52 protein-coding genes are annotated in these 57,671 nt (G+C 37.8%); 42 read left to right on the plus strand and 10 right to left on the minus strand.

Annotated elements, in window-relative coordinates:
- Positions 1 to 256: 256 nt before the first annotated feature.
- Positions 257 to 1,114, minus strand: coding sequence for a M23 family metallopeptidase (locus tag AC6CHH_RS14125; protein WP_498283972.1), 858 nt, complete (start codon positions 1,112 to 1,114; stop codon positions 257 to 259).
- 129 nt (positions 1,115 to 1,243) lie between these two features.
- On the opposite strand from AC6CHH_RS14125, the gene mutY reads away from it, so the two are divergent.
- From mutY to AC6CHH_RS14270, 29 genes are all read left to right on the plus strand, one after another.
- Positions 1,244 to 2,287, plus strand: a complete 1,044-nt coding sequence (gene mutY, locus AC6CHH_RS14130; protein ID WP_498283974.1) for an A/G-specific adenine glycosylase — start codon at positions 1,244 to 1,246, stop codon at positions 2,285 to 2,287.
- A gap of 25 nt (positions 2,288 to 2,312) precedes the next feature.
- Entirely contained in the window at positions 2,313 to 2,765 is a 453-nt protein-coding gene (locus AC6CHH_RS14135) for a single-stranded DNA-binding protein (RefSeq protein ID WP_498283976.1), read from the plus strand.
- Between the two features lie 61 nt (positions 2,766 to 2,826).
- On the plus strand, positions 2,827 to 3,867 hold the full coding sequence (gene pheS, locus AC6CHH_RS14140; protein WP_498283978.1) for a phenylalanine--tRNA ligase subunit alpha: 1,041 nt from the start codon (positions 2,827 to 2,829) through the stop codon (positions 3,865 to 3,867).
- A gap of 114 nt (positions 3,868 to 3,981) precedes the next feature.
- Entirely contained in the window at positions 3,982 to 4,554 is a 573-nt protein-coding gene (locus tag AC6CHH_RS14145) for a TetR/AcrR family transcriptional regulator (RefSeq protein WP_498283980.1), read from the plus strand.
- A 133-nt stretch (positions 4,555 to 4,687) separates the two neighbouring features.
- A complete protein-coding gene (gene rlmD / locus AC6CHH_RS14150) occupies positions 4,688 to 6,097 on the plus strand; it encodes a 23S rRNA (uracil(1939)-C(5))-methyltransferase RlmD (protein ID WP_498283982.1) in 1,410 nt (469 codons plus the stop codon).
- Entirely contained in the window at positions 6,097 to 6,504 is a 408-nt protein-coding gene (locus tag AC6CHH_RS14155; RefSeq protein ID WP_498283984.1) for a hypothetical protein, read from the plus strand. The genes rlmD and AC6CHH_RS14155 overlap by 1 nt, the downstream gene beginning before the upstream one ends.
- Positions 6,505 to 6,567: 63 nt before the next feature.
- Positions 6,568 to 7,326, plus strand: a complete 759-nt coding sequence (locus tag AC6CHH_RS14160) for a hypothetical protein (RefSeq protein ID WP_498283986.1) — start codon at positions 6,568 to 6,570, stop codon at positions 7,324 to 7,326.
- A 121-nt stretch (positions 7,327 to 7,447) separates the two neighbouring features.
- A complete protein-coding gene (locus tag AC6CHH_RS14165) occupies positions 7,448 to 8,137 on the plus strand; it encodes a YiaD family glycine zipper/OmpA-like lipoprotein (protein ID WP_498283988.1) in 690 nt (229 codons plus the stop codon).
- A gap of 250 nt (positions 8,138 to 8,387) precedes the next feature.
- A complete protein-coding gene (miaB, locus tag AC6CHH_RS14170; RefSeq protein WP_498283990.1) occupies positions 8,388 to 9,821 on the plus strand; it encodes a tRNA (N6-isopentenyl adenosine(37)-C2)-methylthiotransferase MiaB in 1,434 nt (477 codons plus the stop codon).
- Between the two features lie 28 nt (positions 9,822 to 9,849).
- On the plus strand, positions 9,850 to 11,118 hold the full coding sequence (locus AC6CHH_RS14175; protein ID WP_498283992.1) for a sigma 54-interacting transcriptional regulator: 1,269 nt from the start codon (positions 9,850 to 9,852) through the stop codon (positions 11,116 to 11,118).
- An 8-nt stretch (positions 11,119 to 11,126) separates the two neighbouring features.
- The gene (locus AC6CHH_RS14180) at positions 11,127 to 11,651 is read left to right on the plus strand and encodes an LptE family protein (RefSeq protein ID WP_498283994.1); all 525 of its coding nucleotides are present in this window, start codon (positions 11,127 to 11,129) and stop codon (positions 11,649 to 11,651) included.
- 19 nt (positions 11,652 to 11,670) lie between these two features.
- Entirely contained in the window at positions 11,671 to 12,729 is a 1,059-nt protein-coding gene (locus AC6CHH_RS14185; RefSeq protein WP_498283996.1) for a hypothetical protein, read from the plus strand.
- Positions 12,730 to 12,742: 13 nt separating this feature from the next.
- Positions 12,743 to 13,105 (plus strand): preprotein translocase subunit SecG, encoded by a 363-nt coding sequence (gene secG, locus AC6CHH_RS14190; RefSeq protein WP_498283998.1) that lies wholly within the window; start codon positions 12,743 to 12,745, stop codon positions 13,103 to 13,105.
- A gap of 239 nt (positions 13,106 to 13,344) precedes the next feature.
- The gene (locus AC6CHH_RS14195; RefSeq protein ID WP_498284000.1) at positions 13,345 to 13,620 is read left to right on the plus strand and encodes a co-chaperone GroES; all 276 of its coding nucleotides are present in this window, start codon (positions 13,345 to 13,347) and stop codon (positions 13,618 to 13,620) included.
- Positions 13,621 to 13,714: 94 nt separating this feature from the next.
- Positions 13,715 to 15,352 carry a chaperonin GroEL gene (groL, locus tag AC6CHH_RS14200; protein WP_498284002.1) on the plus strand — a complete coding sequence of 546 codons (1,638 nt, stop codon included), beginning with the start codon at positions 13,715 to 13,717 and terminating at the stop codon, positions 15,350 to 15,352.
- Positions 15,353 to 15,544: 192 nt separating this feature from the next.
- Positions 15,545 to 16,528, plus strand: a complete 984-nt coding sequence (locus AC6CHH_RS14205) for an aldo/keto reductase (protein ID WP_498284004.1) — start codon at positions 15,545 to 15,547, stop codon at positions 16,526 to 16,528.
- A gap of 305 nt (positions 16,529 to 16,833) precedes the next feature.
- Complete coding sequence (locus AC6CHH_RS14210; protein ID WP_498284006.1) at positions 16,834 to 17,895, plus strand: fatty acid desaturase family protein; 1,062 nt, start codon at positions 16,834 to 16,836, stop codon at positions 17,893 to 17,895.
- 370 nt (positions 17,896 to 18,265) lie between these two features.
- Positions 18,266 to 19,375 (plus strand): DEAD/DEAH box helicase, encoded by a 1,110-nt coding sequence (locus AC6CHH_RS14215; protein ID WP_498284008.1) that lies wholly within the window; start codon positions 18,266 to 18,268, stop codon positions 19,373 to 19,375.
- 41 nt (positions 19,376 to 19,416) lie between these two features.
- Positions 19,417 to 19,611: a cold-shock protein gene (locus tag AC6CHH_RS14220; RefSeq protein ID WP_498284010.1), complete on the plus strand. Its 195-nt coding sequence runs from the start codon at positions 19,417 to 19,419 to the stop codon at positions 19,609 to 19,611.
- 383 nt (positions 19,612 to 19,994) lie between these two features.
- Positions 19,995 to 20,675 (plus strand): hypothetical protein, encoded by a 681-nt coding sequence (locus AC6CHH_RS14225; protein WP_498284012.1) that lies wholly within the window; start codon positions 19,995 to 19,997, stop codon positions 20,673 to 20,675.
- Positions 20,676 to 20,811: 136 nt separating this feature from the next.
- A complete protein-coding gene (locus AC6CHH_RS14230) occupies positions 20,812 to 21,192 on the plus strand; it encodes a hypothetical protein (protein WP_498284014.1) in 381 nt (126 codons plus the stop codon).
- 9 nt (positions 21,193 to 21,201) lie between these two features.
- Positions 21,202 to 22,065: a hypothetical protein gene (locus AC6CHH_RS14235; protein WP_498284016.1), complete on the plus strand. Its 864-nt coding sequence runs from the start codon at positions 21,202 to 21,204 to the stop codon at positions 22,063 to 22,065.
- Between the two features lie 20 nt (positions 22,066 to 22,085).
- Positions 22,086 to 22,763, plus strand: coding sequence for a response regulator transcription factor (locus tag AC6CHH_RS14240; RefSeq protein ID WP_498284018.1), 678 nt, complete (start codon positions 22,086 to 22,088; stop codon positions 22,761 to 22,763).
- Positions 22,760 to 24,085 (plus strand): sensor histidine kinase, encoded by a 1,326-nt coding sequence (locus AC6CHH_RS14245; RefSeq protein WP_498284020.1) that lies wholly within the window; start codon positions 22,760 to 22,762, stop codon positions 24,083 to 24,085. The genes AC6CHH_RS14240 and AC6CHH_RS14245 overlap by 4 nt, the downstream gene beginning before the upstream one ends.
- Before the next feature lie 101 nt (positions 24,086 to 24,186).
- Entirely contained in the window at positions 24,187 to 26,631 is a 2,445-nt protein-coding gene (locus tag AC6CHH_RS14250; RefSeq protein ID WP_498284022.1) for a TonB-dependent receptor domain-containing protein, read from the plus strand.
- A gap of 332 nt (positions 26,632 to 26,963) precedes the next feature.
- Positions 26,964 to 29,105, plus strand: a complete 2,142-nt coding sequence (locus AC6CHH_RS14255; RefSeq protein ID WP_498284024.1) for a cbb3-type cytochrome c oxidase subunit I — start codon at positions 26,964 to 26,966, stop codon at positions 29,103 to 29,105.
- 10 nt (positions 29,106 to 29,115) lie between these two features.
- On the plus strand, positions 29,116 to 30,126 hold the full coding sequence (locus AC6CHH_RS14260; RefSeq protein ID WP_498284026.1) for a cbb3-type cytochrome c oxidase subunit II: 1,011 nt from the start codon (positions 29,116 to 29,118) through the stop codon (positions 30,124 to 30,126).
- A 1-nt stretch (position 30,127) separates the two neighbouring features.
- The gene (locus tag AC6CHH_RS14265) at positions 30,128 to 30,403 is read left to right on the plus strand and encodes a hypothetical protein (protein WP_498284028.1); all 276 of its coding nucleotides are present in this window, start codon (positions 30,128 to 30,130) and stop codon (positions 30,401 to 30,403) included.
- On the plus strand, positions 30,396 to 30,800 hold the full coding sequence (locus AC6CHH_RS14270; protein ID WP_498284030.1) for a cytochrome C: 405 nt from the start codon (positions 30,396 to 30,398) through the stop codon (positions 30,798 to 30,800). Before AC6CHH_RS14265 ends, AC6CHH_RS14270 begins: the two co-directional genes overlap by 8 nt.
- A gap of 80 nt (positions 30,801 to 30,880) precedes the next feature.
- On the opposite strand, the gene ku is transcribed toward AC6CHH_RS14270, so the two are convergent.
- The 8 genes from ku to AC6CHH_RS14310 all read right to left on the minus strand — a co-directional run bounded on the left by ku (position 30,881) and on the right by AC6CHH_RS14310 (position 42,307).
- The gene (ku, locus tag AC6CHH_RS14275; RefSeq protein WP_498284032.1) at positions 30,881 to 31,636 is read right to left on the minus strand and encodes a non-homologous end joining protein Ku; all 756 of its coding nucleotides are present in this window, start codon (positions 31,634 to 31,636) and stop codon (positions 30,881 to 30,883) included.
- A gap of 100 nt (positions 31,637 to 31,736) precedes the next feature.
- Positions 31,737 to 33,140, minus strand: a complete 1,404-nt coding sequence (locus tag AC6CHH_RS14280; protein WP_498284034.1) for an arylsulfatase — start codon at positions 33,138 to 33,140, stop codon at positions 31,737 to 31,739.
- A gap of 78 nt (positions 33,141 to 33,218) precedes the next feature.
- Positions 33,219 to 34,523, minus strand: a complete 1,305-nt coding sequence (locus AC6CHH_RS14285) for a dicarboxylate/amino acid:cation symporter (RefSeq protein ID WP_498284036.1) — start codon at positions 34,521 to 34,523, stop codon at positions 33,219 to 33,221.
- A 741-nt stretch (positions 34,524 to 35,264) separates the two neighbouring features.
- Positions 35,265 to 36,326, minus strand: a complete 1,062-nt coding sequence (locus AC6CHH_RS14290; protein WP_498284038.1) for a DUF5007 domain-containing protein — start codon at positions 36,324 to 36,326, stop codon at positions 35,265 to 35,267.
- 7 nt (positions 36,327 to 36,333) lie between these two features.
- Positions 36,334 to 37,050, minus strand: coding sequence for a hypothetical protein (locus AC6CHH_RS14295; RefSeq protein WP_498284039.1), 717 nt, complete (start codon positions 37,048 to 37,050; stop codon positions 36,334 to 36,336).
- A 12-nt stretch (positions 37,051 to 37,062) separates the two neighbouring features.
- Positions 37,063 to 38,631 carry a RagB/SusD family nutrient uptake outer membrane protein gene (locus tag AC6CHH_RS14300; RefSeq protein ID WP_498284041.1) on the minus strand — a complete coding sequence of 523 codons (1,569 nt, stop codon included), beginning with the start codon at positions 38,629 to 38,631 and terminating at the stop codon, positions 37,063 to 37,065.
- Between the two features lie 10 nt (positions 38,632 to 38,641).
- The gene (locus AC6CHH_RS14305) at positions 38,642 to 41,821 is read right to left on the minus strand and encodes a SusC/RagA family TonB-linked outer membrane protein (protein ID WP_498284043.1); all 3,180 of its coding nucleotides are present in this window, start codon (positions 41,819 to 41,821) and stop codon (positions 38,642 to 38,644) included.
- Between the two features lie 288 nt (positions 41,822 to 42,109).
- On the minus strand, positions 42,110 to 42,307 hold the full coding sequence (locus AC6CHH_RS14310; RefSeq protein ID WP_498284045.1) for a hypothetical protein: 198 nt from the start codon (positions 42,305 to 42,307) through the stop codon (positions 42,110 to 42,112).
- Positions 42,308 to 42,343: 36 nt separating this feature from the next.
- On the opposite strand from AC6CHH_RS14310, the gene AC6CHH_RS14315 reads away from it, so the two are divergent.
- Positions 42,344 to 42,529, plus strand: a complete 186-nt coding sequence (locus tag AC6CHH_RS14315; protein WP_498284047.1) for a hypothetical protein — start codon at positions 42,344 to 42,346, stop codon at positions 42,527 to 42,529.
- Between the two features lie 111 nt (positions 42,530 to 42,640).
- On the opposite strand, the gene nhaA is transcribed toward AC6CHH_RS14315, so the two are convergent.
- Entirely contained in the window at positions 42,641 to 43,819 is a 1,179-nt protein-coding gene (gene nhaA / locus AC6CHH_RS14320; protein WP_498284049.1) for a Na+/H+ antiporter NhaA, read from the minus strand.
- Positions 43,820 to 44,107: 288 nt separating this feature from the next.
- Between nhaA and AC6CHH_RS14325 the strand changes: the two genes are divergently transcribed.
- The 12 genes from AC6CHH_RS14325 to AC6CHH_RS14380 all read left to right on the plus strand — a co-directional run bounded on the left by AC6CHH_RS14325 (position 44,108) and on the right by AC6CHH_RS14380 (position 57,619).
- Positions 44,108 to 45,493, plus strand: a complete 1,386-nt coding sequence (locus AC6CHH_RS14325; RefSeq protein ID WP_498284051.1) for a TrkH family potassium uptake protein — start codon at positions 44,108 to 44,110, stop codon at positions 45,491 to 45,493.
- 4 nt (positions 45,494 to 45,497) lie between these two features.
- A complete protein-coding gene (locus AC6CHH_RS14330; protein WP_498284053.1) occupies positions 45,498 to 46,175 on the plus strand; it encodes a potassium channel family protein in 678 nt (225 codons plus the stop codon).
- 142 nt (positions 46,176 to 46,317) lie between these two features.
- Entirely contained in the window at positions 46,318 to 48,597 is a 2,280-nt protein-coding gene (locus AC6CHH_RS14335) for a glycoside hydrolase family 20 protein (RefSeq protein WP_498284055.1), read from the plus strand.
- A gap of 26 nt (positions 48,598 to 48,623) precedes the next feature.
- Positions 48,624 to 49,373: a sensor histidine kinase gene (locus AC6CHH_RS14340; protein ID WP_498284057.1), complete on the plus strand. Its 750-nt coding sequence runs from the start codon at positions 48,624 to 48,626 to the stop codon at positions 49,371 to 49,373.
- 8 nt (positions 49,374 to 49,381) lie between these two features.
- Positions 49,382 to 50,023 carry a response regulator gene (locus AC6CHH_RS14345; protein WP_498284059.1) on the plus strand — a complete coding sequence of 214 codons (642 nt, stop codon included), beginning with the start codon at positions 49,382 to 49,384 and terminating at the stop codon, positions 50,021 to 50,023.
- 139 nt (positions 50,024 to 50,162) lie between these two features.
- On the plus strand, positions 50,163 to 50,516 hold the full coding sequence (locus AC6CHH_RS14350) for a response regulator transcription factor (protein ID WP_498284061.1): 354 nt from the start codon (positions 50,163 to 50,165) through the stop codon (positions 50,514 to 50,516).
- A 6-nt stretch (positions 50,517 to 50,522) separates the two neighbouring features.
- Positions 50,523 to 51,632, plus strand: a complete 1,110-nt coding sequence (locus AC6CHH_RS14355; protein ID WP_498284063.1) for a HEAT repeat domain-containing protein — start codon at positions 50,523 to 50,525, stop codon at positions 51,630 to 51,632.
- The gene (locus AC6CHH_RS14360) at positions 51,632 to 53,077 is read left to right on the plus strand and encodes a glycosyltransferase family 2 protein (RefSeq protein ID WP_498284065.1); all 1,446 of its coding nucleotides are present in this window, start codon (positions 51,632 to 51,634) and stop codon (positions 53,075 to 53,077) included. The genes AC6CHH_RS14355 and AC6CHH_RS14360 overlap by 1 nt, the downstream gene beginning before the upstream one ends.
- Positions 53,078 to 53,089: 12 nt before the next feature.
- Complete coding sequence (locus AC6CHH_RS14365; RefSeq protein WP_498284067.1) at positions 53,090 to 53,911, plus strand: YaiO family outer membrane beta-barrel protein; 822 nt, start codon at positions 53,090 to 53,092, stop codon at positions 53,909 to 53,911.
- 11 nt (positions 53,912 to 53,922) lie between these two features.
- Entirely contained in the window at positions 53,923 to 56,025 is a 2,103-nt protein-coding gene (locus AC6CHH_RS14370; protein WP_498284069.1) for an ATP-binding response regulator, read from the plus strand.
- A gap of 286 nt (positions 56,026 to 56,311) precedes the next feature.
- Entirely contained in the window at positions 56,312 to 56,650 is a 339-nt protein-coding gene (locus tag AC6CHH_RS14375; RefSeq protein ID WP_498284071.1) for a hypothetical protein, read from the plus strand.
- 390 nt (positions 56,651 to 57,040) lie between these two features.
- Positions 57,041 to 57,619, plus strand: coding sequence for an RNA polymerase sigma factor (locus AC6CHH_RS14380; protein ID WP_498284073.1), 579 nt, complete (start codon positions 57,041 to 57,043; stop codon positions 57,617 to 57,619).
- Positions 57,620 to 57,671: the final 52 nt, after the last annotated feature.

The following is a 57,671-nucleotide window of genomic DNA, read 5'->3' on the forward strand; positions in this document are numbered from 1 at the left end:
CAGTTCACTACCCATCAAGTTTTTGATCAGAGTAGCCACAATATTCATTTTGCAGAACCTGAAAAATTCATGCAAACCCTGCTGCGGTTCTTGGAAACTGTAAAACAAGATAAGGATGGCAGATAGGAGAACATACCATTCGTTTTTGTGTTTTTTTTAAGATGGGTTCGATAAGTGAATTCAACTCAAATGAAGTCTATTGAACTGGTCACAAAAAAAAAGACCCGAGGGTCTTCTGATAATTATTTTAGCGGATTTAAAATTGAAATGTTTTCTCTGGATTCAATTTTTTGCCATAACTTAATAGTTCGTAATGCAAATGGGGACCAGTTGAGCGCCCAGTACTGCCCAATAGGCCTATCACTTGACCGGCTTCAATTTTTTGTCCAACTCTAACCCTTGCACTGGATAGGTGAGCGTATCTGGTTTCCCATCCATTGGTGTGTTTAAGGATAACCACCTTGCCGTATTGTCCTTTATAACCGGCATGTATTACTTTTCCAGAAGCGGTTGCTTTTATAATCTCTCCTCGATTCCCTTTAATGTCGATCCCTGAGTGCATCTCCAGACCTCTGTTGGTGAACGGGTTTCTTCGGTAACCAAAACGTGAGGTAATTTTTCCTTCATGGGGAACGCCCATCGGTATACCCGCCAATTTTTTGTCAAGATTGATCAGTTCAGCAGCGTAATATTTACTAAGTTCAGTGAGATTCTCTTCTGTTTCTAGCGGACCACCTGCATTTGCTAAGGTAGGTGCAATTTCTTTTAAACCTCTTTTTCTCATTTTGGCATTAATTTGGTTCAATGCACTGTCTATAGCGTGAAAAGATTTTTGGGCCTGCAATAAACTGAGGTCATTTGTTGCTTCCTCCAGGGCTAAAGATTCTTTAGCTTCCTTAAGCGCTCTGGTCTTTTTTGTTAACTCTTGTTTGTATTTGCTATTGCTGGTTGTAGTGGCCACATAAATGATGGTTGAACAGATTAACAATAGGGCAAAAATTACCGCCGATAAAACGTATTTCCAGTTTTTTAATAAAACGGTAGGGATCTGAATTTGTATATTAGAATTTCCGCTTTCATCTGTGATTTTAACGGAAGTTTTTTGTTTTGTCATTGCTTGTGTACTCCTTAATTATTTTATTGCTCGGCCGTAAAAATATTATTTGTTAAACATGTCGTCTATTTTTTAACATTTTATAACTTTTCCCCTACGAATCGATCATATAATTTAACATCTTTGTATATGTCATTTTCTGATCGAATTTTAGCCTGGTACTCATCCAATAAAAGGGCATTGCCTTGGCGAGAAACACGGAATCCTTACGTTATTTGGCTGTCTGAAATTATCCTTCAACAGACTCGGGTGGAGCAGGGCTTGCCGTATTTTTTGCGTTTTCTGGAGGCTTATCCGAATGTAACAAAATTTGCTCAGGCAGATCAATCTGAAATTCTTAGGCTTTGGCAAGGTTTAGGGTATTACTCAAGGGCAAGAAACATGCATAAGACTAGCCAGATAGTTTTACAAAAGTACGGTGGCGTTTTTCCAAGTAATTACCAGGAGTTAATGTCGCTTGCCGGCATTGGCGAATATACGGCGGCAGCGATCGCTTCTTTTTCAAGCAATGCTCCTCATGCGGTTTTGGATGGCAATGTCTATCGCGTATTGTCCCGGTATCTGGGTATTGATATTCCCATTAACACCGGTCCGGCAAAAAAGGTGTTTTCAGCAATGGCCACTGAGCTTTTAAGTAGAGAACATCCAGCTGAATACAATCAGGCCATTATGGATTTTGGCTCACAACAATGCAAGCCTCGAAACCCAAATTGTAAGGATTGCGTGTTGGTCTTGGACTGCTATGCCTACCATCATGGGAGGGTGGAGGAATTGCCGGTTAAACTCAAAGGGAAAAAAAGTAGGGATCGGTATTTTCATTATTTCATCATTGAAGAACAACAAAAGATTATGATGTCTGAGCGTTCCCAAAAAGATGTATGGGCTAATCTATTCGAGTTTCCTATGATCGAAACTCAGGGGCAGCTTGATGTACCAGGCTTAATGCAAACTGAAGAATTTAAAGCTCATTTTGGGCAGGTTAGTCCCCAACCTATCGGGGCGCTTCGGAAGCATTTACTGAGCCATCAAAATATTTATGCGCAATTTTACAGGCTGAACCTCAGGGAGAACCAAATTGCTAAAAAAAGCCATTGGAATTATTATTTGTCAGAAAATTTAGATACATTAGCTAAACATAAACTCATTAGTTCCTTTGTGGAGGAATATTTTTAGTGCTAACTAAATCCTAAATTATAGTATGTCAGGAATAAATAAAGTAATCTTAGTTGGGCATCTTGGAAAGGACCCCGAAATTCGTTATTTAGAAGGTAATGTAAGTGTTGCAAGTTTTCCATTGGCAACCTCAGAAACGTATACTAAAGATGGGCGTCGTGTGGAACAAACTGAATGGCACAACATTGTGTTGTGGCGTGGACTTGCAGATGTGGCCGTGAAATATTTGGCTAAAGGTAAACTGGTGTATATTGAAGGCAAACTGCGTACACGAACCTATGAAGATAAAGAAGGGATCCGCAGGTATACTACTGAGATTGTTGCTGAAAGCTTTAATTTACTGGGTCGTCGGTCTGATTTTGAACCTCAAAATCCAGCTCAAGATGACGCTAATACGTCCGAGAATTCCCCAGAAAACAAAGATCAAAAGGTAGATTTTAGAGAGAACGATGAGGATAATGATGGGCTTCCATTTTAATTAACCTAATTAATACACATCGATTTTATTTATTTTTTAAAATTTGCTGTATCTTTGGCGCATGTTGCAAGATAAAATAACGCAGTATACGCAAGAGATTAAGGCTTTCTCGCCTAATTCTACAAATGAGGTGGAAGCATTCCGTTTGAAGTTTTTGGTATCTAAGGGTATCGTAAGAAGTTTATTTGAAGAATTTAAAACGGTTTCTGTAGACCAAAAGAGAGCGCTTGGACTCATCTTAAATGAGTTTAAACAATTGGCCGAGTCTACTTTCGCTCAAGCAACTGAAAAATTTGCGAATCAAACTGGGGCTGATAACACGGAAGAGCAAATGGATTTAACGCTTCCTGGACAAGGTTTTACCTTAGGTTCCAGACATCCGTTATCTTTGGTTCGTAAAGAAATTGTAGAGATTTTTAAAAAATTAGGTTTCGTCGTGGCCGAGGGTAATGAGATTGAAGACGATTGGCATAATTTCTCTGCCTTGAATTTTGCTCCTGAACACCCTGCCCGTGATATGCAAGATACTTTCTTTGTTCAGAAGAAGGACGGTAACGATATTGTTTTGCGCACCCATACTTCCTCCGTACAAGTTCGTTTAATGGAAGCGGGGCAACCTCCCTTCAGAGCTATTATGCCAGGAAGAGTGTTTCGTAATGAGGCAATTTCTGCGCGAGCTCATTGTTTCTTTCATCAAATAGAGGGTCTTTATGTTGATCAGGATGTCTCGTTCGCTGATTTAAAACAAACCTTATATCATTTTGTAAAAGAGTTATATGGTGAGAATACCAAGGTGCGTTTCAGACCTTCTTATTTCCCATTCACTGAACCTTCTGCTGAAATGGATATTTCCTGTTCGATTTGTAAAGGAGCGGGTTGCCAAATGTGTAAACATTCGGGATGGGTGGAAATTTTAGGGTGTGGAATGGTTGATCCTCAGGTACTGGAAAACTGCGGAATTGATAGCCAGAAATATTCAGGTTTTGCATTCGGAATGGGCATTGAGAGGATCACAAACCTGAAATATGAGATCCGCGATTTGAGACTTTTTTCGGAAAACGATGTTCGTTTCCTTTCTCAGTTTGAAACAGAAATTATTTAAATACGATAAGCTTATTTGCATGGTTTCTTTGGTGTCTGTTCTGTTTTTTGACTAAGAGCTACTGAAACCAGTATAGTTGTTTATACCTAATGTTGAAAAAGAATTCCCAATTTGATGGAAGATAAAGTAGTCATAGCAATTAAGAAATCCGCACGTGATTTATTCAGAAAATATGGCTATAATAAAACCAGTGTTAGTGAATTGGCGAAAAATGCTTCCATTGCAAAGGCTACAATATATAAATATTTTGCCAGTAAGGAGTTAATCCTGCACGCAGTTTTGATGGATTATATTCAAGAAAACGTGTACGATATCCTTAATAAAAATGTTAACGAAAAAGATTTGGCCACCTTTTTGGCAAATACTATTTTAAGAGTTAGCAGGGTAACATATACCGTGTGTAATGAGTTTGTTGGTTGGGAATTTATTCGAATTTCCGCTAACGCTCAGGAATACCTCAAAACATTATCCGATGACTTGGAATTTCTGCTTTTACGTTCTTTCATGCAAAACCATACAATTGGCTCAATGATTCCTGAGGATCGCTTGAATTTTTTAATAAAAACGAGTAAAAACATTGTTTTTTCTTTTGCTTTTACTGCTGTTTCTGAAGCGGATGTGCGTAAGAATTTTATTTCGTTTCAAAAGGAAATGTTGCCCTATCTGGTGCAGGCTACTCTACTCTGATAGTTTCTGAGTTTGTCGTTTTGACCTGCTTGAATTGCTCTCAACCTTGATTCACACCATAATCAGCGTAATGAATTTGAATTCGTTTACTAAGCTGCTATCTATCACTAAAAAATCTTAATTTTGCACCCATATGGGAAGAAGAAAACCTCAAGAGAAGAAAGTTGTGTCAAATATAGAGATTATCGACATCGCTGAAGAAGGAAAGGGCGTTGGTAAACACGATGAATTGGTTTTATTTATAGAGCACGCTGTACCGGGCGATATTGTTGAGGTGGAGTTGTATCGTAAAAAAAAGAATTTTGCGCAAGGCAAAGTGGTTCAAATCCAGAAGCCATCTGAACATCGGATAGATCCTTTTTGTTCGCATTTTGGTGTTTGCGGTGGTTGTAAATGGCAACACATGAGCTACCAGGCACAATTGATTTTTAAACAACAGTCAGTCGGAAATGCTTTGTCACGGATTGGAAAGATTGATGTCAGCGCAATGGAGCCTATATTACCTTCCCAGCAAACCACCTATTACAGGAATAAATTAGAATACACATTTTCCAATAAAAAATGGTTAACGAGTTTGGATGAGATAGGTTCAGGGGATTCTATGGATGCTTTGGGGTTTCATGTTCCGGGAAGATTTGATAAGATTCTAAGTATTGATCATTGTTATTTGCAACAGGAGCCTTCCAACACAATTCGAAATCGTGTTGCTGAGTTTGCAAAGCAGAATGGAATTTCTTTTTATGATTTAAGACAAAATCAAGGGGCTCTTCGCAATTTAATTATCCGAACCTCCTCTACGGGTGAGGTGATGGTGATTGTCGTTTTTGCTCATCCTGAACAGGATGATGTACAAAAAGTAATGAGCTTTCTAAACCAGGAATTTAAAGATCTTACCTCATTATTGTATATCGTTAACCAAAAGCTTAATGACACCATTTTTGATCAGCAAATCGAAACTTTTTCCGGAAGAGACTTTATTTATGAGGAAATGGAAGGCCTTAAATTTAAAGTAGGGCCGAAATCATTCTATCAAACCAACTCGTTGCAGGCTTACGAACTTTATAAAATTACCCGTGATTTTGCAGACTTAAAAGGGGATGAATTGGTATACGATTTATATACTGGTGCTGGTACCATTGCGAATTTTATTGCAAAATCTGCAAAGCAAGTTATCGGTGTGGAATATGTCCCTACAGCCATTGAGGATGCAAAGGTTAATTCCGAAATTAATGCTATTGAAAACACGAAATTTTTTGCCGGAGATATGAAGGATGTGCTAACGCCTGATTTTATAGCCGAGCATGGTAAGCCTGAGGTGGTGATCACGGACCCTCCACGGGCGGGCATGCATGCCGATGTGGTGAACAGGTTGTTGGAAATGGAGAGCGAGAAAATTGTCTATGTGAGCTGTAATGCTGCAACTCAGGCACGTGATTTGGAGATGTTATCCCAAAAGTACGATGTATTGCGTATTAAACCAGTTGATATGTTTCCGCATACTCAACATGTTGAGAACGTTGTGTTACTAAAATTAAGAAAATAATGGATTTACAAGATTTGTTAAATAAAACACCCTTGGGTGAAAATAGTAAATCAGGGGAACAAAAAGATCAAAGCCCTTTGGTTAGCTTGAAAGCAGATTTGGATTTTTATAAAGAGTCGATTCAGGAAGTTTCTGCGGAATTGTTAGAAGAAGGGTATACCAAGCATCCTATTTTTGTGGCCCATCAATTGGAAGTGAAACTTGGAGAGCTTATTTTAGACCGTCAGGAGTTAAATACTTCGTGGTCTATTCACGCAAGTTCATTGGAGGAGTTTTTAGAAAAAGGACTAGTGGATCCAGATCGTAAAGCCTATTTCATAAAACATTTTAAGCCAGCAAATGAATTCATGTGTTTATTTGTGATCGTTCCCCAAGGAGCAAACTTTGTGTTTTATCCGTATAAATAACAGATTCGTTTTTATAACTATTTAACATTTGACTCTCCAAACAATTGGTACCTTTAAAAATTAATGAATAGTATATTTAGACATATCGGCTTAGCGGTCATCCTGTGTTTGCTCTGTTTACCCAAAGTGCATGCACAAGCCGTTGATCATGCAATTTCGGGGTTGATCATGGAAAAGGGTACAGCCAACAGGATCTCGGACGCGAATATTACCAACTTGAGAACAAGGCAGGTGGTCAGCAGCAATTCGTATGGCGTTTTTACTATTGAAGCTAATATTGGAGACAGCCTTTCTTTTACTAAGGTTGGTTATGGGCCTGTTAAAACGGCCATTCAAACTCTTGGCGATATTTTAGTGGACATGCAACAAGGAATAAAAATCGAAACTGTTGTGGTAACCAGAAGCACCAAAGAAGCTGAGTTGCGTTCTTATTTGAAAGATTTCGAAAAAAAAGGTATTTATAATGGTGGACACAATAAGGTTGGAACTTATCTGGCCAGTCCAGCCACGGCACTTTATAATTTGTTCGGTCAAGAGGCTAAAAATGCGAAACGTTTTGAACGTTACATGAATCAAGAGCTCGAGGCGACAAAAATAGACCGAATTTTTAACAAACCACTCGTTTCTAGATTGACCAATTTAAAAGGAGATGAATTGCAATCCTTTATGGACATGTATAGACCGTCTTTGTCCTCGGTGGAGCGTTGGGGGGAATACGACCTGATGAGCTATATTACCAGTTCATTCAGGGCATGGGATGCGAATGGTCGTCCCAAATCACAACGATTACCAAAACTTGAAATACCTCCCCAAGAAAAATAAAATTCTGATTTATAGTAGGTTATCTTGATTGTTAAGCCCATGAATGCTTTTGGCATCCGCTTTGCAAATATATTGGGCAGATAAGTTATTATAGTACATTATTAAGGTAAATTATATAGTTATGAAAATGAATAAGAGATTAGCAGTATATGGTTTGACCGTTGCGACCTCAGCAATGCTTTTTGCTAGTTGTACAACGGTTCGAAACGCTAGCAACACGACAAAAGGTGCTGTAATAGGTACAACTGCAGGTGGTGCCATTGGCGCCTTAATAGGAGGTAAAGCAGGTAATACCGCTGTCGGGGCTATCGCGGGTGCTGTAATAGGTGGTGCTGCGGGAACCTTGATTGGTAAAAAAATGGATAAACAAGCCAAAGAGATCGAAAATACGGTTGCTGGGGCTGAGGTTGAACAAGTTGGTGAGGGTATTTTGGTGAAGTTTGATGAAGGTATTCTTTTCGATTTCAATAAAACAGCGTTGAAGTCAACTGCAAAAGAAAATATTGCAAACTTGGTCGCTACTTTAAATAAAGAGCCAGATACCGAAATTTTGGTGTTGGGCCATACCGATAATAAAGGAACCTTGGAGGTGAACCAAAGGATTTCATTAGCGCGCGCGGATGCTGTTAAATCATACGCAGTTGCTCAAGGATTAAAAAGTGGTCGAATTAAAACGGAAGGAAAAAATTATTCCGAACCAATTTCGTCCAATGACACAGATGCAGGACGTGCAGAAAATCGTCGTGTGGAAATTGTTATTGTTGCCAGTAAAGCAATGCAAGAAGATGCTAAAAAAGAAGTTGGTCAATAGGTTCTGATAGACCGGTTAAATATACTTTTTAAATTATATATAGAGGATATCCGCATTGGGTATCCTTTTTTTTTGTGCTGGTTTTACATTTAAAAAATAGGTGAGTTCTTATTCTTTTACGTGTGAGCAAAAAGGGTTTGGGTTGAATTACGCTAATTTTTATTTTTTTTGTTAATTTTTGGTCAAGTGCTGACAAAGTGTCATTGTTTTCCCAATTTATTGTTAACTTTGTGTTCTTTGAAAAATGACTATGTTAGAGTTAACACATACAACAAAAACACACGATGAAACTCGCCAAGGAGAAGTCTTGGACATGATTGCTACGGGCCTTTCCAGCGGCCGAAAACTTTATATTGAGAGCTACGGTTGTCAAATGAACTTTTCGGATAGTGAGATTGTTGCCTCGATCTTGATGGATCAGGGATACCAAACCACCAAGGATTACAAAGAAGCGGATGTTATCTTTATCAACACCTGTTCAATTCGTGAAAATGCTGAACAACGTGTTCGTAATAGATTGAAGGAATTCGAATCCGTGAAAGCGAAAAATCCAGGAATGGTTGTGGGCGTTTTAGGGTGCATGGCTGAACGTTTGAAAGCAAAGTTTTTGGAAGAAGAGAAATTAGTGGATGTGGTGGTCGGACCGGATGCTTACCGTGACTTACCGAACCTGATTGCTCAGGTTGGAGAGGGGGCTCGGGCAGTTAACGTTCTACTCTCCAGAGAGGAAACATATGCAGATATCAGTCCTGTTCGATTGAATTCCAATGGTATCTCAGCATTTATCTCTATCATGCGAGGTTGTGATAACATGTGTTCTTTTTGTGTGGTGCCATTTACCCGAGGAAGAGAGCGTTCACGAGACTCAGCGTCTATTGTTGCGGAAGCAAAATCTTTGTTTGAAGCTGGTTATAGAGAGGTAACTTTATTGGGCCAAAACGTAGACTCCTACAAATATACACTCGGGGAATCGGAAGGATCGCAAGAACAACTAACGGTGAATTTTGCGCAATTATTGGAAATGGTTGCTCAGGTGAACCCTTTATTGCGCATTCGCTTTTCTACCTCCCATCCTAAAGATATTACCGATGAGGTATTGTATACAATGGCTCGTTATGATAATATTTGTAATTATATTCATTTACCGGTTCAATCGGGTAGTTCAAGAGTACTGGATTTAATGAATAGAACCTATGATCGTGAATGGTATATTGATCGTATTAACGCGATTAAACGTATTATTCCTGAGTGTGGTATTTCAACGGATATTATCACTGGTTTTTGTACTGAAACTGATGAGGAACATCAACAAACCATCTCAATGATGAACTTTGTGAAGTATGATTATGCTTATATGTTTGCCTATTCAGAGAGACCAGGAACCTTGGCGGCTAAACGTTACACAGATGATATTCCAGAGCAACTTAAGAAGGATCGTCTTACTGAGGTTGTTGCTTTGCAACGTCAGCACAGTTTGCTCCGCATTCAGAATTTTGTTGGAAAAGTTCAACGAATTCTAATAGAAGGTTATTCCAAACGTTCGGAAAACGATTTCTGTGGACGGAATGATCAGAATACTATGGTTGTTTTTCCTGTGGATTCGAGATACAAAATTGGAGATTATGTTAACGTATTGGGTGAAAGCTGTACCTCAGCAACCCTGATTGGACGTATTGTAGATTAAGTTCTAAAATAAACAGTAAAGCAGACCAATGGATCATCAAGACATAAAGAATAGATTTGAAATAATAGGCAATTCTCCTTTGTTGAATCGCGCGATCGATGTGGCTCGCCAGGTAGCACCCACTGATATCTCCGTGTTGATTCAAGGGGAGAGTGGTTCTGGTAAGGAAGTGTTTTCTCATATTATCCATCAACTTAGTGCGCGTAAACATGGTCATTTTATTGCCGTGAATTGTGGTGCTATTCCAGAGGGAACGATCGATTCTGAGTTATTTGGACATGAGAAGGGTTCCTTCACAGGGGCTCATGAGGCTAGAAAAGGCTATTTTGAGGTGGTCGATGGTGGAACTATTTTTTTGGATGAAGTTGGGGAACTCCCGCTTGGCACCCAAGCCCGATTATTGCGGGTTCTGGAATCGGGTGAATATATCCGGGTTGGTTCTTCCAAAGTCCAAAAAACGAATGTAAGGGTCATTGCGGCAACCAATGTAGATGTTTATGAAGCCGTAAAGAGAGGTAAATTTCGAGAAGATCTGTATTACCGTTTGAATACTGTTCCTTTGCGTATCCCCCCATTGAGAGAACGTAAAGAAGATATTAACTTGTTGTTTAGGAAGTTTGTCGTTGATTTCGCGGACAAATACAGGACTCCCGGAATTCAATTAATGGAGGATGCTCAAGAATTGTTAAAAAACTACGCTTGGCCGGGAAATGTTCGTCAGTTGAAAAATATTGCAGAGCAAATCGCCGTTTTAGAGAGGGAAAGAATTGTTAATGCGCAAATCTTAAGTCATTATCTACCGGTTGAAACCCAAAGTTCATTACCAATGAGCATGAAGGATCAATCACAAGATAGCTTTTCGGAAAGAGATCTTTTGTATAAAGTTCTTTTCGACATGAAAAAAGATATGGTTGACTTGAAGAAGTTGGTGGTGGAGTTAATGCAGAAAGGGGTTAGTTCTGGCACTATTGAGAAAAATTCTCCTTATATTAATCAACTCTATCAAGAGATTCGTCCGAGTTCGGCGAACTTAGTTCCCGAAGAGTATGCTTCAGGACCTTCTTCAACGCTGACTATTCATAATCCAAGTCAGCAAAATAACAACAACGATTACCTGACCTATGACACCCAGGATGTGGAAGAGGTGGAGGAATCTTTGTCATTGATGGATAAGGAATCTGATATGATAAAAAAAGCGTTGAAAAAACACAAAGGAAAACGGAAAGCTGCCGCGCAGGAATTGGGTATTTCCGAACGTACGCTTTATAGGAAAATTAAAGATTTGAAACTAGATTAAGGTTTTACATGTTCAAAATAAAAGGATCACGCATTGCTGTTCTATGGATAGTATTGTTAATATGCACAGTACAGGGGTGTGGCGTTCGCTACAGTCTGGGAGGGGGGAAGATTCCAGACAATATGACCACTTATTCTGTTTCATTTTTTGAAAATATATCGCCATTTGTATCGGCGACCCTGAGCCAATCTTTCACCGAAGGTTTAAAGGAGAGGATCCGAACCCAATCGCGTTTGAGTCAGGTGGACCAAGATGGAGATGCCATCTTCGAGGGAGTTATTACAAATTACACGGTGTCCCCCGCAGCGGTTGAGGCAGGAACAGATATGGCCGCCTTGAATAGGCTTTCCATTACCGTGAAAGTGAAATATACCAATCGTAAAGACGAGACCGGAGAGAGTGATTTTGAGGAAAGTTTCACCCAGTTTAAAGAGTTCCGTGGTGAGGTTACCAATCAGGAAATGGCCTTAAACACGGAAATTGTGAAAATGTTAACCGAAGACGTTTTCAACAGGGCATTCAATAATTGGTAAAATAGAGATTTTTAATCACATGAATCAAGTTAATGTATTTAGAAAGGCCCTTGAAAATCCGCTCGAAGTAAGTGAGTCGGAGTTCGAGTTTCTGTTGTCCAGATATCCTTATTCTCAACCTATTTTTTTTGCCCATGAGCGAAAGAAAAGGTTAGAAAATCAAGAAGTGGATAAGCAAATCAGCTTGTTATATGCATCTAATTCTTTTTGGCTGCGGGATTATTTAGATAAACCTATCACGAGCGTTCCTGAACTTGAAGTTGATTCGCAGGACTATATTGCTTACGAGGATTTACCAGAGGATGAAATTGAAACACGGCAGATCGCCGATAATCCTGAGTTGGCTGTTCCTGAGGAATCTGTGGTACAAGAAGAAATGCCATCTGATCCGGATATGCCGCAGGAGAGTGAGCCGGTTTTTGAGATGCCATCAACGTACCGTCTTGAAGAAGAGGTTCTAGAGACTCCCAAACAGGAGGTTCATTTGGAATCTGTAGAAGCATCCTTGGAGGTTGCAGTTGAGACCACCAAAGAGCCAAGTCCCGAAGATGAAATCAGTTTGTACAACGATGAACTCATGCCATATAGTTTTAGATGGTGGTTGTATAAAACACGTTTAGAACATGCCCAGACTTATCAGCCGTTTGTTTCCCCTGTTTTTCCAAAACAAGATAAAGGACAGTTTGATCCAAAGAAGTTGGATGAGGCAATTTTGGATCAACAAATCAGAGAGAATATTTTTCACCTGCAAGATCCTCAGGATAAATTAAGTGATGCGCATAAGAAAGAGACCGTTGAATTTGTTTCTGAGCAAAAAACAGATGAAGTTATTGAGAGATTTATTCGAGAAGAGCCACAAATTCAACCCCCAAAAGCTGAGTCCATCAATACCGAGAACAAGGCCAGAAAAAGCTCTGAAGATCAGTTTTTGGTGGTGACCGAAACCTTAGCCAACATCTATGAATCGCAAGGAATGCATGAAAAAGCGATTGCTGTATTTAAAAAATTAATTGCAGAAAATCCAGAAAAAAAATCGTACTTTGCGAGCCGAATTAAAGAATTAGAATTTAAGTTATAAAAGTAATATAGAAATGGAAATTTTATTTATTGTCCTCATTATTCTTGCAAGTCTTTTGTTGTCCTTTTTTGTTTTAATCCAAAATCCTAAAGGAGGCGGTTTGTCTTCTGGATTTTCAGGTGGAGCAAATTTAATTGGGGTACAGCGTACTGGGGATATTTTAGAAAAGGGTACATGGATTTTGATTATTTCAGTAATCGTATTCAGTATCGCTATTAACATTGTTGGTCCTTCTTCTTCCGCTTCTGGAAGTTTGGGTGATCAAATTGAAGCGCCAGTTCAAGCTCCTTCATTGAATCTTAATCCTTCACAAGAACCTACAACAAATACTACGCCTGAGGCAAGTGCTCCGGTGACGGTTGACTCGACTAAATAATACGGTTGATTCTTAAAAAATATACGAGCCCTGTCTGATTCAGACGGGGCTCTGTTTGTTTGCTAGTTCTGTTTGTTTTTTGGTGCCAACCTGACATTAGAAGGAAAGGAAAACTGACATATTGAATGTCATAAAATGCAAAAATGTCAAAAAATGCAGTGTGTATTCGATTGGCATAGTTACTGATGTTGATAGTTTAATTAAACGTTATAAAAAACAATTTAAATAGTTATACAATTATGGCTTTAAATATTAAACCTATCGGAGACAGAGTAGTAGTTGAGCCTGCTCCAGCAGAAGAAAAAACAGCATCCGGAATTTATATCCCTGATACGGCTAAAGAAAAACCATCTCAAGGAACAATCGTAGCTGTAGGTTCTGGTAAACCTGAAGAACCACTTACTGTTCAAGTTGGTGATAAAATTTTATACGGAAAATACGCTGGTACAGAACTTACCTATGAAGGAAAAGAGTATTTAATTATGCGTGAGGCTGATATTTACGCGGTCCTTTAATCGATTATTAGAAAATAACCACAATCTTAAATTAAGCTCATTGTTCATTACTGAATGTAATGATTAGGAGTTGAAATAGTCAATTTAACATAACATGTCAAAACAAGTAAAATATAACGTAGAAGCTCGCGATGCGCTGAAAAAAGGAGTTGATACTCTTGCAAACGCTGTAAAGGTAACCTTAGGTCCTAAAGGACGTAACGTTATTATTGAGAAAAAATTTGGTTCCCCAGTAATCACCAAAGATGGTGTAACTGTTGCTAAAGAGATCGATTTAAAAGATCCTTTGGAAAATATGGGTGCTCAAATGGTGAAAGAAGTAGCCTCTAAAACTGCTGATCAAGCAGGTGATGGTACAACAACTGCAACCGTATTGGCACAGGCAATCGTTGCTCCAGGTATTAAGTCTGTAGCTGCTGGCGCTAACCCAATGGATTTGAAACGTGGTATTGATAAAGCAGTTTCGGCAATTGTTGCCAACCTTAAGTCACAATCACAAGTTGTAGGTGCGGATATCAACAAAATCAAACAAGTTGCCTCTATCTCAGCGAATAATGACGAGGTGATTGGTTCCCTAATTGCACAAGCAATGGAAAAAGTTGGTAATGACGGTGTTATTACTGTTGAGGAAGCCAAAGGAACTGAAACCGAAGTTAGAACTGTAGAAGGTATGCAGTTTGACCGTGGTTACCTTTCTCCTTATTTTGTAACCAACTCTGATAAAATGGAAGCGGAACTAGAAAATCCTTTCATTTTAATCTATGATAAAAAGATCAGTAACATGAAAGAGTTGTTACCAATCTTGGAAAAACAAGTGCAAACTGGAAAACCATTATTAATCATTGCTGAAGATCTTGACGGAGAAGCATTAGCGACTTTAGTGGTTAACAAAATCCGCGGTTCGCTGAAAGTTGCTGCTGTTAAAGCTCCAGGTTTTGGTGACCGTCGTAAAGCGATGTTGGAAGATATTGCCATCTTAACTGGCGGTACCGTAATTTCTGAAGAAAGAGGATTCAAATTAGAAAATGCTGAACTTTCTTACTTAGGTCAAGCTGAAAAAGTACTTATCGATAAAGACAACACAACGATTATCAATGGATCTGGTGTTGTTGAAGATATTCAAGGTCGTGTTGCTCAGATTCGTTCTCAAATTGAAACAACTACTTCTGATTACGATAGAGAAAAATTACAAGAACGTTTAGCTAAGCTTTCTGGTGGTGTTGCTGTATTGTATGTTGGCGCAACAACAGAAGTGGAAATGAAAGAAAAGAAAGACCGTGTTGACGATGCACTTCATGCAACTCGTGCAGCTGTAGAAGAAGGTATCGTAGCTGGTGGTGGTGTTGCTTTTATCCGTTCGGCTGAAGCTTTAGTTTCTCTTAAGGGAGATAATGAAGACGAGCAAATCGGTATCGATATCATTAAACGTGCTATCGAAGAACCTTTACGCCAAATCTGTTCTAATGCAGGTATCGAAGGTGCAGTAATTGTACAGAAAGTGAAAGAAGGATCAGCTGATTACGGTTACAATGCGCGTACCGATAAATTTGAAAATTTAATTGGTGCAGGTGTAATTGATCCAACTAAAGTTTCTCGTGTTGCTTTAGAAAATGCAGCGTCTGTTGCCTCAATGTTATTGACTACAGAATGTGTATTGGCTGATGAACCAGAAGATAACGCTGGCGGCGCTGGTGCTCCTCCAATGGGTGGTGGCATGGGCGGAATGATGTAATCATCATCGCTAAGTTCATTAAATATATCAGGAAAGCCGTTCATTTTGAACGGCTTTTTCTGTATTTTAGATTTCCTGAAAAGCTCTTGCTGCGCTAGAGTTAAGGAGGTGAGGCAATGGGTTTTTATTTTCACAAAACAAATTAAAACATTTTGCGTTCCTTCATAAAAGGAAGATTTTAAACACTGATCAATGGAATATAGAGTATTACAAAACACAGATTTAAGTTTATCGGTAATTACGTTTGGTGCATGGGCAGCAGGCGGTTGGATGTGGGGGTCGACAAATCGAAAGGATGCAGTTCAAGCGATCCAAGCAGCTTATGACTTGGGAGTTAGCTCTATTGATACGGCTCCTATCTATGGGCAAGGAACCAGCGAGGAGATTGTAGCAGAGGCAATCAAAGATATTCCTAGGGACAAAGTTCAACTTTTAACCAAATTTGGCATGCGTTGGGATGTTTCTCAGGGTGATTTTGCTTTTCACAGTCAAATGAATAATGGTGAAGCTATTGATGTGTATAAATATGCAGCAAAAGATAGCGTGATTTATGAATGTGAGCAAAGTTTAAAACGTCTAGGGACGGATTATATTGATTTATACCAAATTCACTGGCCAGATTCAACGACGCCGATCGAGGAAACTTTTGAAGCCGTGGGACGATTAATCGAACAAGGTAAGGTGCGTTATGCTGGGGTGTGCAATTACTCGGCTGAATTAATTCAAAAGGCCTCAAGTGTAATACCGATTGTCTCAAATCAAATTCCTTTTAGTATGGTCAATCGAGCAGTGGAGGAAGAAACAATTCCACATTGTATCAAAAACAATCAAGGTATTCTAGCCTATAGTCCTTTAGAACGGGGGTTGTTAACGGGGAAAATAAGTGAAGAATATACTTTTCAACAGGGCGATCACCGCGCAAACCTTGCTCATTTTCAAGCTGATTTTATACGCAAAACGAATGCTATGCTGGCACGCTTTAAACCTTTAGCAGATGATAAGGGGGTGAGTCTAAGTCAGCTGGTGTTACGCTGGACAGTTTCTCGAGCTGGAATTACGACGGCGCTTGCCGGAGCTCGAAATCCTGAACAATCTGTGCAGAATGCAAAGGCAATGGATTTGATTTTAACAGACGATGAACTGGCATTTTTAACTTCGGTGGTCGATACATTTTAATATGGCCCCATAGCAATCAGATGTGGTTTGCCTCTATAAAAATAGTGTGTTATAACTTTTGGTACAAAGGGAAGCTTAGAGATGGACCAGGGAATCAGGTGTGCTATTTCTTATTTAAAAAAATTGCTTGATTTTTAAATAATATTAATTATCTAAATGTTAAATTTTAATCAATTTTTATGTTTTAACAGTTATTTAACGCAGGCTGATAAAAATGATGAATATTTAACTGTACATTTACTGCGTTAAAACTAAGGTATACTTTAAAGATGCATTTTTATAAAGGATACCGCTTATATCATCCAATGAAATCATCTATCAAATTCAACAATGTAAACACATTGTTCTCAAAAACCTTAAAACTTAAAACGAACGATTATTTTAAGAATACTTCCATTGATAAAACTGGAAACAGAAGGATTTTTCTAAAAGCAATCATTCTCTTGTTTTTATTTGCTTCGCTGTACCTCACATTAGTGTTTGTGCAGCCGCATTGGGCAATAAGTGTCGTATTGTGTATCATCTTTGGAATAAATCTTGCCGCTATCGGATTTAATATAATGCATGATGCTGGCCATAATAGCTTCTCCAGAAATAAAAATCTGAATAACGTAATGTCATACAGCTTAAATTTACTAGGAGGTAATATCTATTTTTGGAAGCTTAAACATAATATCGCCCACCACACGTACACCAACATAGAGGGAGAGGATCACGATATTGAAATTAAATTCATGCGTATCCACGATGATCAACAACTCAAGAAACATCATAAGTACCAAAAGTTCTATTTTATAGGTCTATATGGTATTTCATATTTAGCTTGGATTTTCTTTCAAGATTATGAGAAATATTTTAGACAACGATTAGGGAAGACCTCCGCTGTGTTTTACTTTCCAGTGAGAGAAAAAGTAATTTTTTGGGTGAGTAAAATTATTCATTTTGTTCTTTTCTTGGTGATCCCTGTTTTGGTTGTTGGCTGGATTCCTACATTAATCGGTTTATTGATTTCTGGAGTGGTTTGTGGATTGTTTCTCGCTATTGTTTTTCAGCTGGCTCATGTCGTTTCGGGTACAGATTTCAATCCTGGGGATACTGTGAAAATTGAGGAAGAATGGATGATTCATCAATTAAATACCACGGCAAACTTTGCAACTAAAAATCCAGTGTTGACTTGGTTACTTGGTGGTTTGAATTTTCAAGTCGAACATCACCTGTTTCCAAAGATTAGTCATGTTCATTATCCAGCACTTAATGCTATAGTTCGTGAAACATGTCAGGAATTCAATGTGAAATATGTCGAATTCCGTTCGTTCTGGCAAGCCATGAGATCGCATGTGAAGGTGATTCAAACGATGTCTAGGTAGTTCTTTTTTTGTAACTACTTCACATTCATGCAATAAGAATGTATAATAAATTAGAAAATACTTTCAATTACAATTAATTACACTTACCTTTGAGGTATAATAGGGCTCTGCCTTTGCAATTTCTACTACTGAACACGTCGAGTTTCGGTTGTACTTATCGCTTCTACAGCTGCCAAATATTTTTGTTATCATACTTTGTGCAGTACCAAACAGATCTTGATTTTAGTCAAGCATCTTCTTAAGACAACACCTTACTTGTTAACAAATTCAAGCTCATTAATGCGCTCGTCGCATTTTATGAGGTTTAATAAACATAGCCCCATCAGTGCTTTTCAGATGAAAGAGAATTGGGTGCTTTAAGAATTTAATAATGACATTTGAAAATTTAGGACTAATAACTCCTATATTAAAGGCCGTATCCGAAATAGGATACACCAATGCCACAGAAATACAAAAACAATCCATTCCCGTGGTTTTATCGGGAAAAGATATTATCGGATGCGCACAGACTGGAACAGGAAAAACAGCCGCTTTCGCAATTCCAATTTTACAAACTTTATCTGCCAAAACAGCCAAAGTTAAAAACCAACCTAGAGCTCTAGTATTAGCGCCGACCAGGGAACTTGCCCTTCAAATTTTTCAAAATTTTGAACAATATGATAAATACTTGGGTTTAAAACAAGTTGTCATTTTTGGTGGCGTTTCTCAACAACGTCAGGTTTCACAAATAAAAAGTGGAGTTGACATCGTAATTGCTACTCCTGGTAGATTGTTAGACCTATTAAATCAGAAACTAATTAATCTTTCTCAAATTGAGTTTTTAGTTCTAGATGAGGCTGATAACATGTTAGATATGGGTTTTATTAACGATATTAAGAAAATTATCAATCATATCCCATCACAAAGACAAACCTTATTTTTCTCCGCAACGATGCCTACAGCAATACGTAAATTTGCCAATACTATTCTCCGTAATCCTACTGAGGTTAGTGTTTCTCCGGTATCTTCTGCGGCAAAAACTGTGAATCAATCAGTTTATTTTATTGAAAGGAAGGAAAAGACGCAATTGTTTTATAAATTGTACCGTGATTTGGGTATGAAGCAAACATTGGTGTTCACCCGGACCAAACATGGAGCAGACCGTTTAGTGAAGCAGCTACTGAAATTTGGGTTAAAAACCGCTTGTATACATGGGAATAAATCTCAGAATGCTAGACAAAAAGCATTAAGTGATTTTAAAAATGGATATATTCAAGTTTTGATCGCAACGGATATCGCGGCAAGAGGGATTGATATTCAAGATCTACCCCACGTGATAAACTATGATTTGCCGATGGACTCTGAAACCTATGTACACCGTATAGGTCGTACCGGTAGAGCAGGAAAAGGCGGTGTGGCTTTATCATTTTGTAGTGAAGAAGAAAAAGCAGGCCTACGTAGTATACAAAAGTTAATTGGCTTTGAATTGGCCATTGCTTAAACATAAGAAATAATTAATTTATCAATAAATACAATAATACAATGCAACAAGGAACAGTAAAATTCTTTAACGTAACCAAGGGTTTCGGATTTATTACACCAGCTGACGGTGGACAAGACGTTTTTGTACATTCATCAGGATTAGTACATGAGATTCGTGAAAACGATAATGTAACTTTTGACGTAGAGCAAGGAAAAAAAGGAATCAACGCAATTAACGTTCGCGTAGCTAGATAATTAGCTTTCCAACATTCGATATTTCGATATGTCACAAATGTAGTAATAGACAGCAATGTTTATTACTACATTTTTTTTTTGCCTTTTTTCTCATTCGTGTTAGATGAGTTCATCTGCTGGGCTTTTTTTGTGTTACGTGCAGAGCAAGATTTTTGTACTAAGAATAGATTCATCGGCTCAAATGGGCATAGAATTTTTCTGAGGGTTCCCTAAAAATAAATTAAAAGTGCGGCTTTAGAGAAATTGTCCCTTGAGTCTACCTCGTCTTGTTTAGCTTTGGCAAGCTATTTTCTAAATTTTTTGTTAAAATTTTCTTAAAAAAATCATTTTTCATTTTTTTTTCATAATCCTCATCTAAATTCGATTAATCAAAATTCAAGAAAATGAAGAATATTGGATTAATGTCATTGGCCTTGCTGTTAGGAACAGCAACGATGGCTCAAGAAACGAAAACAACGACGAATAATTCTACAAAATCGACCTTGGAGGTAAAAGCGGAAAAGGCGAAAACCGAATCATCTGTAGACAATAAGGCAAAGGCTGAAGTGAAAAAAAATGCAAAAGCTGAACAAGCTAGTACAATAGAAACGGTGAGTGAAGGAACAAAAGCAGTAGGGGTGACTACAGGCAATGAAGTCTCTAGCCAAACACATGGTGCTATGGTGAGTGAAGTCGCTCATTCCATTCAAACGCAAGCAAAAGGAGAGCAAATTAGCGAATTAGCAAAGCCGGTTAAGGAAGTCATTGGGAACGAGCCTAATGCGGAAGAGCCAGCGACTACCGGGAATGAAACCTCAGTTGAAAATCACGGTGCAATTGTTAGCGAAGTTGCAGGTTCAACGGTTCAGGGAGAAGTAAAGGGAGCAGTGGTAAGTGATGTTGCCTCCTCAGTGGGTCAAATGCAATCAACAGCAAACCGCGCCGTTCAAAGTGTAGATGTTGCCACTAAAGCAGCTGTTCATGCCGCACCGAAAGTAAATACACGGGTTCAGACGAAGACCAACGTGGATGTTAAACCGGTAAAAGTTAGAACTAAAATTCGAACAGGTGTGAACCTGAAATAAGACCTCTTAAAAGAGCTTCATAAATACTACTTAATAAATAATACAATAAATGTGTAAATTGGAGGGGGAAATCCCCTTCAATTTATTTTGCTTTTAATATATAGCAAAATTAAGCCAAGGTATTAAGAATTGAATCATGCTTATTAGATATATTATACTTGTTTTGCTGTTCTTTTCGCTCCATTTGAGCTTAGGGTTAGCAGCTCCTATCTCTGGGGTTCAGGTTTCTTTGGAGCCTGTAAATAATTTTCAAATTGATACCGTTATTCAAGGTTCCCAGAAAGAAAATGCGGAATCGGTTAAAAATAAACCTCAAAAAAAAGACAATCAAGCTGTAAAAGAAGTTGTCTTAAAGGTTCCCAAAGCCCGAAATCAAGAAGTACCGCGCTCGATCACTAAAATCAAAGGCGTCGATCCAGAGGTAAAGGTGAAAACGAAGGTTCAAACCAAGGTGAATCCAAAAATCAAAACCAAAGTAAACCCGAAGATCAAAACCAAAATCAATATCAAACTATAAGGTAATAGCATGTTAAAACAGAAACTCATTCTTGCTACAGCATTGACTATAGCTCAACTATTTGTTTGTGTGATCGCGTTTGCACAAAATCAAGATAGCACCCTCAAAAAACCAACGATTTTTACCTGGTCTACACTAATGAGTACAAATGCTAATTATTATGGTCAGACTGCTCAAAAAAAACTGCCATTTCTGTATTCCGACCTAACCATGCGTACTGGATTCGGTTGGTATGCTTCGGCCGGTGGTTATCAATTACTGAGCGAAGGAAACTTTCCTTCTGAAATGCATTTGGGGACAGGTTTTGAATTTGCAATGGGTAAAAAAGTTTCCTTTAACTTTGGTTATACTCGTAGTTTTTATAGTCAGGATTCTCCGCTCTTACAGGCCTCTAATCCCAATAGTCTATCGGCAGAATTAGGCGTGAGTCATTGGTTTCAAACAGATCTGACAACGGATTATAATTTTGGTAAAGAGAGTGACTTTTTTGTTAGTTTGAGCAATAGCAAAACAATTCCATTACATGCATTCGCGGATCAGGATTTGTTGTATATCAAACCAACCATCACCCTTAGTGCAGGCTCACAAAGGTTTTATACAACCTATCTGGAAGAGGAAAAGCGTAGGGGTAATCTTCCTGATTTTTTAGGTAAAGATCTACCAATAGGCCAACAAGAGCCTACTTATGAAGAAATAACTGTTGAATCTACCGATTTCAAGATGCTTTCTTATAATTTTCAACTGCCCTTGATTTGGCAATATAAACAAAGCGCCTTGATGGCTTCCTACCAGTTCTCTCAATTGCATAAAGATGTAGAATCTGAAAACCGTTCTTCCTCGTTTTTTAGTGTTGGATATTTTTATCAATTTTAGAATACCATTTAAACGCGCGAATGAAAGTACTGATCGTAGAAGATGAAATCGAACTGGCTAAAGAAATAACGGACTTTCTTGAAAATAAGCAATACGAATGTTCAACCGTGACTAGTGTTGGTGAGGCAACGCAAATTCTTTCTGAACGCCATTTTGATGCAGTTGTATTGGACCTAGGCTTACCCGATGGAGATGGAATGCAACTGATCAAAATTTTAAAAAATGATCATCTAGAAACTTTTATCATCATTGCTTCGGCTCGTGGGGAGCTCGAGGACCGCATTAAAGGACTCCAAGATGGTGCAGATGATTATTTGTCCAAGCCCTTTTCGCTTGCTGAGTTATTTGTGCGTTTACAGGCGATTAAACGGAGAGTTTATGGCTCTAAGGATCTGATTTTGCAGGTTGGGGAATTTCAGGTAGATATTCAGGGGCGACGTATTCAATACCGAGATCAGGAAATTGTTTTATATAAAAAGGAATTTGATATTTTAAGTTATTTATTGTTGAATAAAAATCGTCCACTGAGTCGTTCTCAACTCTATGAGCACGTCTGGGGTGATTTAAGCTTTCCCAGTAGCGATTCGAATTATATTGATGTACACATTAAGAACATACGTAAAAAACTGGCCGTCTTTGCTTCCGTGGATTGGTTACAATCGGTAAGGGGTATTGGCTATAAAGCCTGTTTACCATGAAACTCAACACCAAACTTACCCTCTATTTTACTGTTTCCAAATTATTAATATTTGGGTTATTCTTACTGGTATTACCGTTTTTATTCAATTGGTTTGCCCAGCTTTCAATTGATAAGTTTTTACATAAACAGCAAAATGAGGTTTTCGAAAATATTCGCGTTAACGGTTTAGAACACTACCTTCAAGGCGAAAAGAATTACGGCAGTTACACGATGCTTAAGGAGGACTATATCGCTATACAGACTGTAAAAAATGATAGTAGTCTGCTAAAACCTGCCGATATCAGTATTGCTCAACGTGTTGTAGATACGGATACCATTGATTACCGGATTCTTAATCGGTATTTTATGGCTAATGATCAAGTTTATCTTTTGGAAATCGGACGCTCTCAGAATAGCATTATAATGTATGCTGATCTATTGCAACAGGTCGCCTTGGGTATTCTAATTATCTTGTTTTTAATAACAGTTTCAATTGATTATTTCTACGGACGTTATTTATTGTATCCTTTACAGAAAATCATACGCCTGAGACTTACAGAACAGAGTTTTCCTTTTAAATCGAAATTTTCACCCATTAAAACGACCACCACGGACTTTGAATTGCTGGATAAGAAATTATGCGAGTTAATGGATAGGGCAACTAAGGCCTATCTTCGAGAGAAGGAATTTACAGCGAATGCATCCCATGAACTGCTAACACCGATTAGTATTCTTCGGGGCAGAATCGAAAACATGTTAAGTGAGGAATCTACTGAGGAAAGCAACCAAGAGAAGCTCTTTTCCTTGTTGAATACTTTAGAACGTCTGAATGGCTTGGTTAAAACCTTATTGTTTTTGGCTCGGGTGGATAGTGGACAGTATCAACGCAAAGAGGTGGTCAAGGTTGCCGAGCTTTTGGACGAGGTTGTCCAGGAGCTTAATCCAATAATGGAAGAGAAGGAGATTCAGTTGTATGTCGATTTGCCTGCGAGCCTTGAAATTAAAAATCAACACAGCCTTCTTCTTTTTCAGCTTTTTTCTAATCTTCTCAATAACGCCATTCGGTACAATCGGCATGGGGGTTATATTAAAGTATCGGCAAAAATTTTGAATGATGCCTTTCACATTGATATTGAAGATAATGGTATCGGCATGAGTCCGCTCGAAAAACAAAAGCTTTTTGAACGTTTTCATTCTAAATTTAATAAGGGTCAAGGTTTGGGTCTGTCTATCGTGAAGAGTATTGCTGATTTCCTTCAGATTCGTATTGAAGTTTCCTCAGAGAAAGATGTAGGCTCCAAGATTAGTCTTCATTTTGATAGAAACTTGGTGTCATGGTGATTAGAATTTATTTAGTCGCCTTATTCATAATTTAATAATACCCTTTAGATATCTTATTCCCGTTTAATTACTTATTATTGTAGCTAAAAATACAGATACCAGTGAATAAATACATTCTTTTACCCTTATTTTTCTTGTGGGTTACCTCCCTGCACGCTCAAGAAGCTAAACTCTCCGGTAGAGTCCTAGACTCTATATCTAATGTACCCGTTGCCTATGCCAGCATTGGCGTCTTTGATGCCAACAACCAAGTCGTTCAGGGCATGATGACCGATAGCACAGGTACGTTTCTTTTTTCGGATTTAAAATCCGGAAATTATACCGTGTCCATTAAATTCATCGGCTACGATCAAAAACGCAAAGCATTTAAGCTCGAACCTAAGGGGACCGTTAATCTCGGGGATATTGTGTTATCCTCTTCAAACAATCAATTGAAAAGCATTACTGTAACCGGTGCTGCAAGTGCTCAAAAACATACCAGTGATCGACAAGTGTATCAAAGCAGTCAATATAAAAATGCTGTCGGTGGATCTGCCTTAGACATCATCAAAAATCTACCAGCTGCCTCGGTAGATGGAAATGGCACAATCAGCATTCGCGGAAATTCCGGAGTACTTGTATTGGTCAACGGCAAACCTTCTTTGCTTGACCCGCATACCATTTTAAGTCAAATAGCAGCGAATGATGTCACCCAAGTGGAATATATTACCAGTCCCTCTGCACAATATGATCCAGATGGGAAAGCTGGTATTATAAATCTAAAAACAAAAACGAATGTGAATAATGGTTTTTTTTGGTTGTTAAACCTTCAGGGTGGATTACCAAGCGTAGAAGATTATGACAACCTGGAAAAACAACAACGGTATGGAGCTGACTTATCTTTTCAATACAAAAAGAATCGATTAGAACTGAGTGGTTCAGCTAATTTTTTGAGAAATGATAACGCTGGATTTAGAGAAGGCGATGTGCATACCATTATCAGTGACAGGCAAACCTTCTTTCCATCAGCCGGGGAACGGAGTTTTGATAAATACAATTATGGTGTAAGACTTAACGGCTCTTATGAACTATCGAAAAAACATTCTTTTAATGTAGGCCTTCTTGCTTCTAAAAGATTTCAAGACAGATTAGCGGCTATCCATTATACGAACCGAACCATTCAACCCTCAACAGGGAACGAACTCTCGAGCGTAAATTATTATAATCCTAATCTTCAAAATAAACAAGGCGAGTTCTATTTAATGGATCTTTCGTATCAGTATAAGATGAATGCCAATCATAGTTTGCAAATAGGAGCAATTTATGAGTATGCGAATATTCATGGTTCTACCCTGAATACCAATATTGAAAATAGCCTGGATACGATGCAATGGTCAAAGAATGTGTACGAAAACCCGTTGAGAGGTTTACGACTCTCAGTGCAGCATTCTTGGAAGCTTGGAAACGATGAGATTAAAAGTGGATACCAGTTACGTCAGGATAAACAAAAGGGGAATTTTGACTACTTTGCATCTAATACAGGGGAAAATGATGCGGTATTGGTCCCCGAATTTACAGGAAAGCTTACGGCACAAAATGTTGTTCATGCATTTTTCTCCCAGTACGACAAAAAGTTTAGCAAAACTTCCCTTTCCCTGGGTCTACGGTATGAATACTACCAGCGCGATCTTTTACTCTTGAATACCAATGAGGAATTTCCATACGCAATTCATCAATTATATCCTTCCCTGAATATTATGCATGATTTTGCTGATGATTGGTCATGGAAATTCTCTGCTGCGCGGCGGGTTCAACGGAACAACAACTTTGAATTAAATCCCATACCTGAACGCGAGCATTCGGAAACTTTAGAACAAGGAGATCCTGAATTATTGCCTGAATTTACCAGCAATGTGGAAACCGGCTTGGTCAAAAAGTTCAACAACTCGAGCCTATTTTTCAACGCGTATTATCAGCATACAAAAAACCCGATTCAACGGGTGAATTCAGTGTATGCCGATACGATTCTTCACCGTGTGTTCACGAACGCAGATTATGCGGATCGATGGGGCCTGGAGGCTGGGTTGGACGCTAAATTGCAACGTTGGTTGCAGTTGAATATTGGCCTTAATGTTTATAATTATAAGATATCTGGCCAAGTGTTAGATTATCAAGAAACCCGTACCAATCAAGATTGGATTTATTCCTTGAATTCTGGATTGCAGGCAAATATGCCAAAAGACTGGAGCTTAGGATTACAGATGAATTATATCTCCCAAAGACCAACAGTACAGGGGTTTGATTCAAGATTTATTACCCCGCACCTGAATTTAAGTAAATCCTTTTTAAAAGGAGCTTTGGTTGCCCAATTGCAATGGCAAAATATTGAACTGGGAGATTGGGGTGTTAATGAACAGCGAATCACAACTTTTTCTAATGACTTTTATACAATGACGAATTACGTTTATGAAAAAAATGTTTTACTCATCAATTTAAAAGTAAATCTTCAAAAACTAAATCAGCTAGTTAAGCTACCTAAAAGTGAATTTGGCGAAAAGGAATTTTAGACCAGTAACAATAAGATTTCTAAAACCCATTTGTTGAATAACAGATGGGTTTTTTTATGCCTTTTTTACTCAAGGAGAGGTTAACGAGTTGCCTTAGCGTATCAAAGGGATACGCCATACATGTAGAAATTACGCAATCAAATTCGCTTGAAACAAATAAAAGATATTTTTGTCTTTTATTTGCTTCAAAGTTTCTACCTTTGCTTCTAATGGGGATAAAGCCATCAATACACAGATAAATAAAGATAGAGTAGACCTATTCTTTCGCTGGGATTTGGCTGTTTGGGATAGCAGTACTTTTAGTGTTAAATAAATTTTTAAAAATGGGTATAATGAAAAATATAATTTTCTGCTTTTTATTTATGGGCTTAGCGAGTACAAAGGCTTTTGCTGAGCGTAGTACCCCATATGCTTATTCCATTACGTTGGATTCCATGCTTTGGTGGATTTTTTTTGTGTTATTTCTGATCCTACTGTTGACCATTTTAATCTTTTGGGATAAGACTAAACAAAAAACTAACTCTTTAATTGAGCCCAGAGGAGAGGTCAATGAAAAGACCATTAAGCATTATATCAATAGATTTAACAAAGCGCAGATTCAACGAGTCATTGAATTAAAAAAGAAGAGTGGTTCTAAAATTCAACTATTTTTTTTGCCTTTGATTGGGACGCTGAGTGTACTGCTCCCTTCGGAGAGTCTCGGCCAGGATCAAAATACGATTACACGTGAAAATTTATGGAGCCAATCAGGAATTATCATCACCTTAATTTTGCTGCTTATCACGGTCTTAACCGTTCTGGTTTTATTATTTGTAAAAATCTCAAAGAGATTTAGCAGTTTAGACAAGCAAAATAAATTATCGCAAGCAAAGCAGGTTGCCGAATACATTGAAACTTCTCAGAGCGAAGAATTATCCGAAAGTTTGGTCTCTCGGCTAGCCACTGAAAGTTATCAACTTGATCAAAATCTCCTTTGGGGAGTAGAACAGGCAAAGGATTCTCGCGGGATATTGCGGATTGATCCTCTAGTGAAGACGGCTATCGTATCAGCCAAGAAAAAAGCTACCATACGCCCAAAAATCGACCCTGAATTATCAAAATTAATTATCTGGTATTTGCTTAGCGCGACATTTTGGTTGCTTTTTGGAACTACAATTGGTGAGTACTTAGGTGTTAAATTTGTGGCTCCTGAAATTGAATCCTTGAGTTGGTTGAGTTTTGGGCGTTTAAGACCCGTTCACACGAATGCAGTTTTTTGGGGATGGGCATCTATGGCGATGATTGGATTGGCCTATTATGTTGTCCCAAGAGTAAGTAATGCGAAAATATATAGCCTAAAATCTGCTTGGATTTCAATGCATCTGATGAATACGGCAGTGCTAATAGGTACCGTATCACTGATGGCTGGTTTTAATAACGGAGGCGGAGAATATCGTGAATACCTTTGGCCAATTATGCTCTTATTTGCAGTTGCCTTGGTATTAACGTGTGTCAATTTTTATAAAACGATAAGCGCTCGCACAACAAGAGAAATTTATATTTCCAATTGGTATATCCTATCAGCAATTATTTTTACCATCATTATTGCCCTTGTTGCATATTTGCCTTTTTGGCAAAATGGTTTGGGGGAAACCATAGTGCAAGGGTATTACATGCACCAAGGGGTAGGTATGTGGTTTATGCTATTTACCCTGGGTTTGGTGTATTATTTTCTTCCCCAACAACTTAATAAACCAATTTATTCCTATAGTTTGGGTGTTCTGGCTTTTTGGACTCAGATTTTATTCTACACACTTATAGGAAGTCACCACTTTGTTTTTAGTTCGATTGCATGGTGGTTGCAAACAATTGCGATTGTCGGCAGCGCCGGAATGGCAATACCGGTTATTGCCGGGACGACCAATTTCCTGATGACATTTAAAGGGGCATGGTTTAAGCTACGGGATAGTTATACCTTACCTTTCTTTCTGGTTGGTATCTTATTTTATTTTACAGGATCAATGCAAGGTACGGCTGAGGCTTTCAGATCGACTAATCTGGTATGGCACTTTACGGATTTCACTGTAGCGCACTCGCATTTGACGATGTACGGCATCATTTGTTTTTTTCTTTGGGCTTGTATTTACGCCCTAATGCCTCGATTGACTAATCAAGAGGCTCCACAAATTACCATTGGCGCCCATTTTTGGCTGGCCTTAATTGGAATGCTTTTTTACACCGTTCCGTTAATGTATGGCAGCACCTTGAAGGGGATGTTGTGGATGCAAGGAAAACCTTTTATTGACGGCGTCGTTTTGATGGCCCCTTATTGGTTATGGCGGGCGATTGGTGGTAGTTTGATGTGGTTGTCTCATTTGTTTTTTGCATACAACATGTATAAGATGATTTCTATCAACAAAGTTGTTGACTTACCCCAGGCCATTATTAATGTTTTAGAAACGAAAGAGGAAGTTATTCCACAAGACAATAAATAAAAGATTTGACATGGATTTTTTTGATAACCACAAGAAGCTATTTTTAACAGCAGGGATTTTCTTTTTGGTATTAACCATCTTTGTAGCGATAATACCTGCTCTACATAATCAAGCCCAAAATGCCCCCTTGCCAGGTGAGCTTCCTCTATCTCCTGAAGCCGTAAAAGGAAAGGCCGTTTACATCGCAAATGGTTGTGTCGCTTGTCATACTCAACAAGTCCGCAACATAGAAATGGATCGACTCTGGGGATCAAGGCCAAGCCTTGCCTCGGATTACGCCTCTGAGGTTAGGACTGATTTTTGGCGCAATACGGCCACTTTAATGGGGACAGAGCGGACGGGGCCAGATTTAACGGATGTGGGGAATCGGCAACCGAGTAAAGATTGGAATTTGTTACACCTATACAATCCTCGTATAGTCGTAAAAGAATCCATCATGCCCAGCTACCCTTATTTGTTCCATTATAAAAAGAAACTTGATCAAGGAGATGTGGAAGTAAATATTCCTGATCAATACAAGCCAGCAGGTAATCGCAAGGTGGTTGCCTCTGATCAGGTCCTGCATTTGCTCGCCTATCTGAATTCATTAAAGCAAACTGAATTACCTGAAAGCACTCCTGCTCCTAAGTTTCTGTATCAGCAGAAGCAAGACCTAGTGAATTCGGAAACCGCTGATAATGCATCCGAAAAGGTCGATGGAGAAGTATTGTATCAAACCCATTGTCAGGCTTGTCATCAAGCCGACGGTAATGGATTACCCGGTGCTTTTCCACCTTTAAAGGGGAGCGCAATTGTCGCCTCGGAGGATTTGCGCCTATACGTAGATATCATTATGAATGGTTATGACAGTCGGCCTGAATTTGGAGTGATGTCGGCTGTGGGAAGTAGTGCAGCTTTAAACGAAAAGCAGGTAGCGGCAATTATTAATTTTGAGAGAAGCAGTTGGGGAAATTCGGGGAGCCAGGTTAGTCCTGAGCAAATAAAAAAAATAATGGATTCCATCCAAAGTCAAATTAAATAGCATGATTAAAAGAACCATTTTTAGCGGTGTATTTTCACTAGTTCTGATCAGTCAGCTTTTGGCTTGTCCAGTTTGCGAACGTAACCAGCCTAAGGTATTTTGGGGATCAGTTCATGGTAGTGGTCCCAGTGGAAATTTGGATTATTTTATTGTAGGTGTGATGGTGATTATTTCTCTATTGACCTTGTTTTTTGCACTGAAATGGTTGATAAAACCAGGCGAGAAGGAAGCTAATCATATTAAAAGAATGGTTTTAAAAGGAGATGATTATGAATAAAAAGAGTAAAATCTATATTTTCATAGATGAGGAAACGGTGCCTGTGGCCGAGGTTTACGCTCCAGTGAACTTCGATCTTGATACCAATAAATTAGTGGATGGTCCGCATGTTTTACGTATCGTGAGTATAGATCCTCAAGGCAAACAGGGGGTTCGGATTATTCCTTTTGAAGTTCGAAACGGTCCGGCAATAGAGGTTTCGGGTATAAAAGTAGGGGCGGTAGTAGATGGTCATGTTCCCATTATGGTAAATGCATATGGGAAAGGGTCTCAAAATTACTTTTTAATTGAAGGAAGTGAAACACCCCAGAGTATTCCTTGGTGGGTATGGATCTTGATTATTGCATTTGTAGGCTGGTCTCTATATTACTTAGCAATGTATTTATACTATACGTAATCTGCTGCGTGTTTTCTATTTATATTCGATTATTGAACGCATCCGCTTCCTTTTCCATCAGGTTTTAAGTTCAAAGTACTTTAGGCTAGACTGGCTTTTAGTTTTTCTAATAAATCGGTTGATTTGGTATTTTCTACTTTGATTTTTCGGATTGAGGTATGTTTTCCTTTGCTTTTCTGTTTTATTATTTTGAGCAGTTCTGCACTGTATTCGTTTTTATAACTTGAAATATCAAATGATTTGGAATGTTGTTTGATCAGTGCTAAGGCCATATCCAATTCTTCTTTCTTTAGTTTTGTGCTGCTTGGCAGATGCAGTTCTTCTATACTGCGAATTTCCTGTTGAAAGCGGATTTTATTAAGGATTAGTGTGTTTCCGAAAGGTTTCACTAAAGCTAAGTTTTCCTGATTACGCATAACAAAGGAACCTAAGCCAGCTGTTTTACTTTTTTCCAATGCTTTAAGCAGTAATTGATAGGCTTTTTCGCCGCCTTTTGCTGGTTCCAAGTAGTATGGCGTGTCAAAGAAAATACTATCCACTTCTTCGATTTTGACAAAAGAATGTAGATTGATCATTTTGTTTTTTTCTGGACTAGCTTCTTGGAAGTCAGAGTCTTCCAATACCACATATTTGTCGTCTAACAAGTATCCCTTTACAATATCGTCCCACTTAACTTCTTTACCTGTACTTTGATTTACACGTTTATAATTAATATTGGAATGATCCTTTCGGTCTAGCATATCAAGATCAAGAGCACTGCTACTGGTTGCACTGATTATCTTAATGGGAATATTGACCAAACCAAATCCTATTGCTCCTGTCCAAATTGCTCTCATACTTGTTTTTATCCTTGTCTTATCCAAGAACAAGTAAAGCAGAATTTGGTTTTTACTTTTGTTATTGAAATTCGTTAATCCAGTCTTTTTTTGACCGTATTTAGCCCGCTGTTAATGGAAACAGTTCGCTTTCATGATGTTCAAGCTCGATGAGTTTTTGCATCTTTTTGAGCAGTTTTGGCTTATTTAAAGGGTGTTTTTCTTGTGGATCTTTCTTGAGATCGTAAAGCTCATAGCGTGTTTTCTTTGCTTCTTTCACATTCAGTTTGACAAGTTTGTACTGTTTGTAGCGAACAGCCTGTTTACCGCCGTCTTCATGGAACTCCCAATAGAGCTGGGTATGTTGTTTTTGTTTTCCTTTGTTTAAAAGGGTGGGTAAAAAGGAAATGCCATCTGTGTTCAGGGGCCTTTTACTTCCTGATATTTCGGCCAAAGTTGGAAGAATATCCCAGAAAGCGGATACATGATTGCTGACAGCTCCTTCTGGAATGTGGTTTTTCCAACTGATTAATAGGGGCGTCCTGATCCCGCCTTCATATAGGTCTCGCTTGTATCCTTTGAATCCTGATGTGCTGTTAAAGAAATCGGGATCAGCACCTCCCTCTTTATGTGCGCCGTTGTCACTACTAAAAATAATAATGGTGTTTTCGGTTAATCCCAATTCATCTAGTTTATCCATCACCTGGCCAACGTAATGATCCATCCGGCTTACCATAGAGGCAAAGGTTGCACGTGGCTTTTCAACTGAAGCATATCCTGCTATAGTTGCCTGTGGACCATAATCATTTCCCTGATGAGCTTTCTCCTGGAAGGCATCTTCATATTTTTTGTAAAATTCATCTTCAGGCCCTGCCAGTTCAGCATGTGGAAGTACTGTTGGAATAAATAACAGAAAAGGTTTGTCGCTGTTCTTAGCGATGAATTCAAGCGTTTTTGCTTGTATTAATTCTGGTGCATATACATTCTTATCAACCAGGTCGTTTCCCGTCAATTCAATTCGTGTATCATTGTGCCAAAGGTGTGTTGGATAGTATCTGTGGGACTGACGTTGACAGTTGTAGCCAAAGAATTCATCAAAACCTTTATGATTTGGATCGCCCGTTGTTCCTACCATTCCCAAACCCCATTTCCCAAATGCGCCGGTATGATATCCTTGCTGCTGCATAATCATTGCAAAGGTTTGAATCGAATCCAATAAAGGTTCTTGACCTTCTGGTTTAATTTCTTTATTGCCTCGAATATGGGTATGCCCTGTATGTTGACCAGTTAATAAGGCGGATCTTGAGGGAGCGCAAACTGAAGTTCCTGAATAGAAATCCGTGAAACGTAGTCCTGATTTAGCAAGCTTATCTAAATTTGGTGTACTGATTTTGGTTTGGCCATAACTCCCAATATCTCCAATGCCCAGGTCATCGGCCAATATAAAGACAATGTTCGGTTTGGATTGTTGAGCCTGCGTGTTCAGACTGATTAGGATCAGACTAAAAAAGATGATATTTCTCATGTTTAACTGATAATTGAGCAGTTTTGCAATTCTAAGTAAATATATATTTTTATTCTCTTTCGGACAGCAATAATTGGCCTATTCTAACTCGTTTTTTAACTCATCCTGCAAGGTAAGGACTTGGGTTTTGCTGTACCTATTCATGATTAAGGCTACCATTAAGTCCCCAGTGACATTCACAGAGGTTCGTAACATGTCTAAGGGTCTATCTATGGCGAATATTAAGGCAATTCCCGCAGGATTAACCCCTATTGATTCCAGAACAATTACTAACATCAGAATCCCAGCTCCTGGGACAGCAGCAGCCCCGATTGAAGCCAATGTTGCCGTGGCTATGACACTCAATTGCTGGGCAGTCGTCAAATCATAACCCATCACCTGTGCAATAAATATGGCCGCAACACCTTGGTAAAGGCAGGTTCCGTCCATATTAATGGTGGCTCCAATGGGTAATACAAAACTCAACACATCTTTGCGAATATGTAAGTTATCTTTAGCACAATCCATTGTCACGGGTAATGTAGCAGCGCTTGAACTTGTTGAAAAACCCAGCAACTGTGCTGGAGAGATCGCTTTAAAAAAGCGTATAATATTCATTTTGCCGAGAAAATAAATAAATAAGGAATAGACTCCATAAACCAAAATGATTAGGCCTAATATTACGGTAAAGGCATACATACCTAAAGCCTTAAAAACATCGATAGACGGAGATTCAGCAATCAGTGCGGCGATCAGCGCAAAGACCCCATATGGTGCGAGCAGCATAATTAAATCGACCACTTTCAATACGATATCGTTGGCCGAATCCATCACATCCTTGAAGGCTCTGATTCGGTTCAAAGGCAGGGACAGAATAGCTATTCCAGTTAACAGGCTAAAGAATATAATCTGTAACATGTTGCTGTTCGAGGAAGCGGATAAAAAAATATTCTCCGGCACGATATCGACGAGCATCTGCAGCGGCCCTCTGCTTTCTTTGGTCACGTTCGCCAGCTCAACCTTGCTTTGTACGTCACTACCAAAGGATTGCAGCATCTGTTCCCGGGTACTTTCTGCTATAAAATTTCCGGGTTGAATTAGGTTCACCAACAACAGGCCAATGCTTACGGCAATTAACGTCGTTAAAATATACAAACTGAAGGTACGTAGACCAAGGCTTGAGAGCTGTGTGATATCTTTTAAATCTGAAACTCCCTTAATTAGCGAAACGATGATTAATGGAATTGCAATCAGCTTTAAAAGATTGATGAATATAGTGCCAAATGGCTTGATCCAATCGAGAATGAACTGTATGCCACCTTCAAATTGAGTGCCGATGAATCCAATGAGAATCCCCATTAATATGCCAATTAAAATTTGCCAATGTAGTTCTATTTTTTTCATTTTTCTCTTTCGTTAGTTTCATCAATCTAATTTATACAGGTCATAATTATAATCTTTTCGAAAATTATAATGAGGGGGATATACAAGGTAACCAAATAGTTTAAAAAATGAAATTAATCAGAAGGCTATTGAACTCCTAACGATTAATAAAAATTCAGAATATGACTTAACCTTCTGTATTTCAGTGTTGTCAATTCTTTGTTTAAGATTTTTAAAATAAAGTCTCAATAAAAATACATCAAAGATTAATAACAGACAAAACGGTTGTAAATAAAGACTTTACAACTGTTTTGTGATTTTTTGGGAGTGAGGTATGGCAAAAGTAAGATTACTAAAACGTTACTTTTAAATATTACAAAGAATTGTTTTAAAATACTGTATTTCAGATTTCTGCATAGTTTTTCCTATTGTTCCGTAGCTCACATAAGTTTAATTTTATCATTAAGAATTGTGAGTATGGAAACGACAAAAAATCAACGTTTTGCTTTATAGGTCTTTCCTATTCAGATCAAAGGACTTAAAAGCAGCAATATTCAAGATTCCGTTGACGGAAACCAGTGGATTATTGTTCGCAGAAAGAAAACTGCTACATCGTCAAAGGTGATGCTCTTGGATATTCCGAAAATTATTGTTGAAAATATGCAGCATTGTCAAAGGACGGGAAGGTATTTTCTGTACCAAAATAAAAAGGCGACATCTATTTTACCAGAGGTCGCCTTTAAGTTTTAGGACTTCAAAATTTTATTTTACTCCAGGTTTTTTTGTCGCAGTTAAATGCATTTCACAAACATAAGTTCCAGGTAAGTTAAATTTCAAACCGAATCTCAACTGAAGAATATAAGATTTTGGATCTGTTTTATAGGTAATAGAATTAGGTGGATTCCATCCATCTACATAATCAGCAGATTCTATCCATTTGTCGTAAATTCTATAATAACTCAAAATATTATTCGGTTGTGAATCCCAATAAACATCCGGGAAACGGGCCTGAGCATAATCATAAATTACTGCAGTATCCGTAACTGTTGTTTTGTATGCAAATGTCTCTAATGTATTTAAGAAAGAATCTCCACTTGGTCTCCTTTCCAATGCTTTCCCAGGGAATAAATTACCATTTTTGTCATAAACCTTCAATATCACTTGATTAGGTCCACCCGGATCTCTTGTAATATTAAATTTTATATTTGCACTTTGCTGTTTACTCATATCGAACCAATCAACATCATGCGGGTAACGGATACTATTTCCATTTGCAGGATCGACTAAAATAAAATAAGGAGCAGTAGTATGTTCAAAAATTACTGGACTATTCACTTTTATCGTGGTAATACCTGTGTACTGTTTGGTTCCATTGGGATTTTGAACTTCAATATCCAATAAGTATTCACCTACAGGTACATTCTCTGTTGCTTGAGTAAACATCAATTGACCGCTTTTTTCAATAATCTTCAGCGGTAAACTCAGTTCTTTTTTCCGCTTAGCCTCAATCAATGCCAAAGTCGTATCCGATGTAGGGTCATATTTCTCCTTCCAAACCGTAATTTCCGACTCTTTAAAAAAGGACTCTTCTGTTTTCCCGGTTTCCTTATTTCTTACATCAAGTAAGGTGATTTTAAAAGGGGGAGTAGAATTATCTGGGATAATACCAGTTACAATTTTAAACACACCTCGGTCTACGGTTACTGGGTTGGAACCATAACGAATATTATCGCTTAGGTATCCTACCTCAACCTTCTTACAACCCGCAATAATTGTTGTCAGAAGAATCAAAGTTAGTATCGAAATTTTATATATGATTTTCATTGTTTACTTAGTTAACATTAAATTTTATACTTCTTAACCAGGTGTGTGAATTCTCTATCACATGAATTATTCCTGTATTAGAAATAACTCCTGTTGTTTGAAGAACATTTCGCAAATCATTTTTACTATTATCATTGCTCGGGTCTTTACGAACTCCCCCGATAATTACATCTTTTTCACCAATAATTCGATTAAAAAACATAAACTTCGGACGATTGGTGATGATTCCCCCTGCATTGTAATCATCATTGTTATGATCCTCAAGAGTGATTAAGAATTTATAAGGACTCAAGCTACTTGAAAACTCTTTTCCATTCGCATCCAAATTTTCTCTTTCAATATCTTGAGCAAAGAAATAAACAGACATGGAATCCTTTAGCATCGTTGGCGAATAATATTTAAACAAAGAATCTAAAGTATAATCCTTTCTTTCATCTATTTTTCTGACCTCAGCTTGACGAACAGTCAAATAAGATTTGATGCTGTAATCAGTAGGGACAAAAAAAGTTCCTTTACTATTAATTATTTCCTTCATTTGACCTTTGTCAATGATTAATAATAAAGTATCAAACAATCCGCGTGGATGTGACTTTAAATAATCATAGGTTGTCATATTTACTTGAGGATTACTCACTCCACCATCTACGATTGTATCTTTCTGGCATGAGGAAAACAAAAGTAAAATTGCCGGCAGTGTAAAGAATATAAATTTTTGAAATTTCATGATATGAATATTTTAGTACTTACCCATCCAGTAAGGAATTTGAGTAATGTCTTTGTTAGCATTTAAAATTGAATTATGGATAGGGAATCGATATCCTTTTAAGGAAAATCTATCTTCATTGGCATTGGTTCCACCAATACTCCACTTCAATAAACTCGAAACATTAAACTTAAAATCTGAAGTGTTTTTTCGTTTCCAAATATTACGAACGATATCGAAATAGGCATGTCCTTCCCCAATTAATTCTCGTTGTCTTTCGTTTAAAATCTCGGTAAGCAATTCTGTTCCAACTAAATTTGGATTAATTTCGCTTGCTGAAGAACGCTTTCTAATAACATTTACCAAATTTTTAGCTTCGAGATCTCTGTTTAAGTAATTTAAAGCTTCAGCTTTTAACAAGATAATATCGGCTAATCGGAATACGATGAGGTTGCTTTCTGCTCGTACATCACTAAAAGTCGCCGCATTTTTATAAACAAAGTTCGCATACTTAGTAAGTGATATTCGATCCACATTTGCCGAATTGTCATCTGTAACTGGCCCCGTATCAAATTTTGAATAGAAATCAACTCTTCTTTGATCATTAACATCCGTATATAGGTTATTAAATCGACTACCATCAATAAAGTATAGAGGAAGAGAATTAGGAAAGCCAACATACTGTAAATTGCTTAAGGTAATAAACATGATGCTATTTGTAAACGGATTTCCAGTGTCTGCGGAAGATTCATTTTCAGCATCCTTAGTTGTCAATACAAAAATGTTCTCTTTTGCAGTCGCATCTTTAAATAGATCTTTTACAGAACCACCGGGTTGAAGAGAAAATAAGCTTGATTGACTAATTACCGAATCTGCATATAAAACAGTTTGTGCATAATCATTTTGAAATGCATTTGCATGAGCTAATAAAGCTAAAGCAGCCCCTTTATTTCCTTTTCTTCTTCCTGATTGATTTACCGTTTCCCAGTCCATTAGAGATGATGCTTTTTGAGCGTCACTAATGACCAGTTCTAGGATTTTTTCACTCGGTGTTGTTGTCTTATATTCCGCATCATCTGCTGTCTCTGTCGGCTCGGTTTGCAAAGGCAAATCCCCCCAAACTCTCGTCATATAGAAATAACTTAGCGCGCGCATATAATATCCTTGACCCAATAGGTAGTTTTTCTGACCATCAGCAAACTGACTATCCGGAATTTCCGGCGTCTTCTCAATAATCAAATTGGCAAGATCAATAATTCTATACCAGTTTGTCCAGTTGGAAACTCCTTCTTCACGATATGGTGTAGTAAAATTCCCGTTGTAAATCCCATTGTGATTTGAGTTGTTATTGGTAATCAATTTACCGATAGGCATATCGCCCCAAATGAAAAATGCCTGGTTGTTGGTCATCGCCTTTCTAAACAAAGCATAAGTACCATTTACTGCACCCTCAACATCGGACTGGTTCTTCCAATAAACATTGCTATATGTATCGTTCTTCAATACATTCGCCAAATCTTTTTCACAAGAAGTTTGTGTCAAGCTAGTACTTGCTAACAAACAGATTCCTGTTATATATTTAATAAATATTTTTCCTTTCATATTGAAACTATTAAAAATCAAACTGAATACCTAAAGTAAATTTCTTTGGCAATGGATACCCATCTGCCATATCATACCCTTGACTGTCTACTCGTTCTGCATCAATGCCCGAAAACTTTTGGAACATCAAGACATTGTCCATAGTAGCATACAATCTCATGGTATTTAGTTTTGCTCTACTCATCCAACCATGTTTGGCAGGATCAAAACGGTAAGTTAAATTGATGTTCTTAATCCTTACATACCATCCAGGTTCCATAAACATTGATTGTCCTGTTCTCCAGGTATATAACGCCAAGTAAGGATTAAATGCCGGATATTGAGCATTGTCTCCCTCCTGTTTCCAGTAGCTGTATTGTTCCATATCCCCAATTGATCTTCTTGCCAGATCAAATGGATTTGCATAGAAGAAACTATTAGACATCCGCTGAGCGAATGATTGATTCATTATATCTCTACCTAAAGTAAATGTTGTCAATATTTGAAGGGAAAAATCTTTGTAAGAGAACAGGTTGGTGAAACCGCCCACAACTTTGGGGTTAGGGTCTCCAAAGAATGTTCTATCGTCTTCACCAATTGCATCAGAAATTTTATAATCTCCATTTACATCCACCCAATTGGCATAGCCTGGCTTTAATACCCCCCATTTTGTACTTCCAACTTGTCCCGTATATGGATTGACAATAATATCATTACCTGAGCTAATTGCACCATCAACTAAAAAACCATAATACATATTCAATGGTTTACCAACCACATACACCGCACGATCATAATAGATATCTCTATTATTATTCGGCAAAGCGGTAACCATGTTTTTATTGAATGCTAAATTTAGGGAAGGTGTCCACTGAAACTCACTTTCATTTGGAAGGACTCGGCCACCAACATTTAGTTCAATTCCTGAATTTCGAACTGATGCAGCATTTGTAAATGTACTTAGATATCCTGTGTATTCCGGGATAGTAATGCTTAACATTTGACCAGAAGTCTCACGGGTATATGCATCAATATTGAAGAACAATCGATTACTGAATAATGCGCCATCTAAACCAAGGTTCCAGGTTTCTGTCTCTTGCCATGTAATATTATCATTTGTGATACCTGCATAATTTGGAATAACCGAAGTTTGACCTCCATATGTGTTGGAATTTCCTGACCCAGTATAAGTGCCATCTCCAGGGATATAAGCATTATAACGATCATTATCACCAATCGAAGACTCATCACCAGTTTTACCCCAACTTGCTCTTAACTTCAATTCGTTCATCCAGGTCAAATCGTTTGTGAATGACTCATTCGAGATGATCCATCCGATAGCCAATGATGGGAAATCACCCCATTTATTATTCTTCCCAAATCTTGATGAGGCATCCTTTCTCCAAACCGCATCTAGTAAGTATCTACTATCATAATCATAATGGAAGGCTCCTAAAAACGATAGTTTTGAATAGGATGATAAATCAGAATAACCATTTAGGTTACCACTTTTAATCCCTTTAATTACCTGGATATTGTCATTCGGAATGCCACTTCCTAATAAGAACAAAGCCTGATTGGTTCTGGTCTCAAACTCTTGGATAAAATTGGCAGTAAAATTATGAACATCAGAAAAAGTCTTTGTCCATAATAAATTGTTGGTCAATAAGTATTTTCTAAATTGTGTATAGGTCGATTTACCCGCTGCCAAACCATCGCTATTCATATAGGTTGGAGAGAAGAAATCATTTTTTGCGGTAGAATAATTAATGATACTTCTAGTACTTAGCCTAAAGTCATTTAGGAAAGTATAACGTAATTCACCAACTCCGCTTAAATCAAAATTAATGTTATCATTTCGCTGATGGTTGTAGGGGTTTATCAAACCATCCAAATCCATGCCCTCTAGTCGATAAAGGGATGAGTACATATTGATAGGATTAACGGCAAATACATTTCGATAAGAATTATTTCTCACAAAATCAGTAGTTCCTCTTCCTTCCTTCCTATTTGCAGAGGATACTTTAAGGTTCGTCAATAATTCTAATGATTTTGAAAAGTTAAAATTTACATTACTGGTAAATGAATAACGCTTAAAACCAGTATTGATCACGATACCCTTCTCGTTATACAAACCACCACTAATTCTATAATTCAAGTGTTCAGTACCTCCAGAAACAGAAAGATCATAGTTCTGAACGCCACCATTTTGAAAAAATAATTCCTGATAATCCGTGTTATTATTAAAAGCCGGGTTCAAACTATCCGTTAGCATAATTGGAATATTACTTTGTTGAGACAAAGTCCCATAACGATATAATAAATCCAGCTTTTGATTTCTTTCTGCCACACCCAACAAGGTGTTTAATTTTTCTGGTCGAGCGACTATCCCTTGATAAGTATTCACACTGATCCGAGGTTTCCCAATTCGGCCTCTTTTGGTTTTAACCAAGATGACTCCATTATTCGCTCTGGCTCCATATAATGCAGCAGCAGACGCATCTTTCAAAACGTCTACAGATTCAATATCATTAGGATTTAAAGAGGATAAAAAATTAGTTCCTGTTACATTGAATGCTCTTAATTCATCATCTGCAATTGGAACCCCATCAATAACATACAATGGGTTACTGGTTAAATTATCAGCATCGAACGCGTCATTTGACCTTGGAATATTTGCATTTCCACGAATTACTAAGGACGTTTTTACACCTGGCATACCGGTAAAATTCTGGACATTTACGCCCGGTAATTTACCCTGTAATAGCACATCAATACTTGCTGCAGGTAAATTTTCGATGTCTTTAGCTGTTATACTTGAGATTGAACCTGTAGTTTTCCGACGGTCAATCGTGGTATAACCCGTAACAATAGTTTCTTCCAAGGCGTTCGATGATTCGGTCATTACAACATTAATGACACTTCGGTTTTCCACCGGCACTTCTGAACGTTGAAAACCTATCAGATCGAATAACAGAATATCAGTTCCATCAACACTCACTTCATAAGTACCATCAGTTTTTGTTGCTCCAATGGCCTTATTGGTTTTCTTCAACCTAATTGTAACGCCGGGCAGTGGTCTACTATCGCCGGAAACAACACCAGAAACTTTTTGTTGTGCCGTTGCAGAAACGCTGCAACAGAGTAGGATCAAAAGGAATAAGACAACTTCCTTGAACCTCAATAATAATCTGTGTAAGATTAGATTCATAAAAAAGGGTTAATTAAATTTCTATTTGGTTTTATTATTAAGGCTAAAATGAGATAGTATTATTTTAATTCCAAATCACCAATATGTTATATTTAAATACACCTTATTTCGCAATCGATTGTTTCAGAGAAAAACAAATAGGGCAATCGATTGCCCTATTTTTACTGTTTGTAACAAGTACCTTTTTATTTAATGTTATGCAATTGATTTGCTCCGCAACTTAATGAATCTAAAAGAAACAGACGATTTCATGTTCTCGGGCGAACGCTATCTTTGAAAACCTAAGGATTATCCGGATAGTGCCCATTTTACTGGATTTTGGACTACACCGGCCTCATCTGTCTTGGACAAAGATTTGCTAGAACCCAATAAAAAAGAATCAGCCCCACTTTTAATTACATTTGGAAGCATGACTTTTGAAACCAAAATCGATTTGTCGAAAGCAATTCTGAAAATGTCAAAAGAGTTAAAACTAAGGATAATCATTGTAAAGGTTGGAGATTTTAAGACACAGAAAAATTGATGGACAATCTGGATATTAAAGTGATTGAATCTGCTCCCTATGATAAATTATTTCCAAACCTGAAAGCCGTATCCATCCCCTTTAGAGACCAGTATTTTTGGGGGAATATTAGATTCAAAAAAAAAATCACAAAAGAGCCTGGAGTAACCAAGGCGGTTGAATTAATCAAGCTGAATAAGCGGTAAATGAACCAATTGGCCAATCATGTAGCATAGAAATAATCTAGCGTTGGTTTAACAAGGCTAGATTATTAAAGTTATTCTGCAGATATTCAGTTTCCTGAAGGTATGTTCATTTTATGCCTGTACTTTTTTATTATTTGCGGCACTTAAAAATAAATAACCAAGAATCCCGGCAACAATAGAGCTGATTAAAATTGACAACTTGGCTTCATTGATTTGTTGCACATCATTAAAAGATAGAATGGCTATAAAAATGGACATCGTAAATCCAATTCCAGCTAATAATCCAACCCCTATGACGTGTCTATAAGATGATCCTTCTGGCAGACTGCTGACTTTTAGTTTATTACAAATAAATGCAGTTAAAAATATACCTATTGGTTTTCCTGCTATGAGGCCTAAACTAATTCCTAGGCCTAATGGTGCCGTTAACCCGTTAACCATTTCGGCTTCCAATGTAATGTTGGTATTGGCAAAGGCGAACAAAGGAATAATTAGAAAATTAACCGGTTTAACCAATGCATGTTCTAAGCGTTCTAGGGGAGATTCAACAGAAGTGTCATTAGTAGGAATAGTCATTGCTACTAAAACACCTGCAATTGTTGCGTGAATTCCTGAATGATGTACAAAATACCAAATGAATGCACCAGGCAAAAGGTAGAGGTATGGATTTTGTATGTTTAATCTGTTCATGATGAATAGAACAACCATCCCGATTCCTGCATAGAGTAAATACCCCATTTCGATTCCTGAGGAATAAAAGAAGGCAATAACCAGGATTGCAATTAAGTCATCAACAATAGCTAAGGCTGCTAGAAATATTTTTAAACTGGCTGGGATTCGGTCTCCCAGAAGCCCAATGACGGCTAATGCGAACGCTATATCGGTCGCCATAGGAATTCCCCAGCCATCGGCTGTTTGTTGACCAGCATTCAGACTTAGGTAAATTAGAGCGGGTATAACAGCTCCTCCAATTGCACACAAAATGGGGAGTGATGCCTTTTTAGGAGAAGAAAGCTCTCCTTCGACTATTTCTCTTTTGATTTCCAAACCAACTAACAGGAAAAATATGGCCATCAATCCATCGTTTACCCAAAGAAGTAAACTGTATTTAAGATGAACTGATTCTGATTCATAGCCAAATTCGAAGTCTAATAGGGATTGTAAGCTGGTACTTAGCGGTGTGTTGGCTATTATCATCGCTAAAATCACGCAAATAAACAGAAGTACACCTCCTGCATTGCTTGATTTAAAAAAATTCCTGAAGACTGTTAAATTGATTAATTGGTTCATGATACTTCTTTTTAATTATTTTAATCAACATTCCCCGGTCAAGAAGTTGATTGTTCACGCAACAAAATTCTATTTGTGTCGCGGAGGATTCCCGCAAAATAGGGAAATCTCTGCTTATTCACTGAAAATAGTGTATAGATTATATTTATAATTATCTGAAATGATATGTCAATAACATTAATTCTCTAGCCATACAAAAGACTAGCATATTTCTAAAATTGAACACAAAAGCTATAAGATGTTGGAAGTCTATATTTTTTTTTAGCTTTATGCCATATTTTTGCAAGCGTGATCAAAAGACGATTTTTTAATCCAGCACAATTATTTATATCCAGTTTCCTAGGACTCATCCTGCTGGGGACACTTTTACTTTCTCTTCCTTTTGCTTTAAAGCAACCTTTGCCTCTAATTGATGCCCTATTTACAGCAACCAGTGCTGTATGTGTAACCGGGCTTGTGGTTGTTGACACTGCGAGCCACTTTACGATTTGGGGTCAGGTTTTCATCATGTTGTTGATTCAAGCCGGAGGAATTGGTATTTTGTCATTTGCGGGATTATTCACATACTTCCTAAAAGGGGGCAGTAGCTATGAGAATCAGCTGGCTATTCGAGATTTCTCGAATACTAATCGATTGGGAGAAGTGTTTGTGTTACTCAAACGCACTATTTTGATTACTTTTGGGATTGAACTAGTAGGTGCCATTGCTATTTATTTGAGTCTGGGAGACGCACTTGCTGAGGCAACTTTTAGTGAACGTGTTTTTTTCTCCTTGTTCCATTCCATTTCTTCTTTTTGCAATGCCGGGTTTTCGCTACTTCCTAAAGGGTTAATGGATGAGAGCGTTCTGTTCAATTATAGTTTTCAGTTTATTGTCGCCTCAATTTATATTTTCGGTGGTTTAGGTTTTCCCATTGTGATCAATGTGCTTAAATATATGAAACACCTAAAAAACAGGTTATTTAAAAAATGGACATCAAGAGAGAACTTTTACCGACCGTGGGTGGTCACGATAAATAGCAAAATTAATTTAATTACCACTGGAATCATTTCCGTGCTTGCCACACTAATTCTATATGTCAATGAATATGATCATGTTTTTAGTGAGCATAGGGGAATTGGAAAATGGGTTATTGCTTTTGCGACAGCAACCACACCGCGAACGGCTGGCTACAATAGCATTGATTTCGCTCAGCTCCACTTTTCTAGTATTTTATTCGTGATGTTGCTAATGTGGATTGGTGCATCACCCAATTCTACAGGTGGAGGGATTAAAACAAGCACTTTTGCTGTGGCCGTTCTGAATGCCTTCAGTCTAGCAAGAGGAAAGGATCGGACAGAAATCTTTCGAAGAGAAATTGCGATGATTTCTATTCAAAGAGCTTTTGCGACCATGTTTCTCTCATTGATTGTCATTGGATTAGCTGTTTTTTCCATATCTTTCTTTGAACCGGAGCGGTCTTTGCTCGATATTTCATTTGAATGTTTTTCAGCCTATAGTACAGTGGGCTTGTCCCTGGGGGTTACAGGGAATCTAGTCATCGGAAGTAAAATAGTCTTGATTATTGTGATGTTCATTGGCCGGGTAACGATGCTCTCTGTATTGATAGCCTTTGTGAAGAAAGTTCGTTATATACATTATAAATATGCTCCAGAGGAGCTTACCATAAATTAATTACATGAAATTTATCATTATAGGACTAGGCAATTTTGGTGCTTCATTAGCTGAAAAACTTACCCTTCAAGGTAATGAAGTCATTGGAGTGGATATGCTTTTGGAAAAAGTAACAGCAATGAAGGAAAAAATCACGCATACCATTTGTTTAGATGCAACTGATGAAACAGCCTTCCAATCTTTACCTCTAAAAAACACCGATATGGTTGTCGTTGCTATCGGGGAGGATGAAGGTGCAAACATTATGGTCAGTGCACTTTGTAAAGAAGCAAACGTGAAGCGTTTGATTAGTCGGGCCGTAAACAGACTTCATGAAAAGGTGCTAGGGGCCCTAGGAGTTTCAGAAATAGCACATCCCGAGGAGGAGTCTGCTGAGCGTTGGTCCAAACGTCTATGCATGACCGGCCTGGTGGATTCATTTGAGCTAAATAGCAATTATTCTATCGTTGAGGTCGTGGTACCTCAAAAGTATATAGGAAAAACTATTCTGGAAATTCGTTTTCGCGAGAAATACGAATTACTTGTTCTGACTATATTAAAAAGTACAGAAAAGCAAACCTTGTTTGGGAAAAGTGTAGTCACGACCGTGCTTCATGGGGTACCTCGTCCTGACACAAAACTTGAAGAGGGTGATATCTTGGTGATTTATGGTTACAATGATCACATCAAATCGTTTTTATAGGATCGTTTTAAGTTAAAAAATTGATAAAGTAAACCTTTTATGGTTGGAAATAGTCTTATATAAGCCTTAGTTCTTAACCTGGGTTGATGAATCGTATAATTGGAAACCAGGCCTTTTATTCGATTAGTCCGATTGCACAAAAATGAATAGTAAGCTTATGAGGCACCTGATGCGAAACGCTTTTTCTATGATTTTATCTTTGATTGTATACCATTCCTCATCCGCCCAAATTACCCTTGTGGATAAAGGAAATACAGCATATCTGATTCTATTGGCTGAAATGCCTTCAACCTTAGAGGTACAGGCAGCAACTGTCCTTCAAGAGTATATTCATCGGGTAACTGGTTGCAAAATACCCATCATGAATGAAACACCCGGATCCTCCAATGATGCGAAACAGTTTAATCAGGTGATCAGTGTTGGAGGTACCAACTTGGCAAATAAATATCCGATAGATTTACCTCCTGAGAGTTTTTCAATTGAACAGCACCAGCAAATATTGGTCTTCCAAGGAGCCGCTAAAGGTATTCTGTATGCCGCCTATAGTTTTGTTGAAGATATATTGGGGTGCCGTAAATGGTATGCAAATGAACCTGTAGTTTGTGTTCAACAACAAAAAATAGTAATTCCTAAGTCCTATACTCGAAAAGAGAATCCGGCATTTGCTTACCGGGAAGTTTACAGTCCTGTCGAAAGGGATCAGGAGTATGTGGATTGGCATAGACTGCACCTGTTGGATGAACTTTGGGGGGTATGGGGACATAGCTTTGATAAGTTGGTTCCTGCGACTATTTATTTTAATAACCATCCTGAATATTTTTCGTTTTTTAACGGTGCAAGACATTCCAATCAGCTTTGTTTAAGTAACCCAAAAGTGTTAGAAATTGCTGTTAAATCCATTGCGCATGAAATACACAATCATCCCCAGGCCACCTTCTGGTCAATTAGTCCAAATGATGACCCTGTTTACTGTGAATGTGATGCGTGCAAAAAAATGGACGAGCAACAAGGCGGACCTCAAGGTTCATTGATTCATTTTGTGAATCAGCTTGCTTCACGTTTCCCCGATAAGCAGTTTACCACGCTTGCCTATGGAACTACCGCAAAACCGACCCAAAGCTTAAAACCTGTAGAGAACCTTACCGTTTTTTTAAGCAATATTGATGCTGATCGAACCTTTTCAATCCCATCCGAGAGAAGTGCAAGTGCATTCAGATCGCAACTACTGGGATGGCTTAAGCAAACTAAAAAAGTTTTTATATGGGATTATTATACCCAGTTTACAAATTATTTAGCCCCTTTCCCTAATCTGTATACGATCAAGGAAAATATGCAATATTACAGGAAACATAAGGTATTGGGGATATTTACCCAGTCAAGTGGCTCTTCTTATTCAGAAATGGCCGAATTAAAATCCTATCTTTTAGCTAAATTACTATGGAATCCGGATCTGGATGTTGATTCCATCGAGTCTGAATTCCTTAAAGGCTACTATGGGAAAGCGTCAGTCCCTGTAAAGGACTATCTGATGGCGTTGCATCGGGCCAGTAGGCAAGAATCCTTAGCTATTTATGGAAATCCAATTCATCATCAGACGGGATATTTGTCCTTAGAAAATATGGACCTATACAGCACGCTTATGGATCAGGCAGAAAGGGCTGTGGAAGGAGACGAATTGTTTGAGCAAAGGATTACAAGGTTAAGATTAAGCCACGAATATGTTTATCTTCAACAGGCAAAATTCTATGGCATTGAACCCCATGGGATATTCCAACTAAATGCTCTTGGTCAATGGGCTGTCAATCCTCGTTTGATCGGTAAAGTAGCCAATTTTACCAAAAATGCTATCCATAATGATGTAACGGAAATTTCAGAAGCTGGATTGAGTCCTCAGGAGTACCAAAAAGAATGGGATGAAATCCTTGAATCAAAAGTTAGAAATAATCTAGCCACTCATGCGGTTATATTTGATACCAAATATGACTTTGAATCCTCTTTTGGAGGAAAAGGATGGAAAACACTGGTGGATGGTAATCCCGGTTACAACGATTTTAGTTATAATTGGTTGTGTTTCTATGGAAAACCTATGGAATTATCTTTAGATTTACTGCAGCAGAAGACTGTTAATAAAGTATCTTTAAATTTCTTGGTCGACCCAAGACATTGGATATTTGCACCAAAAAATGTGACGGTTTGGGTGTCTAAAGATGGCGCTAAATTTCACAAGATAGGGGCTAAAAATTTTACCAATCATCAATTAGAGGACTATCAGATTAGCAGAGCAAGTTTATCTTTTAAGAATACGATTCGAGGGATACGTTATATAAAGTTAACCGCTCAATCACTTCAGGAATTACCAAAATTTCGGTTCCATAAGACAAAAAAACCAATGATGGCTTGTGATGAAATTTGGGTTGAGTAAAATCATCTAAAAATATACAGGATTCTATGGATTTGGAAAATCTAGAAAAAAGTGAATTAATAGCATATATTGCTGCACTGGAGAAGAAAAACGAAGATTTAAAGCGAGCTAATTCAAATAATAAAACTTGGCTTGCATTAGTAGTGCATGATTTTAGAGGTTTTTTTGGTAACCTAGTTTGGATGGAATCTCTATATAGGAGTGGGGACCTGAATTTGGACTTATTAAGGGAGCTATTTCCAGAATTAACAACCATTGCCAATAAGAATTTGAGGATATTGGATGATACCTTTTCAAGGGTAAGGTTTGAGCAGCAGAATATCCTTATAGATCGAGAACATATCAATGTCATGGAAGTTCTGCAAGAGATTGACGAATTTTTTTTCGTGGAAATAAAACAAAAAAAGTTGAAACTTTCTATGGAGAGTGCCAAGGGATTTTTTGTTTTCAGCAATCGTTTAATACTCAAGAGCATTTTAATTAAAATCCTGCACAATGCCATTAAGTTTTCATTTCCAGAGCAACAGATTTTGGTTGAAATTGAAAAAAAAGAACAGTGCCACCAAATCATCATCCGTGATTTTGGGACTGGTATTGCGGAGAACACACTTGGTAAATTATTTACCTTAGATAGCTCACCTACACCAGGCACAGCAGGTGAAATGGGATCAGGTCTTGGTTTGGTTTTGGTCAATGAGGCCTTAATTTTATTAGGAGGAACTATTAAAATACAATCTGAATTAGAGAAAGGTACCCAGGTTTATATCACTATATAATACATCGCATGGAAATAACGAAAGTACTCATCGCGGATGATCATAAAATTATACATTTAGGCTTAACAGCAATTCTAAGGAAGCTCAGACCGAACGCGGCCTTTGAATATGCGATGGATTTTGCGTCTGTATTGAGATTGATCAATGAGCATTCCTTTGACCTCCTGGTTATGGATGTCAACATGCCTTCTGGTAACTTTCAAACTACCTTGGAGTTTGTGAAAAGAATACAACCTACTGTGAAAGTAATGGTATTCTCTTCTGCCGATGAAGCCCTTTTTGCTCCGCGTTTAATTCGACAGGGTGCGGATGGATTTTTGAATAAATTGTCTGATGAACAAGAAATTGAAAAGGGGCTGCAAAGTATCTTAAATACAGGTTCATACCTTAGCTCTGAACTCAAGGATACCTTGGTTCGCAATGTTTTGAATAAAGAAAATTCGTTTGAAAATCCATTGAAAGTGCTAACTGACAGGGAACTGGAAATTGCTGCTTTATTGATCCAAGGCGACTCTTTAAAATTTATTAGTAAGAAACTGTTTATCCATATTTCTACCATAAGTACCCATAAGACCCGGATATTCAAAAAATTAGCTATCAGCTCGATTCCTGAGCTCATAGAGATATTTAAAATTTATCACTCTTCCTGATAATTACCTATCGTATTTTTACTACAAGAATATCCGAATAGTACTACTGCAGTTCCTCTTTTTAGGAAATATCTTTGTGATACTGACGGCTCTAAAAAGAAATTTTTAGAGACTAAGGGCCAAAGTAATTATTAAAGATATGAAACATATATTGGTTGTAGAGGATGACCAAATGTTGTTGAAAACGATTTCAGCAATATTAGAGAGTCGTGGGTACAAAGTATCCCAAGCAAAAAATGGGAAGGAAGCTTTGGGAAGGATTGCAGATACAACTTTTGATCTCGTATTAACGGACATTATGTTGCCCTATTCCAATGGGTTGGAAATAATTTCTAAATTAAACGATCAGCAGCATAAAACCCCGACAATTATTATTTCTTCTGCTCATGCAGAGGAATCTATTCAAGATGGATTTGCAATGGGCGTAGATGATTACATCCGTAAGCCATTCACTCCCTCAGAACTCATATTAAGAATTTCCAGATTAATTTAATACGAGATGTCTTTGAATCAGCTATCCCATTTTCCGCTGTTTATTCAGGCGGTTCTGCTTGTAATTTTGCTTGTTTTGCTGGCCTTGCTTATCACCTACATCAATATAGGTCTGTTGCGGTTTCGTAAGTATAGGCTCTCTAAATTGAATGATCGGTATGGTCATTTATTTCAAAACCTGTTGATTCAACAGGTCATTATCGATGAAAATAAAAGCCATCAACATTTCAGCAAGACAATTGAGGAACTTAAAAAGTTCAATTTAAGAAACAATGGAATCAGACGAGTGTTAATCCAACAAATTTATCACCTGAGCGCTCAGCTTTCAGGTAAAACTAAACACACTCTTCATCAGATCTATTTGGAATTGGGACTCCAAGAGCTGGCCATAGTTCGTTTGGGTAGTCCTGATTCACAAGCTATAGTGATGTCGATTAAGGAATTAATGGAGATGAGGATTTATGATGCTCGTTTGAATACTGAGGATTTTCTCCTACATAATAATCCATATGTCAGAGAAATTACACGTCGGTATTTAGTTTCTTTAAAAGATAGTGGAATTTCTCAGGTCTTCGGTAGTTTAAAGGAGCCAATGAGTGGAATGGAGCAGCTTGAACTTTTCAAGGTCATTACCAGTAAGGAGTATAATGAAATCCCCGATTTTAGCCAATGGATTCGAATTGAAAATGAACTAAGCTTAGTCTCATTATGCATCAAGTTAAGTGTTTACTTTCAACAATTTTCAGCCGTTCAATCGATTGAAAAATTAGTATTAGAATCGCCTTACGAGCTACTTAAGGATTGTATTTCTGCTTTAGGGAAATTTATGCAAGTTCATTCCGAGGAAATTCTGGTGCATATATACGACGAGCAGATCCTTGAGATTAAAATTGAGATTTTAAAGGCCATTGGAAAAATCGGAAGTGGTGGATCTTTGAGTTTTCTGAGATTTATTTTTGACCATGAACCCATCATGGAATTGAAAAAATATGCTGCGAAGGCCATTATTAATCATCAAAATCTAGGGGCTTCTTTGTTGGAGAATTTATATCAGAAATCCAGCCAACAAGATAGAATTATTTTAAACCATGCTGCAAGCAGCTATATTCAATATTAATGAGCACATCTACTTTTTTCAGCCATTTGGGTACATTTTATGAAAATGCAGTTTTTACATACTGCGTGGTATTGTTTGTGCTTTATTTTTTGATGGTCCTATTGTCTAGACTGGTTATCTCGAAAAACAGATTTTTAACTCATTTCAGGAACGGAAATACGGTTTTGTCTTCTCCAATTGCTCCAGGAATATCGGTTATCGCTCCAGCATTTAATGAATCTGTGACGATTATCCCAAGCGTGAGATCGTTGTTGACCCTGAATTATCCGCTCTTTGAGGTTATTATTGTCAACGATGGTAGCACCGACGATACCTTGTCTGTTTTGATTGAGGAGTTTAGTTTGCAAAAAGTTGATTTCGCATACAATGCTATTCTCAAAACTCAACCGGTTCGGGGAGTGTATAAATCGACCCACAAAGCATATAACAGGTTAATTATCGTCGATAAAGTGAATGGTAAATGTAAAGCAGATGCTTCAAATGCCGGTTTAAATGTGGCTCATTTTCCGTATTTCCTAAACACTGATGTGGATTGTATTTTGGATAATCATACACTATTAAAACTGATTAATCCAATTTTGGAAGAAAAGATTCCGGTGATAGCGGTTGGTGCTGGACTGCGGATTGCGAATTCTTGTGAGATTGACGCAGGAATGATAAACTTGGTGAAGACACCAAAAAGTTTCCTGCCTCGTTTTCAGGAATTAGAATATATCCGATCCTTTACCTTAGGGAAATTGGGATGGTCTTACATCAATGCTGTTCCCAATGTTTCTGGCGGCTTGGGACTTTTTAATAAAGATGTCGCGATTAATTCAGGAGGATATGACTCAAATTCATTTGCCGAGGATATGGACCTGGTTGTTAGAATGGTGAAATACAGTCTTGAAAATCAGAAAGAATATGCTGTGCGCTATATTCCCCAGACCTTATGCTGGACAGAAGGTCCAACTGGAATTGATGTGTTCGTTCGCCAGAGAGTAAGATGGGCTAGAGGATTATGGCAAATCTTTTCTACCCATTTAAAAGTTCTTTTTAATCCTGAATATAAACGTTTGGGTCTGGTGGTTTTTCCTTATAATTTTTTGTTCGAACTCGCTGCTCCACTGATTGAAACCCTGGGGATCGCCTATTATATTTATATTATCCTGATGGGCTATGTGAACTGGCCGACGGCTATTATTCTTTTGCTGTTTGTCTATACCTCAATGGTGCTTGTCAGCATTGTCTCTGTGCTGTGGGATCAGTTGGTTTTCAGGCAATACAAGACTTTTTCTGAGGTATTGGGATTGACCTTGATGGCTTTTATTGAGCCTATCTTCTATCACCCTATCATTCTTTTTAGTTCGCTCAAAGGGTATTGTTATCAGGTTTTTGGAAAAAAGCATACCTGGGGAAATATGAAACGCAAAGGCTTTAACACCGCCCAGACCACCACAAATTAATGTTATTTTAAAATGAATCAATTTAGAAATAGAACGAAAATAGGTATATTTATCTTATGTTTTCTTGCTCAAGTTAACTTCACGCTCATGGCTCAACAGGATTCAATTCGGTTAAAAGACACGTTGAAAAATCACATTGGGCTTACACGATTGCAAAGTTTTTACGACAATCAAAAGCCGCAAACATCTATTACTTCTCTGGAATATAGTCGAACCCTTGCGAATCGGAGTACGTTAATTGGACGGGTCAATTATTCGGATAGAAGTGACAATAATGGTTTTCAGTTTGAGATGGAATCCTATTGGATGCATAGTCCGGCTTATTATTCCTTTGTTTCAATCGGAGTGGCCGATAAGCAAGTATTTCCATCCTTTAAAGCCGCCTATTCTCTTAACCATAATTTTCACAAGGGTTGGGAAGGCGAAATGGGGTATCGCTATTTACGTTCTGAAAATGTAGATGTACATTCGGCTGTACTAGGTGTTGGTAAATATGTAGGGAATTACTGGTTGAATCTAAAGGGATACTTGATTGATGATGCGGGTAATTGGCAACAGTCCTACCGGTTTACAACTCGGTATTACTTGAATGATCAATTGGATTACCTGACCCTTATATTGGCTACAGGAACATCTCCAGATGATAGGAGTAGGGTATTCCAGGATCTCCAGTTTGATAGTTTCCTTTCCAAGTCTATCGCCTTAGGGTATAAAAAATTGTTTAAGCATAACTACAGCGCTTCCCTTACAGCTGCATGGACAAACCAAAAGATAAGCGATACCAAAAAATTAAATCAATATGATCTCTATTTCTCAGTGTCGAAATATTTTTAATAAACGTATTTATGAAATTAAAATTACCTCATAAAACAGTATACAATATAGCCACCGTAGTCTTCTTAGTTCTGGTCCTTAGTTCCATTTCAATAATTACCTATGTGGCCAATAGAAATTCAGAAGAGCTATCCGATGTGGTGAGCAATTTGTCTAACAATCGCTTTGAAATCGATAGGATTGACGAAGCCATTCAGCTTTTGTATAATGCGGAGAATAACTCAAGACTTTATGTGTTGACCAGAGAAGAAGGGTTATACACCAAATACATGAATCAACTCGGCCAGGTGTCAAATTTGATTACCTCAATTCAAAAAGATGAACAAGGTAGTATTGAGGGGCTTTTGAAAGATAAACAGCTTAAAACTGAGCTCTATATTTCGGCGAAAATTCTTGCTGATTCTTTAATTAAAGACAACAAGAATCGCGAAACCTTACCCGCCACGGTTGCCCGGGTTGAGCCTATTAAGGAAGAACCTGCTGCACCGCAGGATGGTCCTATTAAAATAGTAGAAGAAACCGTTACCCAGCAACGGAGCAAAAAAGGACTTTTCGGAAGAATAAGAGATGCGATCGTCAATCAACCAAAAGAAAAAGAGCACAGAAGTACAACCACCATTAAACAGATCGAAAAAACAACTCAAATTTCCAATAAGCCTCAGCAGGATCTTGAGACATCAAGCATTCGAAATGCTAGCGGTCCTGCGCTATCAAAGTTAACCAAGAAAGAGAAGGATTTACTGATTGCCAATCAATTATTATTTAATGAATTGAAAAGCCTATTGGTGGATTTGAAGAATCAAGAAGTTCAAATTAAGAATCAGCGCCAAGCAAAATTGGGGGATGACGCGGCCTCTTTGGTGATTGATTTGAAAGCTAATAATCAAAATGTTTTGATTTTCAGTTTGTTATTAACGATTGTCATACTAAGTGTCTTGGTGTTGTTATATCGTAACATGAAGGCCTTGCAAGCAGAAAAGTACAAAGCGGAAGAATACGCCAAATATAAATCAGATTTTATTGCCACCTTAAGTCATGAGATCAGAACGCCACTGCATTCGATTCATGCTTTTACAGATGAATTGTCCAAAAATAATGCAAAAGAGGGGGAATCCGAGGTAATTGATGCGATAAAACTTTCTTCCAATATGTTAATCTCCATTGTCAACAATATTCTGGATTTTACAAAAATGGAAAATGGAAAATTCAAACTGAATCACTTGCCATTTATTCCTTCTGGGATTATTCAGGAAGTGATTTTAGGGTTTACTATCCAAGCCAAACGCAAAGGTTTGATCTTGACATGCCAGCTGGATCCGTCATTGGATGTGAAGTTGTATGGAGATTCATTTCAACTCAGACAATTGCTCATAAACCTCATAAACAACTCCCTTAAATTTACAGAGAAGGGATCTATCCATGTTCATGCAAATTTTCTCAGGATTGATGATTTCTCGGGTAAACTTATGCTAATGATTGAAGATACAGGGATTGGCATTGCGGAATACCAATTGCCAACTATTTTTGATCAATACAATTCCCAGAACAAGCACTCTGAGATAGAACAGGGTAGTACAGGCCTGGGGTTAAGTATTGTGAAGAAAATAGTCGATTACCAAAAAGGAAACATTCATGTGAGTTCTCAGCTTGGTGGTGGTACTACTTTTAAGGTGGAGATTCCCTACGATATTTTTTTAGAAAACACGTCCAACTCAGAAAATAGGAAGATTAATCAGCAGGCTCATAAATTGTTAATCGTAGAGAATGACGCACTGAACTTAAAAATAATGAAATTACTTTTTGTAAATGAGAATTGGGTAGTCTCCCAGGCCCAAAATGGGACTGATGCCCTTGAAATTTTCATGAAACATAATTTTGATATATTAATTACGGATATCTCGATGCCTGGCTTAAACGGTTTCGAACTTGCGCAGAGGATTCGAGAATTAAAAAACCTAAAGAAGGCCTCGATTCCAATTATTGTATTGTCTGGTTATGACAAACCTACTCCGACAGAACGTCCTGAGGTAGCATGTATTGATGCTTGGTTGGTTAAACCATTTGTTCCAGAAGAATTGCTGAGACTCGTAGAGGAACTTTGTGAACGATCGTAAACGGTTTCAATAATTTTTTCCCTTACAGGGCATACTTTTTTCAGCTATTTTTAGCCCTAGAAAAGCAAAAAAAAGGGATGGTAAACGTTTATACGCTATTCCTTTTTTGCTCAAAAATTGTTGGAATTGTATCTTCTATTGCCCCAAGAATAGCATAAACACATTCGCTCTCTCAATAAGGATTTCACCATTCACCGTTTTCTATTTCAAGGTGGAGCTAAGGATAATTTTTTCTATGTAACTTTGTGTAATTGGATTTAATTATTTGAATTTAAGAACGATGGAGATGACTAAGAAAGCAACTAAAAAACATGCGTATCTCCCGGTAGCATGGGAATACCGTGAGGTTATCCAAGAACAGATCAAAAAACAAACCAGCGGGAAGATATTCTATTTTGGCCAAGATGATAGCCTTGAGGAAACACAAGGTAAGGCCGTTGAAATAGCCGAAGAAAAGAATGAAGGTGTGTTTCTTGTAATGGACCACGGGCTAAAGATAAGGATTGACCGTATTATCACTCTTTTTGGTAAAATTGGCGCTGCATATGAAGAGTACAACGCGTATGCAAACGCATGTATGGACTGTTCAGGAGGCTATTCAAAGGAAGAACTGGACGATATGTAATTGGATTCTTTGAGATTTCTTGCTATGCGCATCCGATTTTAGAAACTCATTGGTGAGGTTCCCTAGGAAGGTTTTTATTCACTGCAATTGCTTTGAAATTTGCCGGGATTTTTTTAAAGAGGGAAATGTTGATCATTAAAGGATACAATTTTATCCTGCAACCTGGTATTATCTATTTTCAAGGGAAAGTTTCTGGAAATAATTGACCCTGGGGGTGATTGATAATAAGTCGTTTAACTTTTTTGTAAAATCCAGTTTTTTACTTATTTTTAGCGATCATTTGCCAAGATAAATCTTAATAATTTAACATAAACTTAAATTTAACCTAATATTCCATTGACAAATATTCGGTTATTTCGTTGTGAAAGAGATTTCATCAGAAAATAAAAAATGAAGGACAATAACCTGGACTTATCGCAGGAAGATTTCTTGTTGTTCTTGGAAGGAGATCAACGGATTTTTCGGAAAGTATTTGATAGATATTATGCTCCGTTGTATAGGTATGCCCAATCCTTATCCCAAGAATCTCAGGAAACCGAAGATATTGTGCAGCAATGTTTCATTCAACTTTTTAGACACAAAGAGGCTATCAGTGAACCCTCAGGACTATATCCTTATCTTTTTGTGATCGCTAAAAGGTTGGTCATTATGTCTTTTCGCAAACAGGTGCTAGAAACCAGATTCCAAAATGAAACAATTCATACTAGTGAGTCTAGCTCTTTAACGACCGAAAAGCAAATTGATTTTAATGAATTGCAAGAGATGCTCTTGAGATTCATAGATAGTTTACCTCCCCAGCAAAGAAAAATATACCGTCTGAACAAAATTGACGGTTATTCCTATGATGAGATTTCGCTCGTTACAGGCCGCTCGAGAAATACCGTGAAAAACCATCTAATATCAGCGTCGAAAAAAATTAAAAAGCTGATTTCCAGTCAGTATCTAACTTTTCTAATATTTTTTTTCTAACACACTAGTCCATTCTACTGACTTCTTCATGTATAAGGTTAAATAAGAAGAA

Source organism: Sphingobacterium sp. GQ94 (genome assembly GCF_059758715.1).

Bases quoted from the DNA above. Each gene is read 5' to 3' on its own strand.
- AC6CHH_RS14125 (WP_498283972.1), bottom strand. From the start codon at position 1,114: ATGACAAAACAAAAAACTTCCGTTAAAATCACAGATGAAAGCGGAAAT.
- mutY (WP_498283974.1), top strand. From the start codon at position 1,244: ATGTCATTTTCTGATCGAATTTTAGCCTGGTACTCATCCAATAAAAGG.
- AC6CHH_RS14135 (WP_498283976.1), top strand. From the start codon at position 2,313: ATGTCAGGAATAAATAAAGTAATCTTAGTTGGGCATCTTGGAAAGGAC.
- pheS (WP_498283978.1), top strand. From the start codon at position 2,827: ATGTTGCAAGATAAAATAACGCAGTATACGCAAGAGATTAAGGCTTTC.
- AC6CHH_RS14145 (WP_498283980.1), top strand. From the start codon at position 3,982: ATGGAAGATAAAGTAGTCATAGCAATTAAGAAATCCGCACGTGATTTA.
- rlmD (WP_498283982.1), top strand. From the start codon at position 4,688: ATGGGAAGAAGAAAACCTCAAGAGAAGAAAGTTGTGTCAAATATAGAG.
- AC6CHH_RS14155 (WP_498283984.1), top strand. From the start codon at position 6,097: ATGGATTTACAAGATTTGTTAAATAAAACACCCTTGGGTGAAAATAGT.
- AC6CHH_RS14160 (WP_498283986.1), top strand. From the start codon at position 6,568: ATGAATAGTATATTTAGACATATCGGCTTAGCGGTCATCCTGTGTTTG.
- AC6CHH_RS14165 (WP_498283988.1), top strand. From the start codon at position 7,448: ATGAAAATGAATAAGAGATTAGCAGTATATGGTTTGACCGTTGCGACC.
- miaB (WP_498283990.1), top strand. From the start codon at position 8,388: ATGTTAGAGTTAACACATACAACAAAAACACACGATGAAACTCGCCAA.
- AC6CHH_RS14175 (WP_498283992.1), top strand. From the start codon at position 9,850: ATGGATCATCAAGACATAAAGAATAGATTTGAAATAATAGGCAATTCT.
- AC6CHH_RS14180 (WP_498283994.1), top strand. From the start codon at position 11,127: ATGTTCAAAATAAAAGGATCACGCATTGCTGTTCTATGGATAGTATTG.
- AC6CHH_RS14185 (WP_498283996.1), top strand. From the start codon at position 11,671: ATGAATCAAGTTAATGTATTTAGAAAGGCCCTTGAAAATCCGCTCGAA.
- secG (WP_498283998.1), top strand. From the start codon at position 12,743: ATGGAAATTTTATTTATTGTCCTCATTATTCTTGCAAGTCTTTTGTTG.
- AC6CHH_RS14195 (WP_498284000.1), top strand. From the start codon at position 13,345: ATGGCTTTAAATATTAAACCTATCGGAGACAGAGTAGTAGTTGAGCCT.
- groL (WP_498284002.1), top strand. From the start codon at position 13,715: ATGTCAAAACAAGTAAAATATAACGTAGAAGCTCGCGATGCGCTGAAA.
- AC6CHH_RS14205 (WP_498284004.1), top strand. From the start codon at position 15,545: ATGGAATATAGAGTATTACAAAACACAGATTTAAGTTTATCGGTAATT.
- AC6CHH_RS14210 (WP_498284006.1), top strand. From the start codon at position 16,834: ATGAAATCATCTATCAAATTCAACAATGTAAACACATTGTTCTCAAAA.
- AC6CHH_RS14215 (WP_498284008.1), top strand. From the start codon at position 18,266: ATGACATTTGAAAATTTAGGACTAATAACTCCTATATTAAAGGCCGTA.
- AC6CHH_RS14220 (WP_498284010.1), top strand. From the start codon at position 19,417: ATGCAACAAGGAACAGTAAAATTCTTTAACGTAACCAAGGGTTTCGGA.
- AC6CHH_RS14225 (WP_498284012.1), top strand. From the start codon at position 19,995: ATGAAGAATATTGGATTAATGTCATTGGCCTTGCTGTTAGGAACAGCA.
- AC6CHH_RS14230 (WP_498284014.1), top strand. From the start codon at position 20,812: ATGCTTATTAGATATATTATACTTGTTTTGCTGTTCTTTTCGCTCCAT.
- AC6CHH_RS14235 (WP_498284016.1), top strand. From the start codon at position 21,202: ATGTTAAAACAGAAACTCATTCTTGCTACAGCATTGACTATAGCTCAA.
- AC6CHH_RS14240 (WP_498284018.1), top strand. From the start codon at position 22,086: ATGAAAGTACTGATCGTAGAAGATGAAATCGAACTGGCTAAAGAAATA.
- AC6CHH_RS14245 (WP_498284020.1), top strand. From the start codon at position 22,760: ATGAAACTCAACACCAAACTTACCCTCTATTTTACTGTTTCCAAATTA.
- AC6CHH_RS14255 (WP_498284024.1), top strand. From the start codon at position 26,964: ATGAAAAATATAATTTTCTGCTTTTTATTTATGGGCTTAGCGAGTACA.
- AC6CHH_RS14260 (WP_498284026.1), top strand. From the start codon at position 29,116: ATGGATTTTTTTGATAACCACAAGAAGCTATTTTTAACAGCAGGGATT.
- AC6CHH_RS14265 (WP_498284028.1), top strand. From the start codon at position 30,128: ATGATTAAAAGAACCATTTTTAGCGGTGTATTTTCACTAGTTCTGATC.
- AC6CHH_RS14270 (WP_498284030.1), top strand. From the start codon at position 30,396: ATGAATAAAAAGAGTAAAATCTATATTTTCATAGATGAGGAAACGGTG.
- ku (WP_498284032.1), bottom strand. From the start codon at position 31,636: ATGAGAGCAATTTGGACAGGAGCAATAGGATTTGGTTTGGTCAATATT.
- AC6CHH_RS14280 (WP_498284034.1), bottom strand. From the start codon at position 33,140: ATGAGAAATATCATCTTTTTTAGTCTGATCCTAATCAGTCTGAACACG.
- AC6CHH_RS14285 (WP_498284036.1), bottom strand. From the start codon at position 34,523: ATGAAAAAAATAGAACTACATTGGCAAATTTTAATTGGCATATTAATG.
- AC6CHH_RS14290 (WP_498284038.1), bottom strand. From the start codon at position 36,326: ATGAAAATCATATATAAAATTTCGATACTAACTTTGATTCTTCTGACA.
- AC6CHH_RS14295 (WP_498284039.1), bottom strand. From the start codon at position 37,050: ATGAAATTTCAAAAATTTATATTCTTTACACTGCCGGCAATTTTACTT.
- AC6CHH_RS14300 (WP_498284041.1), bottom strand. From the start codon at position 38,631: ATGAAAGGAAAAATATTTATTAAATATATAACAGGAATCTGTTTGTTA.
- AC6CHH_RS14305 (WP_498284043.1), bottom strand. From the start codon at position 41,821: ATGAATCTAATCTTACACAGATTATTATTGAGGTTCAAGGAAGTTGTC.
- AC6CHH_RS14310 (WP_498284045.1), bottom strand. From the start codon at position 42,307: ATGATTATCCTTAGTTTTAACTCTTTTGACATTTTCAGAATTGCTTTC.
- AC6CHH_RS14315 (WP_498284047.1), top strand. From the start codon at position 42,344: ATGGACAATCTGGATATTAAAGTGATTGAATCTGCTCCCTATGATAAA.
- nhaA (WP_498284049.1), bottom strand. From the start codon at position 43,819: ATGAACCAATTAATCAATTTAACAGTCTTCAGGAATTTTTTTAAATCA.
- AC6CHH_RS14330 (WP_498284053.1), top strand. From the start codon at position 45,498: ATGAAATTTATCATTATAGGACTAGGCAATTTTGGTGCTTCATTAGCT.
- AC6CHH_RS14335 (WP_498284055.1), top strand. From the start codon at position 46,318: ATGAATAGTAAGCTTATGAGGCACCTGATGCGAAACGCTTTTTCTATG.
- AC6CHH_RS14340 (WP_498284057.1), top strand. From the start codon at position 48,624: ATGGATTTGGAAAATCTAGAAAAAAGTGAATTAATAGCATATATTGCT.
- AC6CHH_RS14345 (WP_498284059.1), top strand. From the start codon at position 49,382: ATGGAAATAACGAAAGTACTCATCGCGGATGATCATAAAATTATACAT.
- AC6CHH_RS14350 (WP_498284061.1), top strand. From the start codon at position 50,163: ATGAAACATATATTGGTTGTAGAGGATGACCAAATGTTGTTGAAAACG.
- AC6CHH_RS14355 (WP_498284063.1), top strand. From the start codon at position 50,523: ATGTCTTTGAATCAGCTATCCCATTTTCCGCTGTTTATTCAGGCGGTT.
- AC6CHH_RS14360 (WP_498284065.1), top strand. From the start codon at position 51,632: ATGAGCACATCTACTTTTTTCAGCCATTTGGGTACATTTTATGAAAAT.
- AC6CHH_RS14365 (WP_498284067.1), top strand. From the start codon at position 53,090: ATGAATCAATTTAGAAATAGAACGAAAATAGGTATATTTATCTTATGT.
- AC6CHH_RS14370 (WP_498284069.1), top strand. From the start codon at position 53,923: ATGAAATTAAAATTACCTCATAAAACAGTATACAATATAGCCACCGTA.
- AC6CHH_RS14375 (WP_498284071.1), top strand. From the start codon at position 56,312: ATGACTAAGAAAGCAACTAAAAAACATGCGTATCTCCCGGTAGCATGG.
- AC6CHH_RS14380 (WP_498284073.1), top strand. From the start codon at position 57,041: ATGAAGGACAATAACCTGGACTTATCGCAGGAAGATTTCTTGTTGTTC.